The organism is Cloacibacterium rupense (genome assembly GCF_014645495.1).
In the GTDB taxonomy this organism is placed as follows: Bacteria; Bacteroidota; Bacteroidia; order Flavobacteriales; family Weeksellaceae; genus Cloacibacterium; species Cloacibacterium rupense.
In genome coordinates, this window is the sequence record NZ_BMLV01000002.1 from 288,204 (window position 1) to 345,874 (window position 57,671).

55 protein-coding genes (2 of these 55 cut by a window edge) are annotated in these 57,671 nt (G+C 34.8%); 35 read left to right on the plus strand and 20 right to left on the minus strand.

From position 1 onward, the window contains the following. The 5 genes from IEW40_RS05290 to IEW40_RS05310 all read left to right on the plus strand — a co-directional run. On the plus strand, positions 1–162 hold the 3' end of the coding sequence (locus IEW40_RS05290) for an aminoglycoside phosphotransferase family protein (RefSeq protein WP_188617492.1). The gene continues 852 nt to the left of window position 1, outside the view; only the last 162 of its 1,014 coding nucleotides appear in the window; its start codon lies off the left edge, out of view; it ends in the stop codon at positions 160–162. A gap of 35 nt (positions 163–197) precedes the next feature. Further along, a complete protein-coding gene (locus tag IEW40_RS05295) occupies positions 198–611 on the plus strand; it encodes a RapZ C-terminal domain-containing protein (RefSeq protein WP_188617034.1) in 414 nt (137 codons plus the stop codon). Positions 612–672: 61 nt separating this feature from the next. Further along, the gene (locus IEW40_RS05300; RefSeq protein WP_188617035.1) at positions 673–1,392 is read left to right on the plus strand and encodes a nucleotidyltransferase family protein; all 720 of its coding nucleotides are present in this window, start codon (positions 673–675) and stop codon (positions 1,390–1,392) included. A gap of 51 nt (positions 1,393–1,443) precedes the next feature. After that, positions 1,444–2,163 (plus strand): LOG family protein, encoded by a 720-nt coding sequence (locus tag IEW40_RS05305; RefSeq protein ID WP_188617036.1) that lies wholly within the window; start codon positions 1,444–1,446, stop codon positions 2,161–2,163. Between the two features lie 78 nt (positions 2,164–2,241). After that, positions 2,242–2,712 (plus strand): DUF6702 family protein, encoded by a 471-nt coding sequence (locus tag IEW40_RS05310; RefSeq protein ID WP_188617037.1) that lies wholly within the window; start codon positions 2,242–2,244, stop codon positions 2,710–2,712. A 200-nt stretch (positions 2,713–2,912) separates the two neighbouring features. Here the strand turns inward: IEW40_RS05310 and IEW40_RS05315 are convergent, their stop codons facing one another. Together IEW40_RS05315 and IEW40_RS05320 are read right to left on the minus strand one after the other, a co-directional pair. Beyond that, positions 2,913–4,934, minus strand: a complete 2,022-nt coding sequence (locus tag IEW40_RS05315) for a DUF5689 domain-containing protein (RefSeq protein ID WP_188617038.1) — start codon at positions 4,932–4,934, stop codon at positions 2,913–2,915. Between the two features lie 15 nt (positions 4,935–4,949). Next, entirely contained in the window at positions 4,950–7,673 is a 2,724-nt protein-coding gene (locus IEW40_RS05320) for a TonB-dependent receptor (protein WP_188617039.1), read from the minus strand. A 267-nt stretch (positions 7,674–7,940) separates the two neighbouring features. Between IEW40_RS05320 and IEW40_RS05325 the strand changes: the two genes are divergently transcribed. Together IEW40_RS05325 and IEW40_RS05330 are read left to right on the plus strand one after the other, a co-directional pair. Beyond that, on the plus strand, positions 7,941–9,146 hold the full coding sequence (locus IEW40_RS05325) for an endonuclease/exonuclease/phosphatase family protein (protein WP_188617040.1): 1,206 nt from the start codon (positions 7,941–7,943) through the stop codon (positions 9,144–9,146). A gap of 99 nt (positions 9,147–9,245) precedes the next feature. After that, complete coding sequence (locus IEW40_RS05330) at positions 9,246–9,668, plus strand: DUF6146 family protein (protein WP_188617041.1); 423 nt, start codon at positions 9,246–9,248, stop codon at positions 9,666–9,668. A 41-nt stretch (positions 9,669–9,709) separates the two neighbouring features. On the opposite strand, the gene IEW40_RS05335 is transcribed toward IEW40_RS05330, so the two are convergent. Together IEW40_RS05335 and rho are read right to left on the minus strand one after the other, a co-directional pair. After that, positions 9,710–10,306, minus strand: coding sequence for a superoxide dismutase (locus tag IEW40_RS05335; protein WP_188617042.1), 597 nt, complete (start codon positions 10,304–10,306; stop codon positions 9,710–9,712). Positions 10,307–10,476: 170 nt separating this feature from the next. Then, the gene (rho, locus tag IEW40_RS05340) at positions 10,477–12,330 is read right to left on the minus strand and encodes a transcription termination factor Rho (protein WP_188617043.1); all 1,854 of its coding nucleotides are present in this window, start codon (positions 12,328–12,330) and stop codon (positions 10,477–10,479) included. Between the two features lie 143 nt (positions 12,331–12,473). Between rho and IEW40_RS05345 the strand changes: the two genes are divergently transcribed. The 3 genes from IEW40_RS05345 (at position 12,474) to IEW40_RS05355 (ending at position 15,196) form a co-directional block, all read left to right on the plus strand. Beyond that, positions 12,474–12,863, plus strand: a complete 390-nt coding sequence (locus tag IEW40_RS05345) for a DUF4293 domain-containing protein (RefSeq protein WP_188617044.1) — start codon at positions 12,474–12,476, stop codon at positions 12,861–12,863. 138 nt (positions 12,864–13,001) lie between these two features. Beyond that, positions 13,002–14,840 (plus strand): ABC transporter ATP-binding protein, encoded by a 1,839-nt coding sequence (locus IEW40_RS05350; RefSeq protein WP_188617045.1) that lies wholly within the window; start codon positions 13,002–13,004, stop codon positions 14,838–14,840. An 11-nt stretch (positions 14,841–14,851) separates the two neighbouring features. Beyond that, positions 14,852–15,196: a DUF1801 domain-containing protein gene (locus tag IEW40_RS05355; RefSeq protein ID WP_188617046.1), complete on the plus strand. Its 345-nt coding sequence runs from the start codon at positions 14,852–14,854 to the stop codon at positions 15,194–15,196. On the opposite strand, the gene IEW40_RS05360 is transcribed toward IEW40_RS05355, so the two are convergent. From IEW40_RS05360 to rsfS, 5 genes are all read right to left on the minus strand, one after another. After that, a complete protein-coding gene (locus IEW40_RS05360; protein ID WP_188617047.1) occupies positions 15,197–15,850 on the minus strand; it encodes a phosphatidylserine decarboxylase family protein in 654 nt (217 codons plus the stop codon). A 13-nt stretch (positions 15,851–15,863) separates the two neighbouring features. Next, positions 15,864–16,730 carry a phosphatidate cytidylyltransferase gene (locus tag IEW40_RS05365; RefSeq protein ID WP_188617048.1) on the minus strand — a complete coding sequence of 289 codons (867 nt, stop codon included), beginning with the start codon at positions 16,728–16,730 and terminating at the stop codon, positions 15,864–15,866. 34 nt (positions 16,731–16,764) lie between these two features. Then, complete coding sequence (locus IEW40_RS05370; RefSeq protein ID WP_188617049.1) at positions 16,765–17,346, minus strand: LUD domain-containing protein; 582 nt, start codon at positions 17,344–17,346, stop codon at positions 16,765–16,767. Between the two features lie 154 nt (positions 17,347–17,500). Next, positions 17,501–19,492 (minus strand): ATP-dependent zinc metalloprotease FtsH, encoded by a 1,992-nt coding sequence (gene ftsH, locus IEW40_RS05375; protein ID WP_188617050.1) that lies wholly within the window; start codon positions 19,490–19,492, stop codon positions 17,501–17,503. A 66-nt stretch (positions 19,493–19,558) separates the two neighbouring features. After that, positions 19,559–19,921, minus strand: coding sequence for a ribosome silencing factor (gene rsfS, locus IEW40_RS05380; protein WP_188617051.1), 363 nt, complete (start codon positions 19,919–19,921; stop codon positions 19,559–19,561). A gap of 80 nt (positions 19,922–20,001) precedes the next feature. Between rsfS and IEW40_RS05385 the strand changes: the two genes are divergently transcribed. Next, positions 20,002–20,712 (plus strand): biotin--[acetyl-CoA-carboxylase] ligase, encoded by a 711-nt coding sequence (locus IEW40_RS05385; RefSeq protein WP_188617052.1) that lies wholly within the window; start codon positions 20,002–20,004, stop codon positions 20,710–20,712. Here the strand turns inward: IEW40_RS05385 and IEW40_RS05390 are convergent. The 4 genes from IEW40_RS05390 to IEW40_RS05405 all read right to left on the minus strand — a co-directional run bounded on the left by IEW40_RS05390 (position 20,706) and on the right by IEW40_RS05405 (position 24,213). Continuing rightward, positions 20,706–21,803: an LptF/LptG family permease gene (locus tag IEW40_RS05390; RefSeq protein ID WP_188617053.1), complete on the minus strand. Its 1,098-nt coding sequence runs from the start codon at positions 21,801–21,803 to the stop codon at positions 20,706–20,708. The genes IEW40_RS05385 and IEW40_RS05390 overlap by 7 nt on opposite strands. An 86-nt stretch (positions 21,804–21,889) precedes the next feature. Continuing rightward, positions 21,890–23,023 (minus strand): tRNA guanosine(34) transglycosylase Tgt, encoded by a 1,134-nt coding sequence (gene tgt, locus IEW40_RS05395; protein WP_188617054.1) that lies wholly within the window; start codon positions 23,021–23,023, stop codon positions 21,890–21,892. Between the two features lie 24 nt (positions 23,024–23,047). Then, complete coding sequence (locus tag IEW40_RS05400) at positions 23,048–23,419, minus strand: DUF4296 domain-containing protein (protein WP_188617055.1); 372 nt, start codon at positions 23,417–23,419, stop codon at positions 23,048–23,050. 77 nt (positions 23,420–23,496) lie between these two features. Next, positions 23,497–24,213: a polyprenol monophosphomannose synthase gene (locus IEW40_RS05405; protein WP_188617056.1), complete on the minus strand. Its 717-nt coding sequence runs from the start codon at positions 24,211–24,213 to the stop codon at positions 23,497–23,499. 101 nt (positions 24,214–24,314) lie between these two features. Here IEW40_RS05405 and IEW40_RS05410 point away from each other — a divergent pair, with 101 nt between their 5' ends. The 6 genes from IEW40_RS05410 to IEW40_RS05435 all read left to right on the plus strand — a co-directional run bounded on the left by IEW40_RS05410 (position 24,315) and on the right by IEW40_RS05435 (position 30,784). After that, positions 24,315–24,959: a DUF4271 domain-containing protein gene (locus tag IEW40_RS05410; protein ID WP_188617057.1), complete on the plus strand. Its 645-nt coding sequence runs from the start codon at positions 24,315–24,317 to the stop codon at positions 24,957–24,959. Positions 24,960–24,982: 23 nt separating this feature from the next. Beyond that, positions 24,983–25,726 carry a uroporphyrinogen-III synthase gene (locus IEW40_RS05415; protein ID WP_188617058.1) on the plus strand — a complete coding sequence of 248 codons (744 nt, stop codon included), beginning with the start codon at positions 24,983–24,985 and terminating at the stop codon, positions 25,724–25,726. A 198-nt stretch (positions 25,727–25,924) separates the two neighbouring features. Beyond that, a complete protein-coding gene (locus IEW40_RS05420) occupies positions 25,925–27,964 on the plus strand; it encodes a S9 family peptidase (protein WP_188617059.1) in 2,040 nt (679 codons plus the stop codon). A gap of 66 nt (positions 27,965–28,030) precedes the next feature. Continuing rightward, on the plus strand, positions 28,031–28,381 hold the full coding sequence (locus IEW40_RS05425; RefSeq protein ID WP_188617060.1) for a hypothetical protein: 351 nt from the start codon (positions 28,031–28,033) through the stop codon (positions 28,379–28,381). Positions 28,382–28,519: 138 nt separating this feature from the next. Next, positions 28,520–30,064 carry a sensor histidine kinase gene (locus IEW40_RS05430; protein WP_188617061.1) on the plus strand — a complete coding sequence of 515 codons (1,545 nt, stop codon included), beginning with the start codon at positions 28,520–28,522 and terminating at the stop codon, positions 30,062–30,064. A 33-nt stretch (positions 30,065–30,097) separates the two neighbouring features. Then, a complete protein-coding gene (locus IEW40_RS05435; protein ID WP_188617062.1) occupies positions 30,098–30,784 on the plus strand; it encodes a response regulator transcription factor in 687 nt (228 codons plus the stop codon). Between the two features lie 64 nt (positions 30,785–30,848). Here the strand turns inward: IEW40_RS05435 and IEW40_RS05440 are convergent, their stop codons facing one another. After that, entirely contained in the window at positions 30,849–31,358 is a 510-nt protein-coding gene (locus IEW40_RS05440) for an SPOR domain-containing protein (RefSeq protein ID WP_188617063.1), read from the minus strand. Positions 31,359–31,539: 181 nt separating this feature from the next. On the opposite strand from IEW40_RS05440, the gene IEW40_RS05445 reads away from it, so the two are divergent. From IEW40_RS05445 to IEW40_RS05490, 10 genes are all read left to right on the plus strand, one after another. Further along, positions 31,540–32,880 carry a c-type cytochrome gene (locus IEW40_RS05445; protein WP_188617064.1) on the plus strand — a complete coding sequence of 447 codons (1,341 nt, stop codon included), beginning with the start codon at positions 31,540–31,542 and terminating at the stop codon, positions 32,878–32,880. Positions 32,881–32,902: 22 nt separating this feature from the next. After that, positions 32,903–35,941, plus strand: coding sequence for a TAT-variant-translocated molybdopterin oxidoreductase (locus IEW40_RS05450; RefSeq protein WP_188617065.1), 3,039 nt, complete (start codon positions 32,903–32,905; stop codon positions 35,939–35,941). 20 nt (positions 35,942–35,961) lie between these two features. Continuing rightward, complete coding sequence (nrfD, locus tag IEW40_RS05455) at positions 35,962–37,359, plus strand: NrfD/PsrC family molybdoenzyme membrane anchor subunit (protein ID WP_188617066.1); 1,398 nt, start codon at positions 35,962–35,964, stop codon at positions 37,357–37,359. After that, a complete protein-coding gene (locus IEW40_RS05460; protein WP_188617067.1) occupies positions 37,346–37,867 on the plus strand; it encodes a DUF3341 domain-containing protein in 522 nt (173 codons plus the stop codon). The genes nrfD and IEW40_RS05460 overlap by 14 nt, the downstream gene beginning before the upstream one ends. Further along, the gene (locus IEW40_RS05465) at positions 37,860–38,546 is read left to right on the plus strand and encodes a c-type cytochrome (RefSeq protein WP_188617068.1); all 687 of its coding nucleotides are present in this window, start codon (positions 37,860–37,862) and stop codon (positions 38,544–38,546) included. The genes IEW40_RS05460 and IEW40_RS05465 overlap by 8 nt, the downstream gene beginning before the upstream one ends. A 15-nt stretch (positions 38,547–38,561) precedes the next feature. Further along, positions 38,562–39,896 (plus strand): quinol:cytochrome C oxidoreductase, encoded by a 1,335-nt coding sequence (locus IEW40_RS05470; RefSeq protein ID WP_188617069.1) that lies wholly within the window; start codon positions 38,562–38,564, stop codon positions 39,894–39,896. Positions 39,897–40,158: 262 nt separating this feature from the next. Further along, positions 40,159–41,013, plus strand: a complete 855-nt coding sequence (locus tag IEW40_RS14155; protein WP_229663389.1) for an RHS repeat-associated core domain-containing protein — start codon at positions 40,159–40,161, stop codon at positions 41,011–41,013. A 476-nt stretch (positions 41,014–41,489) separates the two neighbouring features. Further along, on the plus strand, positions 41,490–41,819 hold the full coding sequence (locus tag IEW40_RS05480) for a hypothetical protein (protein ID WP_188617070.1): 330 nt from the start codon (positions 41,490–41,492) through the stop codon (positions 41,817–41,819). 663 nt (positions 41,820–42,482) lie between these two features. Then, positions 42,483–43,640, plus strand: coding sequence for a hypothetical protein (locus IEW40_RS05485; protein WP_188617071.1), 1,158 nt, complete (start codon positions 42,483–42,485; stop codon positions 43,638–43,640). A gap of 16 nt (positions 43,641–43,656) precedes the next feature. Then, entirely contained in the window at positions 43,657–44,193 is a 537-nt protein-coding gene (locus IEW40_RS05490) for an adenine phosphoribosyltransferase (protein WP_188617072.1), read from the plus strand. Here the strand turns inward: IEW40_RS05490 and IEW40_RS05495 are convergent. Then, positions 44,183–45,223: a DUF389 domain-containing protein gene (locus tag IEW40_RS05495; protein ID WP_188617073.1), complete on the minus strand. Its 1,041-nt coding sequence runs from the start codon at positions 45,221–45,223 to the stop codon at positions 44,183–44,185. The genes IEW40_RS05490 and IEW40_RS05495 overlap by 11 nt on opposite strands. Positions 45,224–45,294: 71 nt before the next feature. Here IEW40_RS05495 and IEW40_RS05500 point away from each other — a divergent pair, with 71 nt between their 5' ends. The 5 genes from IEW40_RS05500 (at position 45,295) to ypfJ (ending at position 50,659) form a co-directional block, all read left to right on the plus strand. Beyond that, a complete protein-coding gene (locus IEW40_RS05500; RefSeq protein ID WP_188617074.1) occupies positions 45,295–46,317 on the plus strand; it encodes a potassium channel family protein in 1,023 nt (340 codons plus the stop codon). Positions 46,318–46,410: 93 nt separating this feature from the next. Then, positions 46,411–47,121, plus strand: a complete 711-nt coding sequence (locus IEW40_RS05505; RefSeq protein WP_188617075.1) for a tol-pal system YbgF family protein — start codon at positions 46,411–46,413, stop codon at positions 47,119–47,121. 9 nt (positions 47,122–47,130) lie between these two features. Then, the gene (gene ribH / locus IEW40_RS05510) at positions 47,131–47,616 is read left to right on the plus strand and encodes a 6,7-dimethyl-8-ribityllumazine synthase (RefSeq protein ID WP_188617076.1); all 486 of its coding nucleotides are present in this window, start codon (positions 47,131–47,133) and stop codon (positions 47,614–47,616) included. Positions 47,617–47,671: 55 nt separating this feature from the next. Continuing rightward, positions 47,672–49,759 (plus strand): LTA synthase family protein, encoded by a 2,088-nt coding sequence (locus IEW40_RS05515; protein WP_188617077.1) that lies wholly within the window; start codon positions 47,672–47,674, stop codon positions 49,757–49,759. Between the two features lie 39 nt (positions 49,760–49,798). Continuing rightward, a complete protein-coding gene (ypfJ, locus tag IEW40_RS05520; RefSeq protein ID WP_188617078.1) occupies positions 49,799–50,659 on the plus strand; it encodes a KPN_02809 family neutral zinc metallopeptidase in 861 nt (286 codons plus the stop codon). Between the two features lie 365 nt (positions 50,660–51,024). Here the strand turns inward: ypfJ and IEW40_RS05525 are convergent, their stop codons facing one another. The 3 genes from IEW40_RS05525 to IEW40_RS05535 all read right to left on the minus strand — a co-directional run bounded on the left by IEW40_RS05525 (position 51,025) and on the right by IEW40_RS05535 (position 53,237). Further along, on the minus strand, positions 51,025–51,528 hold the full coding sequence (locus IEW40_RS05525) for a hypothetical protein (protein ID WP_188617079.1): 504 nt from the start codon (positions 51,526–51,528) through the stop codon (positions 51,025–51,027). A gap of 141 nt (positions 51,529–51,669) precedes the next feature. Beyond that, on the minus strand, positions 51,670–52,560 hold the full coding sequence (locus IEW40_RS05530; RefSeq protein ID WP_188617080.1) for a hypothetical protein: 891 nt from the start codon (positions 52,558–52,560) through the stop codon (positions 51,670–51,672). Positions 52,561–52,700: 140 nt separating this feature from the next. Next, the gene (locus IEW40_RS05535) at positions 52,701–53,237 is read right to left on the minus strand and encodes an RNA methyltransferase (protein ID WP_188617081.1); all 537 of its coding nucleotides are present in this window, start codon (positions 53,235–53,237) and stop codon (positions 52,701–52,703) included. Positions 53,238–53,375: 138 nt separating this feature from the next. Between IEW40_RS05535 and mutS the strand changes: the two genes are divergently transcribed. Next, positions 53,376–55,955 carry a DNA mismatch repair protein MutS gene (gene mutS, locus IEW40_RS05540; protein WP_188617082.1) on the plus strand — a complete coding sequence of 860 codons (2,580 nt, stop codon included), beginning with the start codon at positions 53,376–53,378 and terminating at the stop codon, positions 55,953–55,955. 70 nt (positions 55,956–56,025) lie between these two features. Here the strand turns inward: mutS and IEW40_RS05545 are convergent, their stop codons facing one another. Beyond that, positions 56,026–56,454 carry an energy transducer TonB gene (locus IEW40_RS05545; RefSeq protein WP_188617083.1) on the minus strand — a complete coding sequence of 143 codons (429 nt, stop codon included), beginning with the start codon at positions 56,452–56,454 and terminating at the stop codon, positions 56,026–56,028. A 31-nt stretch (positions 56,455–56,485) separates the two neighbouring features. Between IEW40_RS05545 and IEW40_RS05550 the strand changes: the two genes are divergently transcribed. Beyond that, entirely contained in the window at positions 56,486–56,875 is a 390-nt protein-coding gene (locus tag IEW40_RS05550; RefSeq protein WP_188617084.1) for a ribosomal maturation YjgA family protein, read from the plus strand. Here the strand turns inward: IEW40_RS05550 and IEW40_RS05555 are convergent. Next, complete coding sequence (locus tag IEW40_RS05555) at positions 56,828–57,178, minus strand: hypothetical protein (protein ID WP_188617085.1); 351 nt, start codon at positions 57,176–57,178, stop codon at positions 56,828–56,830. The genes IEW40_RS05550 and IEW40_RS05555 overlap by 48 nt on opposite strands. A 63-nt stretch (positions 57,179–57,241) precedes the next feature. On the opposite strand from IEW40_RS05555, the gene IEW40_RS05560 reads away from it, so the two are divergent. Then, a protein-coding gene (locus tag IEW40_RS05560) for a DUF4403 family protein (RefSeq protein ID WP_188617086.1) crosses the window boundary here: on the plus strand, positions 57,242–57,671 show its start. It continues 926 nt past the right edge of the window; 430 of the gene's 1,356 nt are visible here — the first part of the coding sequence; the start codon lies at positions 57,242–57,244; its stop codon lies beyond the right edge, outside the window.

The following is a 57,671-nucleotide window of genomic DNA, read 5'->3' on the forward strand; positions in this document are numbered from 1 at the left end:
AGAAAACCTCATTTTATAGCAAGTCTAGACCAAGGCATTCAAAATCTGGTAGAATTTGCGAAACAAGAAAAAGAAATTAACCTTTATCCAGAGTTGAAAAATTTAATTCTAAAACTCAATTCTGAGGAAAGTAAAAACAAAATCCAAAAGATGTCAAATTAAACCTAATTGGTAAAAAATAAAATTAATTTAAAAAAATGGAAAATAAACTCAACATATCTATCTACAGTTTTTCTTACAAAAAAGGAGGAATACCAGAAGATAACAGCGGAAATGGTGGCGGCTTTGTCTTTGATTGCAGAGGAATTTTAAACCCCGGAAGAATAGACGAATACAAACCACAAACAGGAAATGACAAACCCGTACAAGAATTTCTAGAAACAAAAACCGAAATGCCCAATTTCATTAAATTGATTAAAGAATTGGTGAGCATTACCATCAATGATTATATTGACCGTGGTTTTGAGCACCTTCAGATTTCCTTCGGGTGTACTGGCGGACAGCATCGTAGCGTATATTGTGCCATTAAACTAGGTGAATTTTTACAAGAAAAATATCCAGAATTGGTGAATGTAACCGTTACTCATAACGAACAGCCTCAACTCAATTAATCAATGATAATTGATAAACAGGTTTTATTATCAATCATTTATCAATAATCTTTCATCAATTATGATAAAAAAAGCACTCATCTTTGCAGCAGGAAAAGGAACTCGACTAAAACCTTTTACAGACCATCACCCAAAAGCTTTAGCGGTGGTAAATCATGTTCCTCTTTTGGAAAGAAACATTAAATATCTACAAAGTTTTGGGATTAATGAGTTTGTGATTAATGTGCACCATTTCGGAGAACAAATCATCGATTTCTTATATAAAAAAGAAAATTTCGGAGCCAAAATTGACATTTCAGATGAAAAAGACCAACTCTTAGAAACTGGTGGTGGCTTAATTTTTGCTAAAAAATACTTAGAGAACGAAGAAAACTTCATCATTATGAATGCTGATATTCTCACAGATTTGGATATCAAAGCATTGATAGGTTTTCATCTTTCTCATCAAAATATAGCTACTTTGGCTGTTTCGGATAGGGCAAGTTCCAGAAAATTACTCTTTAATGATGAAATGATTCTGAGAGGTTGGGTAAACAAAACCACAGGCGAAACCAAGTTGGCAGAACACAATCATAATTTCAAAGAATTGGCATTCAGTGGAATACATTGTATAAATTCTGCTATCTTTGATAAAATAAAAAGAACTGGAAAATTCTCCATAATGGAAGAGTATCTAGATTTGATGTTTGACCAACATGTGCAAGGTTTTACGCATAACGCCAAACTAATCGACGTTGGAAGACCAGAATCTGTTGTAGAAGCAGAAAAATACTTTATTTAGCTTGGCATCTGGGAAAAATTCAAAAAAATTAAGAAGTAAAAAAATACAAGTATGATAGACGATAACGCATCAGAAGAAAAAAGATTACAAGAAAGTTTCAGACAAAAAACTTGGGACGAAACCGTAACCAAAGATTCTTGGATGGTTTTTAAAGTAATGTCTGAATTTGTAGATGGATACGAAAAACTTGCTAAAATAGGGCCTTGTGTTTCTATTTTTGGGTCTGCTCGCTTGAAGCGCGAAGACAAATATTATAAAATGGCGGTGGATATAGCCAAAAAAATCACCGAAATTGGTTTTGGTGTCATTACTGGCGGTGGTCCTGGTATAATGGAAGCTGGTAATAAAGGAGCCAAAGAAGGAGGCGGAAAATCTATCGGTCTAAATATAGAACTGCCTTTTGAGCAACACTTCAATCCTTATATTGACAAAAGCTATACGATGGATTTTGATTACTTTTTTGTGAGAAAAGTGATGTTTGTAAAGTATTCTCAAGGATTTATCGTTTTGCCAGGAGGTTTTGGTACTTTAGATGAACTATCTGAAGCTTTAACGCTTATTCAGACACACAAAATTGGCAGATTCCCAATTGTTTTGGTAGGTTCTGACTTCTGGAGCGGACTGTTAGATTGGTTCTCTAACACCTTGCTCAAGAATGGCTTAATCGCAGAAGGTGACCTCAGTTTATTTAGAATTGTGGATACCGCAGATGAAGCCGTTGCACACATCAAAGCATTCTATGATAAATACTCTGTAAGTGTTAATTTTTAAATTTTGGCATAAGATTTGACAATTTTTAATACATTTGAACGTATAATATTCCAAAAATGGAATTTAAAATTAGAAATAATGAAAAAAATAATCGGTATAATAGCAATAGGTCTACTTTTAATCAGCATGAGTTTTGTCTTATCAGATTTTTACTCTTCTATGACCAAAGTAGATTATGTAGAAGGTAGTAAAACCTTGAAATTTAGTACTAAATTAAATTCTGAGCACATTTCTCAGGTTTTAAAAATCAACCCTTCTACTACAGCTTTTGAAGCAGAAGTGAAAAAATATGTTAACAACCACATAGAAGTTTATGTGAATGGTCAGAAGAAGGCCTTAACCTTTACTGGTAGTCAAGTAAATGGTGAAACAGCTTGGGTTTACTATGAAGCGAGTGGGGTCGCTGATATTTCTAGCATCAGGATAAAAAACAATATTCTGTTTGAGGCTTTTCCTAAGCAAATGAACTTAGTAAATATTGCGTATAAAGGTGCACAAAAAAATATGACCTTTATGAAGGGTAAAGAAGTAAATGAAGTGAGTTTTTAAAATATTAGAAACATTTAAAAACGGAAATCCATTGCTGAAAGTAATGGATTTTTTTTGGAGAAACAATAATGTGATAAGCAGTTATAAGGAGCTTTTAAATAAAGTCATTTAAACAATCTCCACCCAAACTTTAGTTAGGTATAACAAAAAAGCAGCCCCAAAATTCGGAGCTGCTTATATTCAAAAAGTTTACCTGAAGTTTATTTGGAACCCTTTACTGCGAAATTATCAACCTCCCAAGTAGTGGATGATCCCGATACAGAAGTGTATTTAAAAGCTACTACAATATCTTTTCCTTTGTAAGAACTGATATCTACTTTACCAGAATTTACAAATCCTGCAAAACTAGCTAAATCAGTATCTAGCGCAGGATTAGTTTTAGTCCAGTTGGTAGAAGAAACAGCACCTGTATAATTGTCAGTAATATATACTTCAAGAGGATTTCCAGAGTATCTACCATCTGTTTCGAAAGAGAAGAACACTTCTTTGTAAGTACTAGGAACATTGATTTTTTTAGAAATTAACCAATCTTCATTTGCAGAACGTGCTCCATCCATAATGGCACTAGGAGCAGGATTACCAAAAGTGGTGGTAGACCAAATTTGAGTTCCAGAAACATTTACTGCTGTCCAATTAGATAGTGAAGCAAAAGAATCAGAGAAGATCGTTTCATAGACAGGAAGTGTACCATCACACCTTACCCCATCTAAATCTGCATTTACTTGCTTAGGTATCCATAATTGATAATTTCCATTAAAAATGCTAAGGATTGCATAAACATCACCTTTGCCATTATCAAGAGTAGAACCTGCAAAAGAAGCAAAACTACTAGTTCTAAGAATAATTTTATTACCTGAACAATCTTCTAATGTTCTATTTGTAGTACTACCCGCGGCAAATGTCTTTCCTAAATCTGCGTCTATGAACTGAAGCCCTTTAATTTTAATCCATCTACCAACATCTGCAGTAGTAAGATTAGCAATTGTTTTCTCAGTTGCTACAACTGATGTAATAGGTTCATTAGAATCATAGAAGGCCTTATAAACATCTACCTCAGCAATTTGTCCAATATTTCCATTAAATGGCTGTCCAATTTGGAATTCACCTCCATTTACACCTATATATAAGTCTTTTAGTTTGATAATAAGATTTTTACCTACTTTAAATCTAGGATCTTGATAAAGATTAGTTTTATTAATATTTACTCTAATTCCTCCTGTAGCATCTTCTACATAAATGTACTTAAATAAATTACCGGTCTCATCGTTGGCAGTAACTTTTGCTTTTACGAAAAAATTGCCAGTGATTTGATTGAAATTACCAGTAGTGTAGAGTTGCTTAACTTCTGCCACTGTTTTGGCAGTAGCAGTAGCATCTAAGGTACAAGGATCACCAGCAATACCATCTTTTCTTGGGAAATTAGTCATTCCTTTTAGGTCTGAAACGTTATTGATAAATAATTGATAGGTAGAATTAAACTTACTAAGAATACCTATAAAATCACCTTTCCCTGAAGGTAATTTTTGATTGGCAAAAGAAGCAAAACCACTATTTCTAACTACACGTGTAGTAGCTGTAGTAGTGGGGTCATTAATCTGTCTATCTACCGTGTAACCATCTGGTGCATAATTAGAACAAAGAACTTTAGCGTCAAATTCTGCATTCTGCACTTTTACCAAACAACCAATATACTGGTCATTAGCGGTTTTCATATCTGCCAAGGTCATTACTTTAGGCGTAATCTCTACTTTAGCTGCACAAGATTTTAAAATGCTTGTAGGCACCATTTTTTCAGGAATTCTACCAAAAGTTCCATTGTCCATATATCCCAATTGTTTTACTCCACCATAAGTTCCCATGGCTAGGCCTTTAAGTTTTATATAGATCTTAGACCCTTGGGGATAGCTAGAATAGGTGCTTATAGCATCTACACTTAGCACAAATCCTTGTGTAGGATTAGCAGGATCATCTTGAATATAAATCGCCTTGTAAATATTGCCAGATTGGTCAGTAGATGATACATAACCTTCAATAACATCATCTGTTGTTATGGTTGTATTTTGTGCAAGATTTTTAGCCGCTGCTAGGGTTATGGTTGCTTTAAGGTCTTGGCAATTTCCAGATAAATCAGGCGCATTATACTTATCATCATGCACACAGCCAGTCAGAACAAATGCTGAGGCAAGGATGAAAAATCTTATGATTGAAAAATATTTTTTCATAATCTATGTTTAGAATTAAAATCTTAAATATACGTTTGCAAAATAGTTTCTTCCTCTATCATACCATAGTTTTGGCCCAAAATAAGGAACTGTTCTATTAATATCTGCTATCGCTTCAGGGAAGTTTACCAATCTTCCTTGTTCAAAACCTCCTGTAACGTAATTTCTATTGTTAAGAATATTGCTTACATTAAAGCTAATTCCCATTCTGTATTTGCCAAATAAAAATGATTTTCCAACGTTGGCATTCAACATAAATTGGTTGTCAAATTTTTTCTGTTGAGTAATTTGTTGAATTAACTCTGGAGTTGCTCCTGCGTAATTATCTCCAGTAGCAGGATCGGTATACATTACTTCGGTTTTATTAAGGGCTGTAAAATCTAAATATTGGTCTGCTAGATAATTTGCAGAAGCGCCAATCCACCAATATTTAGGAGAATTATATCTAATACCGAAAGATGCCGCTTTTTGTGGAGTTCCTGCAACTTTATATCCTTTGATATTAGCAGTTCCCCAAAATTCTTTTCCTCTATAACCACGCTCATCATCATAAGATGCTACATTTGGGGTATTAGATACTCTGTAATCACCATAACTTCCTACTGCTGTAACACTAAGGGTTGGTGTAACTTTTACTTCAGCTCCTAATTCTAACCCTTTATAAGTTTTATTTAAGTTGGTAAGAATTTCTGCTGCTAAAGCGTTTCCTTCATCTGTAGTCCCACCAGATATATCGAAATAATATCTAGAAAATTCCGTTGCCTTTTGTATGGCAGTATAGTATCCTGATAATCTTAATTTAAGAACCTGACCTCTCATGATATAGCTTAATTCATTTGAATTAATGTGCATGTTCTGAATTTCAGGAGTAATAAGATTCGTTGTTCTTGGATTTACAAAAATTTCATTTAATGTAGGTGCTAAAGTAAAGTATGCCCCTGTATAAACTAAGAAATTTTTACCATCAATTTTATACGTTACTTTTGCCTTCATACCAGCATCTGTGGTGTTATAAACATCGCTCTTTCCTTTAGATAAGTTTCCTGTAGCATAGAAATGATTTCTAAATTGACCTTCTCTATATGATTCTGAATAAGAAGAGAAAACAGAGGCTACTACATTCCATCTTGGTAAATCAATTTCAGTAGATAAATTAATAGAGTAGGTATTTTTATTTAGAATATAAGAGTATTGAGTTCTATCCCCTTCAAATACTTTAGTGTCTGATGCGTCTATATCATATGGTAAATCATTTCCAAAAGCATCCAAATTATTGGCAAATCTAGCACCAAGTAAATCTTTAACCCTTCTAAAGTTATCAGACCTTAAATTTTGATAATTTAAGTTCGCATTAAATTTCCAATTATCTCTTAATCTAGTGTCAAAATGAGAAATGACATTGATGGTCTTGTCTTTGTTTACATCTTCTACAACAGAGTAAACTGCTCCATTCTCTAGATTGTTAAAATTGGCTTGGTACAGAGATGTCCAATCTATTTGTGCTCTTTCTCTAAATTCATCTTCAGTATATATACCGTAACTAGGTAACTTTCTATAGTAGGTAGGATTAGGGTCCGCTGCATGAAACCAGTCCAATCTGCTCCTCGCATCACTACCTTGTTGATAAGAAACAGTAGTATTCAAATTAGAAACTTTTCCCATTTTCCAATAATGTGCAAGTTGGAAAATTGGCTCAAAAACATTTCTAATTCTAGAATTTCTTTTTTCTCCGTCTTGCCACCCCCAATATGAGTTGTAATTTTTACCCATTATATCGTAAGCTTCTTGCGTATTAGGACTATTAGAAGCTCTGTAAGTAGGAGAGCCGAACGCTGTCAAATTAATTGAATGTCTATCTCCCAATCTTTTTTCAATAGAACCAAAGTAGGCATAAGCATCTTGATAAGTCCCATCTATTACTCCATCATCCGCCCATCTTCTAGACCCTGAAAAAGAGAATGCCCAACCGTTTTTGAGTAACCCTGAATTGTAAGTAGCCATCGCTCTGTGGAAATAGCTTCTATTGGTAAGTGAATAAGCCAATGAAACGCCTTTTCTAAATGAAGAAGCTCTGGTGTTGTAATAAACAACTCCACCTAGATTACCAAAAGTATATTCTGAAGGATTAAGGTTATCTACATTTTCCAAAGGATATCTGGTTACATCATTTAAACCACCCCAATTACTAAAATCTATTCTCCCGTCATCATTTTTAGACATAGGCACCCCATTAAAAAGTACATCTTCAAAACGGTTATCTACTCCTCTTGGCCTAAACCAATAAGCGCCTAGCTCAAAAGCCGCTGCATTAGCAAAAGCATCTCTACCAGAAGACAATAAACCTACGGTAGGCTGCATAGAACTCTGGTCATCTTCTGCGGTGGCATCATCTAAAACCACAACCCCCAAATCACTAGTTGCCCCACTGTAAACATTAAGAACAATGGTCCCTAAATCCTTTCTCTTTTCACTCGCTTTAACATCAAAAGTGATAATTTTGTCCTCAAATCCAGGTTTAGAAATGGTAATTTGATAGTTTCCAGGTGTTACGTCTACAAACTGAAAATACCCAATTTTGTCAGCCTTCACATCATTTTGTGAGTCTTTCAAATCTACTTCTGCACTTTCTATCGGCTTACCGCTATTATCTTTAAGATATGCAAAAACGGTGGTCTGTGCATGAAGAGCTGAGAAAGAAAATATCCCAAAAACTGAGATAATTGATAATTTCTTAATCATAATTGTTAGTTATTTTTTCTTCATTTCAATAGACAACTATTGAACCTACAAATTTATACTAAATTTCTTATACTTTAACTTTTTTTAAATATTTTTCAATAAAAAATAGGTGTAATTTTTATCATATTTTTTTAATAATTGCAAAGCTAATATTGAATTATGATTTTTTCGGTTAATTATTTATTAATTAACATTTCAATACATTAATAAATTTTATCACATTGTATTGTGAAAAAGAATTAAATTTGTAATCCACAATTTTAAAAAATGAGAAAAATCCTAAGTTTCTTTGCTTTAGTTTTTTTATTAAGCACGGGCTACACCCAAGACAAAAAACAAATTCAAGTAAAAAGAGCTACCGTAGCTTTTTTAAATGTAGAAAACCTTTGGGACACCATCCCTTCAGCAGATTACATCGATGGAACCCTCCCAAAAAACAATCCTAAATTTCACAGAAGCGTCCCTATAGACTCTCTAAAATTCTTAGAAGTTACCGAAGATTACAAAGGGGAATGGAGTGATGATTTATTGATAGGCAAAAAGGTAATCAGACACCAAATCTTAGCCGATGACTTCACCCCAAAAAGCGCAAAAAACTACAACACCAAAGTGTATAACCAAAAAATAGCCAATGAAGCTAAGGTTATTTCAGAATTAGGACTTCAATACACCAAAACATTACCCGCTATTGTAGGGCTTATAGAAGTGGAAAACAGACAAGTAATACAAGACCTCATCAAGCATCCTCTTCTTGCAAAAGGCGACTATGACATTGTGCACTATAATTCTTATGATGCCAGAGGGATAGATGTAGGAATCATCTATCAGAAAAAAAGATTCACCGTTACAGAATCATACAAAAAAGAATTGCCCATTTTTAATGATGATGGAAAAAGAACCTATACTAGAGACATTCTAGTTGTTAAAGGATTGTTAGATGGCGAAAAAATTGCCGTTTTTATGAACCACTGGCCTTCTAGAAGTGGTGGTGAAGCTGCTTCTCAACCAAGACGTAATTTTGCTGCTAACGCCTTAAGAGAAGAAATGGATAAAATAAGAGCAGAAGAACCTGATAGAATTCTTATCTCTATGGGAGATTATAATGATGACCCTATAAGCCCTAGCTTGAAGAAATACTTACACGCAGTAGGAGATAAAAAAGAACTTTCTGAGGAATATCCGTACTACAATTATATGTACAAGATGTTTAAACAAGGGGTAGCTTCTCTAGGATATAGAGACGCCCCAAACCTTTTTGACCAAATTATTGTTTCTAAAAATGCAATCTCTGATACCTTGACCAAAAATTATTCAGTTTTTAAAGCAGAAGTATACGCTCCATCTTATTTAATAACCCCAGACGGACAATTCAAAGGCTATCCTTTCCGCTCTTGGTCTGGTGACCTATTTACGGGCGGATACAGTGACCATTTCCCTGCTTTTATTGTATTGCAAAAAGAATTTTCTAAATAAAGAATACATAAAATACAAGCACTTTTCTAAAAAACCACTTCTTTTGGAGTGGTTTTTGCTTTAGTTTACATAACTTTACCTTAACAAAACATCAGCATCATGAAAAAAATATTTTTTCTCTTCGCTCTATCTTTGGCTTTACTGAGTTGTACTTCACAAAATTCTGTCGCTAAAGACAACACCCAAAAATCTGAAATAAAACCTGAAAAAAATGAAGATGGTGAATGGGATTTGGATGTTTTAGACACAGATTATAACTACTTCTTGAATGCAGTAGCAAGACCTATGAGCATGTATACCGAATCTTACCTTAAAAGTAGAAATCAATTTTTAGTAAATGAATGGAACGCTTATTATATGTCTGGCAGATACAGAAATATTATAGAATCCTCTATAGATTATAATCCTAATGAGAATTATGGCTTAAAATTCGAATACAAACTCTACCAAGTCTTCGTCTATGTACAATGGAAATACAAACTGAGAATGCAAGGCCTAAGCGGCGCAGACGTTTTAAGATAAAAAAAGAGGTTCAGAAAATTCTGAACCTCTTTTTTAACCAATTATTTATTATAAAATTCTTCTACTTTATCCCAATTAATCACTTCGAAAAAAGCAGATACATAATCTGGTCTTCTGTTTTGGTAATGCAAATAATAAGCATGCTCCCAAACATCTAAGCCTAAAATAGGTGTGTTGCCACAACCAGAATTAGGCATCAAAGGATTGTCTTGGTTAGGGGTAGAACATACCGCTACACTGCCATCTTCGTTTTTGCATAACCATGCCCAACCAGAACCGAATCTAGTTTTAGCAGCATTAGAAAAATCTTCCTTGAATTTCTCAAAACCGCCATAAGCTTCTAAAGCAGCTTTTACATTTCCTACAGGCTCTTTGCTCCCTCCTGGAGTAAGAACTTCCCAAAAAAGAGTGTGGTTGAAATGACCACCACCATTATTTCTAATTGCAGGAACATCTACTGCTGTTTTGCAGATTTCTTCGATGGTTTTACCTTCGTTTTCTGTACCTTTAATAGCATTGTTTAAATTATCTACGTATGCCTGATGGTGCTTTGTATGGTGTATCTCCATTGTTCTTGCGTCAATGATAGGCTCTAGAGCATCATAGGCATAACCTAATTTTGGTAATTCGAATGACATAATTTCTAATTTTTTATTGCTTCAAAGATAATAAATCTTAAAAATAAATTCTTTACATTCTATTTTAAAAATTTTATATCGATGATTGATGAAAACAAACAGTCTATTAAATTAAAAAAGAACGTGCAAAAATACACGTTCTCTTCTCTATCGTTCGATAATTGATATTTTTATCTATTCATCGACATCAAAAACTCTTCGTTGCTTCTGGTCGTTTGCATTTGTTTTTGTACAAATTCCATCGCTTCTAGAGGATTCATATCGGCTAAATATTTGCGTAAAATCCACATTCTCTGTTGGGTAGTATCATCTAGAAGCAAATCATCTCTTCTGGTAGAAGAGGCTACCAAATCTACCGCTGGGAAAATACGCTTGTTCGATATTTTTCTATCCAATTGAAGTTCCATATTTCCCGTTCCTTTAAATTCTTCGAAAATTACTTCGTCCATTTTAGAGCCGGTATCAATCAAAGCCGTAGCAATAATGGTCAAAGAACCACCGTTTTCAATTTTTCTAGCTGCCCCGAAAAATCTTTTAGGTTTGTGCATCGCATTAGCATCTACACCACCCGAAAGCACTTTCCCAGAAGCTGGAGTTACCGTATTGTAAGCTCTGGCTAATCTGGTAATAGAGTCTAAAAGAATCACCACATCATGGCCGCATTCTACCATTCTTTGGGCTTTTGCCAAAACCAAATTCGCTACTTTTACGTGTTTATCTGCACTTTCATCAAAGGTAGAAGCTATCACCTCTGCATTTACACTTCTAGACATATCGGTTACCTCTTCTGGTCTTTCATCAATCAAAAGAATCATCATATACGCTTCTGGGTGATTGGCAGAAATAGAATTGGCAATATCCTTTAGCAACATCGTTTTACCCGTTTTAGGTTGGGCAACAATCATCGCACGTTGACCTTTACCAATTGGGGTAAACAAATCTACAATTCTAGTAGAAATAGTCGCATTTTTGCCTGCTAGATTAAATTTTTCTTGAGGGAAAAGTGGCGTAAGATACTCAAAAGCTACTCTATCTTTTATAAAATCAAGGTCTCTACCGTTTACTTCGATGGCTTTTTGAAGAGAGAAATATTTTTCACCTTCTTTCGGCAATCTCACCATTCCTTTTACGGTATCACCCGTTTTTAAACCGTAATTTCTAATTTGTTGAGTAGAAACAAATACATCATCTGGTGAAGAAATGTAAGAAAAATCTGATGAACGAAGGAATCCGTAATTATCCGGAAGAATTTCTAAAACGCCTTCTACTACCACTACATTATCAAAATTGAATTCCTTTTTGGCAGGAATTTCTTCTACAGCTTCATTTTGTTGTTGGTGGTTATTTTGTCCGTTTTGTTGCTGATTATTTTGATGGTTTTGGTTATTCTGATTTCCGTTTTGATGACGGTTTTTGTTTTTATTATTGTTGTTCTGTTGCTGCTTTCTTTGCTGATTTTGTTGATTCTGCTGGTTTTGTTGGGGCTGTTGTGGAGCAACAGGTGCCACATTTTCCACAGGTTTTTCTTCAGTTTTAACTTCTGCTATGGTTTCAGCAACAGGAGTTTCTTCTTTCTGAACTTCTACAGCAGGGGCAGAAACTCTTTTTCTTGGCCTTTTTCCAGCATTAGACTCTGCTTGAGGCTTTTCCTCAGATTTTGAAGCGATTTCAGTTTCTGCTTTAGCTTCTACAACTTCCGTTTTCACTTCAGATGGAGCTTTAGACGGAGTTTCAGATGGAACTTCAAATAGTTCTGCTGGTTTTTCTGTTTTCTTTTTAGGAGCAGCTTTAGGCTTAGCTTTTGAGGTCTTGGCCGCAGCAGGTTTTGGAGCGTTTTCTTCCATAGTAGTTTCGGTAGCGTTATAATATTCCTTGGCTTGTTTAGGATTAGAAGCCTGAAAATCTAGAATCGCAAATACAACTTCGTCTTTTGTACTGCTTTTAGGAATTTTAACGCCTAAATCTTTAGAGATTTTGGTCAATTCCGGTAAGGACTTTGACCTTAACGTTTCGATGTTAAACATAAAATATGTGAAATGTTGTAATAAATATAAGTAATTGTAAGTAAGAAAGTTGAATCGGGCGATTCTTCTTTATTTGAATTGTTACTATGCAAATCTACATTATTTTTGATAAAGTGCAAAAAAAATTTTATTTTTGCAGAGAAATGATACAGAGAATACAAACCATTTTCTTACTAATCGTAGTGATAGCGCAGGTTGTGCTACATTTTCAAAGTTTAGACGTAGAGCTTTTCGGAAGTTCTTATGTGGTGATTGCACTAGGTTTGGTGTCATTTTTACTAGCAATAGTATCTATTTTCAGTTACAAAAAGAGAGTAAGACAGATTTTGTTGAATAATATCAACATTTTCATAAACGCTTTGTTGACTGGTTTATTGATATATTGGCTACTAAATTTATCTGGAGGAATAGATTTTCCTGAGAAAGGTATTGAGTTGGCATTCCCTCTCATTTCTTTGTTTTGTTTGTTTATGGCAAACATCTTCATTAGAAAAGACGAGAAACTCGTAAAATCTGTAGACAGAATTCGATAAATCTTACCAACGATTTATTTTGAGTGAAAACAGTTTCGGAAACGAAGCTGTTTTTTTATGCATTAAAATCCTCCCAATAATGCAATTTTAATAATTACAAATTAAAAAAGTGTAATTTTGCACCTTATTCATAATAAAATGAGCCCACTAAAAAGAGTTTTAAACCTAGCAAAACCTCATCAGAAATATCTTTTCGGAAGTATATTTTTCAATCTATTATATTCTTTGCTTAATATCTTTTCCGTTCTTACCATGCTGCCTATCTTGCGCATTATGTTCGGATTAGATAAAAAAGTGGACACCAGTAAAATACCTACTTATAGTGGTAAATTCGGAGATTACTTCTCTTATTTAAAAGACTTAGCCTATTACCAAATTCAGGTTTCTATAGATAATAATGGCGCTATAAGAGTTCTTGCCATTCTTTGTATAATTACAGCAATTGCTTTCTTTTTTAGAAATATTTTCAGATATCTAGGTTCATTTTTATTGGTGAATTACAGAGTAGGAATTACCAAAGATTTACGTGCTTTGGTGTATCATAAATTTCTGAAATTACCCGTTTCTTTCTTTACAGAACAAAGAAAAGGAGATATGATGAGTAGAATTTCTAACGATGTAGGCAATGTAGAGAGCTCTATTATGGGAAGTTTGGTAGACATCATCAATGCACCTTTTATGATTGTTTCTTCGCTTATTACCTTGTTTGCGCTTTCTCCTAAATTGACGCTGTTCTCACTATTGGTTTTCCCTATCATGGGTGGAGTGATTTCTTGGGTTGGAAAAAGCTTGAAAAAGCATTCTATGAAAGCTCAAGAAGAATTAGGAAACTTGTTTTCTTTGGTAGATGAAACCTTGAAATCTTCTAAAATTATCAAAATTTTTAATGCGGATAAAATCCTAAATTCTAGATTTGATAAAACCACCAACAATTGGCAAAATTACGCCATTGCTATGAGCCGAAGAAGAGAATTGGCATCACCAAGTTCAGAATTCCTTGGTTCAGTTACAATTTTAATGATTACTTGGTTTGCGGGAAGTCAAATCATCAATGGCACCATGAAAGAGCCAGAAACTTTTTTGGTTTTTATCGGTTTATTTTTTCAGATTCTAGAGCCTGCTAAAAAATTGTCTTCCTCTATTTCTAACATCCAAGGTGGTATTCCTGCTTTGCAAAGGGTGCAAGAAGTTTTAGACTACGATTTAAAAGTTGAAGAAATAGAAAATCCTATTGCTATTTCTACCTTAAATGACAAAATAGAATTCCGAAATGTGAATTTTACGTATGATGGTGAACATCAAATCCTGAAAAAATTCAACCTCAGCATTCCGAAAGGTAAAACAGTAGCTTTGGTAGGACAATCTGGAAGCGGAAAATCTACCATCGCCAATCTTTTGACCAGATTCTATGATGTAACCGATGGCGAAATTCTAGTGGATGGCAACAATATAAAACACCTAAAACTAACCGATTATCGCCAACTTTTAGGAATGGTGACCCAAGAGTCTGTTTTGTTTAATGATACCGTGTATAACAATATTTTGATGGGTAAAAATGACGCTTCACAAGAAGAAGTCATCAACGCAGCGAAAATTGCCAATGCCCACCAATTTATAGAAAATCTGCCAGAACAATACCAAACCAATATTGGCGATGATGGAAGTAAACTTTCGGGTGGACAAAAACAACGACTTTCTATCGCGAGAGCGGTTCTTAAAAATCCACCGATTATGATTCTAGACGAAGCTACTTCTGCCTTAGACACAGAATCTGAAAGATTTGTACAAGATGCGCTAGATAAAATGATGGAAAACCGAACTTCTCTGGTCATTGCACACCGTTTATCTACCATCCAAAAGGCTGACCATATCGTAGTAATGGAACGAGGAGAAATCGTAGAACAAGGTTCTCACGATGAATTGATGGCGCACAACGGCACCTATAAAAAACTGGTAGAATTGCAGAACTTTGGGTAAGCTTTTCAAAAATGAATCCTATTCAAGAATATTTTTTAAATCAACCAGAACCCGCAAGAAGTTTATTGCTTTTCCTAAGAGAGCAAATTTTATCCTCTGACCAAGATATCACCGAAACATTCAGCTTCGGTCTTCCTTTTTACAAATACAAAGGAAAAATGCTATGCTATTTTAGCTTTCACAAAAAATTTAAAAAATATTACATCAGTTTCAATCACGGTAACAAAATAGAATCTCCATTTCTAATCCAAGAAGATAGAAAATTGTTCAAAATTTTACTAATCGATGAAAATGAGGATTTTCCCTTAGAATTACTTTTAGAAATATTAGATAAGGTAAAAAAGTGGATTAAGTAATTATTCCTTCATTCTAGCAATTACATCTACTCCACCTTTGGTCTTATCACCAATTTTACAGATAATTTCTGAGTCTAAAGGCAAGAAAACATCCATTCTAGAGCCGAATTTAATAAAGCCAAACTCATGACCTGCTTTTGCCTCGTCTCCTAATGTACAATAGAAAACAATTCTACGCGCTACATAACCAGCTATCTGGCGGAAAACCACTTTGTGATTGGTCATGCTTTCTACGGCTACGGTAGTCCTTTCGTTTTCAGTTGAAGATTTTTCGTGCCAAGCAACCAAATATTTACCCGGATGATATTTTTTGTAAATTACATTCCCCGAAACAGGATATCTACAAATATGCACATTCAACGGAGACATAAAAATTGAAACCTGAATGGCTTTATCTTTTAAAAACTCATCTTCATAGACTTCTTTAATCATCACCACTTTTCCGTCTACTGGGGCAATTACATTTTCCTTGTGGTCTAGAATTTCTCTCTTTGGTACCCTGAAAAACCAGAAAACCAAACCGTATAAAATAAGCAGCGGAACAATCACTAAAAGGGAGAGCATGCCTAAATAATGCACCGATAAAAAGGTAAATAAAGCAACTACAATGCTTGCTACCAATAGAGTTCCCTTGCTTTCTTTATGTAATTTCATAACTATATTGTTCCTAAAATAATTTTTCTAAAATAAAGTACAAATATACAACAGGCGCGGCAATTATAAAACTATCGAGTCTATCTAACACACCACCATGCCCAGGAAGGATATTTCCGCTATCTTTTACCCCAAAAGTTCTCTTCAATTGGCTCTCTACCAAATCGCCAATGGGCGCAAAAACAGACACCAAAAACCCTACAACCATCCAATTTCCTCTCAATTCTGGAAATTTTTGCTCTATGAAATAACCTAAAATCAAAGTGAAAAATACACCACCTGCAAAACCTTCCCAAGTTTTTTTAGGAGAAATCTTTGGCGCCATCTTATGTTTCCCAAACATTCTTCCTGTAAAATATGCGAATGAATCACTGCTCCAAATCAATACAAACAGCATGAAAACCTCCCAAGTAAAAGTGTCCTCATAAAATTTTGGTAAGCCCAATGCAAAACCAAAAGGAAGTGATACATAAATGACGGTAAATATCAATTTTCCTTCGTCATAATACAACTCTGAAGCAAATCTAAACAAAGTAATACAAGCAATGACAATTAATGCTAATGCTAAAATTTCTGAAAGATTGTAATTGAAATAAAAGCCGTGTCCGAAAAACCGCGTGGTGAATTTATAGTAGACCAATGCAATCAATGGCAGTACCAACCAGCGATACAATACGCTATCAAACTTCATGATTTTCACACTTTCATAGGCTCCTACAGCTACAAAAAATGTAATGAGTCCGTAGTACAACTGCTCTTGCTTCACCAAACCTGGTGATAGGCTGTTGATGAATTTCGCACCATAATCTGTAGTGCATAAAAAAATAAGCAATCCATAAATTGCTCCCGAAAATAGTCTTTGAATTAAGTTTTTATCCAATTTGAAAATAATTTGATAGAGAAATTTGAAGAAATTAATCTTCCAGCAAAAGTAAGAAAAGTTTGCTATTATCTTTATTAGGAGTATCTAATTTTGATTGACTGCCACTTATCGAGGTGAGATTTCTTACATTTCCTCTTCTTTTAATCTTCATCATGGCCTCACTTAGATTGCTTACAATCTGCGAAACATTGGCCATAATTATGATTTTTTCTGGCAATCTAGAAGAGTGATAGTGCAAAATATTATTGGCAGAAAGCATAATCCTACCATCAAACGCTATTAAAAACTCACAGGTGATAAAAGCAGCATCATTATTAATGTCTAAAGAACCCGTGAAATTGGTTTTGGTAACGTTTAAAAAGTTTTGTAAATCCTCATCACAACAAAAAACATTCTTGATATCCTCTATTTTTACAATTTGATTGAGGGTCTGTAGCGCTTCTGCCTCGTCTGCACAATAATTAAAAAAACCGCCTGATGTAGTAAAAAGCTGGGCAAACTTATAGTCTAGATCAGCATGTTTTAGCTGATCCGCCAATTTGGTTACGTTGGATTCTTCCTCAGGCTCTTCCTGGTGGAGAATTTTGCTCACTAACTTTTTAAATATACTCAATGGTTTAACGATTTTTAAACTTTGCTATCTACAAAAATATAAAATAATTTAGAAACTTACTATATATCAAAGATATAAATTATAAAAAAGAAAAATTCCCAATAGAGGTTTTTAAAAATCTATTGGGAATCCTATAATTTAATATTTTAATACTCTAATTCTGAGCTTCTTGTGCATTCTCTTGAGGTGTCTGATCTTCTGGCTTTGATACCTCTGTCTCTACCGATTGCCCCACTGGCCTCTCTGTAAGTTCTGGGTCCCAAGCTCTTTTACCGAAAATTTCCTCTAAATCTTCACGGAAAATCACTTCTTTCTCTAATAATTTATTAGACAAAGCATCTAGCTTATCTCTATTCTCTGATAAAATCTGAACCGCTCTCTGGTACTGATTTTCAATGATGCTCTTAATCTCTACATCTATTTTCTGAGCCGTTTGTTCAGAATATGGCTTACCAAAACTGTATTCAGACTGACCAGAACTGTCATAATAAGAAATATTACCAATATTTTCACTTAGACCATAAATGGTTACCATAGCCTGCGCTTGCTTAGTCACTCTTTCTAAATCCGAAAGTGCTCCTGTAGAAATATTACCGAAAGCAACTTGCTCTGCTGCTCTACCTCCTAGCGTAGCACACATTTCGTCTAGCATCTGCTCGGTAGTGGTAAGTGAACGCTCTTCTGGCAGATACCAAGCCGCTCCTAGACTTCTCCCTCTAGGCACAATGGTCACCTTTAAAAGTGGCGCCGCATGTTCTACCAACCAAGAAATAGTAGCATGTCCCGCTTCGTGGAAGGCCACTCTTTTCTTTTCTGATGGTTTAATCGCTTTATTTTTCTTTTCTAAACCGCCAATAATTCTATCTACCGCGTCTAAGAAATCTTGCTTCGTAACATTGTCGTGGTTGTTTCTTGCAGCAATAAGAGCTGCTTCATTACAAACATTGGCAATATCTGCTCCCGAAAAACCTGGGGTCTGTTTGGCTAAGAAATCCCTATCAATTCCTGGGTCTAGTTTAATTTTTGCCAAATGCACATCAAAAATCTCTCTTCTTTCGTGCAATTCTGGTAAATCTACATAGATAGAACGGTCAAAACGACCAGCTCTCATTAAAGCTTTATCTAGAATGTCAGCTCTGTTGGTAGCAGCCATTACGATAACATTGGTATCAGTACCAAAACCATCCATTTCAGTTAGAAGTTGGTTCAGTGTATTTTCTCTTTCATCATTACCGCCTTGCAGCCCCCCTCTTCCTCTAGCTCTACCTATCGCATCTATCTCGTCAATGAAGATAATTGCTGGAGATTTAGCTTTGGCTTGTGCAAACAAATCACGAACTCTAGAAGCACCTACCCCTACAAACATTTCAACAAAATCAGAACCTGAAAGAGAGAAAAATGGCACTTTAGCTTCACCAGCTACTGCTTTTGCCAATAAGGTTTTACCCGTTCCCGGAGGGCCTACCAATAAAACACCTTTTGGTATTTTACCCCCTAACTTGGTATACTTTTCAGAATTTTTTAAGAAGTCTACTACCTCTTGTACCTCTTCTTTCGCTCCTTCTAATCCTGCCACATCTTTAAAAGTCACTTGTACTTTTTCGTTTTCATCAAAAAGTTTGGCTCTAGACTTCCCAATGCTGAAAATTTGACCGCCAGGACCGCCTGCTCCTCCCATTTTTCTGAAAAGAAAGTAATAGATTAAGCCCATAATGCCTACCCAAATCAAAATATTAATTAATAAATTTTGAGTTGGAGAACCTGCTTGGTCATATTTAATTCCAACATTTTTAGTTTCAGGATTGGCCTTTTGGAAAGCATCTAATTTCTGTTGAAAATATTGCAAATTCCCATAATTAAAATCATAATCTGGACCTTGCTGCATATTAGGAAGCAGTGGATTGTCAGTCTTCTTATCCTTTTTAGCTACCAATTTATCCTTTGCCTCTTTGGTCAAGTAGATATCTGCATTAGGCGTATCGGTATAGACCACTATCCTTTGCACTTTTTTATCTTTCAACAAAGAGAATACTTCGTTTTCAGTAATCGTTTTACTCGACTCTATATTTAATAATGGATATACCGTAATTCCTATAATCAATAGAACTACTAAGTAAAACCAATTAAAACCGCTTTTTTCTTTCATCTGTTAATATTTCATTATGGATTGATAAAGAGCGTAACCCTTCATCAAAATTGTTTAATTGTCTGATTAAGATTCTATACTGATAACTTTGGCGTCTCCCCAAAGTTCTTCAATCTCGTAATAGTCTCTGATTTGTTTTTGGAAAATGTGCACCACTACAGAAATGTAATCCACCAATACCCATAGTGCATTTTCACTGCCTTCTACGTGCCATGGTCTATCTTTAAGGTCATTTCTTACCTTTTTTTCTACATTTCCTGCGATAGACGAAACTTGGGTATTAGAATTACCACTGCATATTACAAAGTATTCTGCCACAGAGTTTTCTATCTTGGTAAGGTCTAGAATTTTAATATCTTCACCCTTGGTGTCTTGTATTGCTTCTACAATTTTGGCTATTAATTGTTCTTTTTCTGTATTTTTACTCATTCAAAAAAATTAAGTTTAACTGCAAATTTATTGTTTTTTCTTTAGTTTTCGGTGATTATAATGACATAAAATTTTGTTAAATGACTAGCCAAATTTACTTATCCAAGTGTTCTTCTACCCAAGATGAAGTTATAGATTTTATAAATTCTAATCATCTGCAAGAAGATTATTTAGCCATCTATACTTTTAACCAAACTCGTGGGAGAGGACAATATGGAAACATTTGGGAAAACAACCCTCATGAAAACCTAGCCTATTCTTTTGCCATCAAAACCCAAAACATCCTTTGTTCTAATATTCTCTTCAATTATTATACCGCAATTGTAGTGCGTGATTTTATTGCCAATTTGACCCAAGAACCTGTAAGCATCAAATGGCCCAATGATTTAATTCTTAAAAATAAGAAAATATCTGGAATGATTTTCGAAAAAAAAGGAGATTTTTTAATAGCTGGAATTGGCATCAATGTTTTACAAAAAAACTTCGAAAATCTACCAAAAGCAGGCTCCATACTCACACAAACGCACCTGGCATTCGACCTAGAAAAATTCGCAAACAGCTTCCACCAATATCTTTTTCAGCATTTGGTTCAAAATACTTTCCCGAAAAACATCGCAGAATTGTACAATCAAAATCTATACAAAAAAGATGAAATCGCAGTCTTTGAAAAAAACCATATCAGACAAAATGGCATAATTAAACATGCTGACGAAGAGGGCTATCTTTGGATAGAACTAGAAAACGAAGGTTTACAGAAATTCTTTCATAAAGAAATAGAAATGCTCTACTGATTGGCTCGCTTCCAATAGAGGTAAAATGCCAAAGACCCAAAAACAATATTAGGCAACCACATGGCAAAAAGCGGAGAAAAGAATCCGTCTTCAGAGGAAAGCATCTTAAGCACTTCGAAAGAAAAAACAAAAACAAAGGCAATGCTAATCCCTAAAGCTAAATTAAGCCCCAATCCACCTCTTTTTTTCTGAGATGATAGTGAAAGCGCTAAAAACGTAAGAATAACCACCGAAATAGGCATAGCAGTTCTTTGATGTAACTCATTAAGGTAAGTGTTGATATTGCTATTACCCTTATCTCTTTCTCTTTTTATAAATTTAATTAACTCTGGGGTTGTCTTATTTTGACCTAACAATTCATTAGGAAAGAGTTCTTCTGGTGAATGTTTGAAATTTTGTTCCTTAGTATCTCCATTTTTCAATTGCTCGGTATCATTCTTACCTGAAGTTTTTTCCAAATAATTGCTGATGATAAAAACTTTTTTCTTTTCATCCCAATAGATTTCTGTAGCATTTATCTGCTGAAGCAACTTCTTATTCTGATCAAACTTTTGGTACAAATAACCAGAACCTCTATTGGTTTGTCTGTTGTAACTGTTGATAAAGATATATTCTTGAGGATTGAGCTGAGTAGAAATTTGTTTATTGGCCGTAAACTTTTCTCGGTTCACGGTACTCATGGTGTAAATTTCTAATTCGTTTTTTTTGATATTTGACCAAGGCAAAACAAAATGATTAATCATTAAAATAATTGCTGCAATAACCAATGATGTAACCAAATAAGGTTTTGCAAACCTATGAAAACTTGCCCCACTACTTATAAAAGCTACAATCTCGGTATTATTGGCTATTCTAGAAGTGAAATAAATTACGGTGATGAACACCAAAATAGAAAAGAATGTGATAATGTAATACAACATCAAATACGGATAAAAATGCACCAGAAAATAATTGACAGTATAGCCATTAGTTTCTATCCTTGGGGCTTTACTCTGCACATCAATAACAACAATGATGATCGACAATAACGCCAGCATAAATACCAACGTCCCTATATATTTTTTGATGATGTAACGGTCTAATATTTTCATTAATCTATAAAATCGCTGATTGGCAATATTGCTAAATCGTTTTCAAAAATAGTAATTTTAAGTTAATTGCTATTCGCATAAACCAATTAAAGTCTTTGTCTCAATTGCGGAATAATCTGCTCTTTCCACTCATAGAAATCACCAGCTATAATGTGTTCTCTGGCTACTTTTACCAAATCTAAGTAAAAAGCCAAATTATGAATAGATGCAATTTGCTTTGCTAAATATTCTTTGGCTACAAATAAATGACGTACATAGGCCTTGCTGTAATCTCTATCTACATAGCTGGTCCCAAATTCATCAAGAGGAGAAAAATCTTTTTCCCATTTTTTATTCTTCATATTCATCACCCCTTGCCACGTGAAAAGCATAGCATTTCTGGCATTTCTAGTCGGCATCACACAATCCATCATATCTATCCCAAGACCTATGCTTTCTATAATATTCCAAGGTGTGCCTACTCCCATTAAATATCTAGGTTTTTCTTTAGGTAAAATATCGGTCACCTCATCGGTAATTCTATACATCTCTTCTTCGGGCTCCCCTACAGAAAGTCCGCCAATGGCATTACCATCCGCTCCTGCTTCGGCGATAACTTCTGCCGAAATTTTTCTTAAATCAGAATAGGTAGAACCTTGAACTATGGGGAAAAGATGCTGTTGGTGACCATAGATTTCTTTGTTTTCATTCGTCCAATCTATACAACGTTTTAGCCAACGGTGCGTAAGCTCCATAGACAATTTTGCCTGGTTGTACTCGCAAGGATAAGGTGTGCACTCATCAAAAGCCATAAAAATATCTGCCCCAATCTGTCTCTGGATTTCCATAGATTTTTCTGGTGAAATAAAATGATAACTCCCATCGATATGAGATTTAAACTTCACACCCTCTTCACTCATTTTCCTGCTAGAAGAAAGCGAAAAAACTTGATAGCCTCCAGAATCGGTAAGAATAGGCCTATCCCAATTCATAAATTGGTGCAATCCACCTGCTTCTTGCATAATCTCCATTCCTGGTCTCAGATATAAGTGATAGGTATTTCCTAAGATAATCTGCGCTTTGATGTCTTCTTTCAGTTCGTGCTGATGTACCGTTTTTACAGAAGCTACAGTGCCTACAGGCATGAAAATAGGCGTTTCTATTACGCCATGATCGGTGGTTATTTTGCCAGCTCTGGCTTTCCCAGAACTTGTTTTTTCAATTTCAAAAAATGAATGCATGATAATAAATTTCTTTACAAGGAATTATTTTACGAATGTGGGAAGATTAGGATTCTTCTTTTTCATCTTCTCGATGTAGCCTTCTAGCTCCGGATCTTTTTCTAATATGATTTTCTTTGCTTTTTTTAGAATTTTATCCAATTGAGTGGGATGAGACATATAATATTTATAACTCTCTCTATAAACAGGTGCCGTAATTTTATGTTTCTTAAGCACAAACCTACTCGTCAACTCCATATTTGTATTAGGATTTACCACATAAGATTGGTCATAAATAGCAAAATCTGCAATCACCTCTGCCATTTTTTCTTTGCTGAGGAGATTTTTCGGTTCATCTACGATATCAGAACAAGAAAAAAGAAACAATAGTGAAAAAAGTGAAATGAGTTTTTTCATATGCAGGTATTATTGTACAAAATATATATAGAGTTGCTTTTTGCTTATCGGTGTAAGTGTTTTCTAATTATATCGATTTATAACTTACCAAAAATAGATTTGAGTTTTAAATCAATCACTCCGAAAACGGCTTCTTTAATGATTCCTCCGTTCATCTTGCTCTCACCCTGAGTTCTATCGGTAAATATAATAGGAACTTCCGAAATTTGGAATTTCTTTCTAAAAGCTCGATACTTCATCTCCACTTGAAAACCATACCCCGTCATTTTGATTTCGTCTAATCCTATTTCTTCTAAAACTTTTCTAGAAAAACACACAAAACCTGCCGTTGTATCAAAAACTGGAATACTCAAAACAAATCTTACATACTTAGAAGCAAAATAAGACAACAGTACTCTAGACATCGGCCAATTCACCACATTTACCCCATTGCAATATCTAGAACCTATGCTCATATCTGCATTTACAGCAGCATCATACAACTTAGGTAAGTCATTAGGATTATGAGAAAAATCGGCATCCATCTCAAAGATATAATCATATTGATACTGCAAAGCCCATTTAAACCCTGCAATATAGGCCTTACCAAGACCGTCTTTTACTTTTCTAACGAGCAAATGAAGATGCGTAGGAAACTCCTTCCTCATTTCTTCTACGATTTGTGCAGTGCCATCTGGCGAAGAATCGTCTACAATAAGCACATGGAAATCCTGCTCTAATGCAAAAACAGCATGAATAATGTTTCGGATGTTCTCCTTCTCATTGTAAGTGGGGATAATGACTAATTTTTTCATAATATTTGAAGAGGCAAAGATATGACTTTTATGGAGATTCTTTTAAAAACCAAAATCAAATATTGTTCCTAAAAATTCTTACTTTTGCAAAAACTATAAAATTGATAAGAGTTGCATCGCATCCAGATTGGGTAATTTACAGTGTCATTGGCATTGCTTTTTCTTATATCATGATGTTTAAAACACTACACAGAGACATCTCTCTCTATGATTTCCTAATGCAACCCTTAGAAAATGTAAACAACACCCATCTCAGCTGGGCCATCACCACCATTTTGCATTGCGCCAGCTTCTCTGTACTTTTCTCTCAATACATCCCAGTAGTTCCTAAGTTTATTACCGAAAATTTCTCGGCTTTTGGCATAGAATTCAATAAATTTGGGTTTATGTTCACCACCTTATTGTTGTTCTACTTTGTCAAAAATATTGTCACCTATTTTTTCTTCGCCAGTGTAGACAACATCAAGAATTACAACTACTTCGCTCACGCCGCTCAGAAATATTATTTAATCTATTCTTTAGTTATTTTAATCACCTGTGTCATTCACTATTATTTACCATTAAACACCCGTTTGTTTTTAAAGGTGTATTTAATTATCCTTTTTCTCGCTTTTATATTAAAAATAGGTTATTATCTGTTTAATAATCAGCAAATTTTACCTAAGCATTTTTATTATAAATTTTTGTATATTTGCAGTCTCCAAATTTTACCAATTTTGGTCGTTTGGAAGTTTTGCTTTATTTAAATATTTATTAGGAATTTTTGAGGATGAAAATTAAATCTATTCTGGTTTCACAGCCCACTCCAAGTGCAGAATCTTCACCGTATTTGGAAATCGCCAAAAAAGAAAAGATAAAAATTGACTTTAGACCGTTTATTCACGTTCAAGGTGTAGACGCTAAAGAACTGAGAACTCAGAAAATTGATCTTTCTCACTACACAGGCATTATTTTTACCAGTAAAAATGCCATAGACCACTACTTCAGACTAGCTGAAGAAATGCGTTTCGCGGTGCCTGACTCTATGAGATACATCTGCCAGTCTGAAGCCATCGCCAATTATCTTCAAAAACACATCGTCTACAGAAAAAGAAAAATCTCTTACGGAGAAAAATCTATGGCTGACCTTGCTCCTCTCTTCAAAAAACATCATGATGAGAAATACCTTCTCCCTTGCTCTGATGTTCTAACCGAAGAAACTGCAAAAGTTCTGAACAACTCTGGAATCGATTGGACCAAAGCCGTAATGTACAGAACCGTAGCTAGTGATTTATCTGACATCAGTATCGAAGAATATGATATGCTGGCGTTCTTCTCTCATCAAGGAATAAAATCACTCTTCCAAAATTTCCCTAAATTTGAACAAGGTGACAAAAAAATAGCGGTATTCGGCGTTTCTACAAAACAAGCTGCCGAAGAAGCTGGACTGAGAGTAGATGTGATGGCTCCTACCAAAGAAACCCCTTCGATGACCATGGCCATCGAAAAATATGTAAGAGCCAACCAAAAATAAGTCAACTGTAAAACAAGGGTTTTAACGCTCTTAACCAACAGCGTTTTTTATAACCTTCCAAAATATCAAAAAATCATCAAAGAGATTTGGTGATTTTTTCATTTATAGAAACCTTATCTTTGCAAACAAAAATTTTCTCCCACATATCAGTTTTGAACTATTTTCAAACGATTTCAAACCTTTTGAACTATAAAACAAATGAACGCCCCTAAAGCAAAAAAACGCGATAAAATTTTAGAAATTCATGGTCACCAAAGAATTGACCCTTACTTTTGGCTCAACGAAAGAGAAAACCCTGAAGTGCTACAATATTTAGAAGAAGAAAATGCCTACTGCGACTTCGTAATGAAAGATACCGAAGATTTGCAAGAGCTGCTCTTCCAAGAAATGAAAGCCCGCTACAAAGAAGATGACGAAAGTTTACCCTATTTCTTCAATGAATATTGGTATGTAGTAAAATACCAAAAAGGAAAAGAATATCCTCTTTTTTACAGACATTTCAAAAGCTTAGAAAACGAAGCAGAACTCATGCTCGATGTCAATGAAATGGCGACTGGTAAAGATTTCTATGATGTGGGTAGTTTCTCGGTTTCTGTCAATAACCAATTGGCGGCTTTTTCTGAAGATATGCTAGGAAGAAGAATTTATACCATCCTCCTCAAAAATTTAGAAACGGGCGAATTCCTTCCAGACAAAATAGAAAATACTACTGGTAAAACAGTTTGGGCTGCCGATAATCAACATTTTTTCTATATCAGAAAAGATGAAACTCTCCGCGCTTTCCAAATCTACAGACATCAATTAGGAACTTCTCAGGAAGAAGACGTTCTCGTGTTTCACGAAGAAGACGAAACTTTTGATGTAGGCGTTTATAAATCTAAATCTTTAAAATATATCTTCATCGCAAGCTCTTCTACCATTTCAGACGAACATTGGTTTATTCCCGCAGATGATGTTTTTGCAGAATGGACAGTCATCCAAAAAAGAGAAGACGATTTAGAATACGCCGTAGAACATTACGAAAACGACTTCTACATCATCACCAATGAAGGAGGCGCTACCAATTTTAAAATCATGAAGACTTCGGTAGACCAACCTTCTAAAGAATTCTGGAAAGAAGTAATCCCGCACAAAAAGGAAACTTTGCTAGAAGGTTTTGAAATTTTTAAAGATTATTTCGTTGTCGAAGAAAGAACCGAAGGTTTGCTCCAACTGAAAATCATCGACAATATTTCAGGAAAATCTCATTATTTACCTTTTGATGAGCCTACTTACACCGCTTACGTTGGTATTAATCTAGATTTTGATACAGAAGTCTTACGTTACGGTTATACTTCACTTACCAAGCCGAGCTCTACTTTTGAATACAATATGAAAACCCACGAAACTAAACTTCTAAAACAACAAGAAGTTTTGGGTGGAACTTTCGATTCTAAAAATTATATTTCTGAAAGAATTTGGGCAAATTCCAGAGACGGAAAAACCAAAATCCCGATTTCTTTGGTTTATCACAAAGACACCAAAAAATCTGCCGAAACGCCGCTTTTAATTTATGGTTATGGCAGTTACGGACATACTGTGGATGCCAGTTTTTCTAATGTTCGCCTTTCAATTTTAGACCGAGGTTTTATTTATGCCATTGCTCACATTCGTGGTGGTGAATATCTAGGAAGAGATTGGTACGATAACGGAAAAATGCTTCACAAAAAGAACACTTTTTTCGATTTCATCGATGCTGCTCAATTTTTAGTTTCTGAAAATTACACCTCTCCCAAACATCTTTATGCCATGGGCGGTTCTGCGGGTGGACTTTTAATGGGCGCTATTATGAATTACGAACCCCAATTGTTCAACGGAATTGTAGCGCAAGTTCCATTTGTAGATGTAATAACCACCATGCTAGACGAAAGCATTCCGCTTACAACTGGCGAGTTTGACGAATGGGGAAATCCGAAAAAGAAAAAATATTACGATTATATGCTTTCTTATTCTCCTTACGATAATATTGAAGCAAAAAATTACCCGAATACCTTAATTACCACCGGCTTTCACGACAGTCAAGTGCAATATTGGGAACCTGCAAAATGGACCGCAAAATTGCGTGATATGAAAACAGACAACAATATCCTCATCTTCAAAACCGATATGAAATCTGGTCACGGTGGCGCTTCTGGAAGATTTGAAAGCCTAAAAGAAGATGCCTTGGAATATGCATTTTTATTAAAATTAGAAAAATAATTTAGTCCTAAATACACGAAAAATAAAATTATTCGTGCATTCGTGGCAAATAATCATTCATCAATTATGAACGAATCAGAACTTTGGATAAAAATAGAAGAATTTTTTGTAGAAAATTTCCAAACGGAAAAAAATGCGCCTATTGAAACCTATTTATTTTTAATTGGGATTCAAGAGTTAGGAAGTGGTCAACAAAAATACTCTAAAGATGATAAAATAAACCTGATACACATTGCCGTTTGCAGACTGCTAGAACCTTTTGGGTTTTATCAATTTGAAGATTATGACAATGACGGCTGGCCCATCTACAAGCAATTAGAAGAATTACCAGAACTGAAAGCCAATGAGCAACAACTGCTCATGAAAAAAGCCATCATTCAGTATTTTATAGATGAGAATTTGTTAGAAATTTCTTAAAATCTCGCTTTATCTTTTTGTTATTTTCACAATAATTTGTTAAAAAAGTCGTTTTTAAGAAATATCATGCAATTTATACACTATTATTTTGTTTAATTTGTGTTAAATTCCTATTTTTAACAAAATTTTCTAAGGAAAATGAACAATAAATTTATCCCAATCCTCTCTGTATTTATGACGATTTCTCTAGTAGTCTTCGTCTCCTTACAGTTTTATTGGCTTAAAGAGTATTACGCCTCTCTAGAACAAGAATTTTCTAATAAAGTACATGTTGCTCTTGAAAACTCCGCCCAAAAAATAAGCGAAATTGAAGTGAGCAAATACAACGAAAAATTTAAAAACTTCGACAAAACACTTGCTGCAAACGCCAAAAAACCTACCCTTTTTACCGTTCAACAAACCCAAGACTCTCTAACCAAAACCACCCTCGCTTTCGGGAAAACCATCATAGAAAAACAAGACATTCAGATTTCTCCCAAAGGGGATAGCCTTACCAAGTTTAGACTTCTAAAAGACGAAGGAATTTATAGTTTTAAAAAAACACCTACTGCGCCGCAGATTATTACTTCTGCACAAAGCCAAGACATCAGCAGCGGTATATTTTCATTAACTGAATTTGCAAAATTCAACGCCACCAACCTCCCAATCAACCAGAGAGTTAATAAAAAAGTTTTAGATTCTATCTTATCCCGAGAACTAAAAACTCAAGGCATTGACTCTAAATTCGGATACGGCATTTTAGACAAAAACAATAAATTGACCGCCATCAATAACAACACCTTCCTAGACCAAAAAGACAAAAAAAATTATACCTATCCGCTATTCACGGATAATGATGACAAAACCCTTTTTTCACTCTCTTTGGTATTTCCTAGAAAAGATGCTTCCCTAGTCAAAAACAACCTTCCCATGCTTTTAGGGACCTTCATGTCTTTGCTTACCATCTTAGGGATTTACATCATCTCTATCAATTATATGATGAGACAAAAGAAAATCTCTGAAGTCAAAACAGACTTTATCAACAATATGTCTCATGAATTCAAAACTCCTTTAGCCACCATTTCTGTAGCTACAGATTCTTTGAATAATGATAAAATTGCCACCAATCCAGAAAAAGTAAAATACTACTCTAAGCTCATTAAACAAGAAAATTTGAGAATGAAAAAACAAGTAGAAAACGTTCTCAATATGTCTAAACTAGAGCGAAACGAAATGAAACTTTTCTTGAAAGAAACCAACGTAAGAGAACTCATCAAAGAAATTTCTAAATCTTTCAGACTCATTGTTGAAGAAAGAAACGGAACCCTCTCCGAAGAATTCAGAGCAGAACACTACCTCGTAAAAGTAGATGAATTTCACCTCTCTAATGCGCTCATCAACCTATTAGACAATGCCAATAAATATTCTCCTGACACCCCAGAAATAAAAATCTCTACCAAAAATGAAGGCAACTGGTACGTTATCCAAATTTCTGATAAAGGAATGGGAATGGAACAACAAAACAAAGTGAAAATCTTTGAGAAATTCTTCAGAGAAGAAACAGGAAATATCCATAACGTGAAAGGTCAAGGACTAGGCCTTTCGTATGTGAAAAAGATTATTGAAATGCACAAAGGTCAAGTGATTGTAGAATCCGAAAAAGGAAAAGGCAGTACTTTCACCCTTAAATTACCAATGATATAAATTAAATAAAGTAAAATTATAACACCAAATACTATGAGTAACAGAATCTTATTAGTAGAAGACGACCAAAGTTTCGGAGCAGTCCTTAAAGACTACCTAATGATTAACAACTTTGAAGTAACCCTAGCCATAGACGGAGAAATGGGACTGAAAGAATTCACTGAAAGAGAATTTGACATCTGCATCTTTGATGTAATGATGCCCAAAAAAGACGGGTTTTCTCTAGCTGAAGATGTGAGAAAAATTGATAAAAATACTCCCATCATCTTTTTAACCGCTAGAAATCAACGCGAAGACGTTCTTAAAGGGTATCAAATCGGTGCTGATGACTACATCACCAAACCTTTTGATACAGAATTATTGCTCTATAAAATCAAAGCCATCCTTCAAAGAAGTGCCGTGGTTGAAGACGAAGAACAAGAACAATTTAAAATATCAAACATCTTCTTCGACTCTGTCCTTAGACAACTTAGAGTGGGCGACAATGAATACAAACTATCTCCTAAAGAAAACGAACTCCTCAAATTGCTCTGCCTTCACAGAAACGATTTTATGCCGAGAGACCTTGCCCTGAGAAAAATTTGGAAAAAAGAAAACTACTTCACCGCGAGAAGTATGGATGTCTACATTGCCAAACTCAGAAAACTACTTAAAGATGACGAAGGATTAGAAATCATCAATGTTCACGGCGAAGGATTCAGACTTTTAGTGAAAAATTAAGGACTAAACATCAAAAAACCTCAGAAATTTCTGAGGTTTTATTTGATATAAGGTTAAAATTATTTTATTTCCCTTCTTGACAAAAGATGTAATATTCTACCGCTCTAGCCTCTTTGAAATATTGTTTTATCCTTGCTAAATCCGCAGACGCAGACTGCTTGGTAAAGTAACTTCCCGCTAGAATTTTGTAATTTGGCCTTAACGAAGCATCTGTTATTGCTTTTATATTAGGAAACTTTGACCTAAAATACGCCTTCACTTCATTAGATTCCTCATTCGACTTCACTACCGCTACTTGTATCCTAAAACCCATAATCCTTGGGTTATCTCTACATATTTCCTCCGTAGTTTTTGGCTTATTATTTACCACGACCTTAGTCGTTGGCTTACTCTCAAGCTCATTCATCCTGTCGCACTTCTCCTCCAAATCACTCAACAAACCCTCCACCTTAGAATCCATAGTCATAGTCAGAACCGTCCCCTTCAAGGTGTCTTTCTTAACAACTTCCTGAGCATCAACAGTATAAAAACCCATCAATACGAAAAAACTTATTCCTTTTAATATCTTATTCATCAAAAAATATTTTTAGCAAAAATAAGACAAATAAAAATGATACCAATCATTGTTATTTAGAATTATTATAAATTGAAAGAAAATGACAAAATACATAAAAAGCTACTATTAAATTTGTGTTAAAGTATTATTTTTGCGGAATTGAATGTAAACTCAATAGTATTAACCCAAGATTATTTAAATGATTAGTTGGAGAAAGCATTACAAGAAAGTGTTGTTAGCAATTAGTTTGCTCTTAACAACCAGTGCTTCTATTTACGCCCAAGATCTTAAAGGAGACGCCAAAAAAGGGGAAACTCTTTTTAAAACCAATTGTTCTGCGTGTCACGCACTAGACAAACAAGTGGTAGGCCCTGCTCTAGGTGGCGTAGTAGACAGATTAAAAAAGGAACAAAATTTAGGTGTAGATTGGTTCCAAAAATGGATTAAAGACAATAAAGCATTAAGAGCGTCTGGAGACAAATATGCAAATGAAGTCTTTGAAAAATTCAAAAAAGTAGAGATGACTCAATTCCCGAGTCTTTCAGACCAGGATGTAGCAGACATTCTAGAATACACCACCAACCCTCCTAAAGTAGAACCAGCTGCTGAAGACGCAGCAAATTCACCTGAAGCACAAAAAGCCGCTCAAGAAGAAAAAAACCAATCTAGAATCATCTTGATTGCTCTTTTCTCTATCGCAGGACTTCTCCTTTGGGTACTCTTCAAACTTAGCCAACTTGTAAAACTTCAGAGAAAATCAGGAGAAATTTCTGAGCTTGATGCGACCAGAATCCACTCTCTAGGAGAATTCTATAACAAGTACCAAACTCTTGGCAAAACAGTAATGGCTGCATTAGCAATCATGGCGCTCTATGGCATTTGGAACTGGCTGATGTGGGTAGGCGTTTATAAAGGATATCAACCTGAACAACCTATCTATTTCTCTCACAAAATTCACGCCGGAGAAAACAAAATTGACTGTCAATTGTGCCACTCTAGTGCTAAATACGGAAAAGTTTCTGAAATCCCTTCTGTTAACGTTTGTATGAATTGCCACAAAGGTATCGCTGAATACAAAGGAAAATACATCGAAGAAGGTAAAACCAGAGATTTCTATACCGCAGAAATCAAGAAAATCTACGAAGCTGCTGGTTGGGACGAGGCTTCTCAGTCTTACACTGGTAAAACTAAACCTATTGAGTGGGTGAGAATTCACAATATGCCAGATTTCGTATACTTTAACCACGCTCAACACGTAGTAGCTGGTGAGCAAACCATCATCAAAGCTAAAAAAGTGGATGTAGTATGTAAAGCTTGTCACGGGGAAGTAAATGAAATGGACAAATTACAAATGGCCAATAACTTTACCATGGGATGGTGTATAGAATGTCACAGAACTACAGAAGTAGATATGACCAACGAGTATAACAAAGAATACTACCAAAAACTTCACGATAAATTGAAAAAACAATACGGTGGAGATACTAAAATGACCGTAGACGCTATCGGTGGTTTAGAGTGTGGTAAATGTCACTATTAATAACAGAAAATTAGAAGTATAAATGGCTTCAAATAAAATACAATTCAGAAGTATTCACGAACTTAAAGACCAATCGCTTAATGCGAATTTGGCAAAAAAAGAGTTTCAAAACGAAATTCCTGTGGATGAGTTCTTAGGTGATGCCGATAAAATGAACAATTCTGGAACTTCTAGAAGAGATTTTCTTAAACTTTTAGGATTCTCTACTGCAGCTGTTACTTTAGCAGCTTGTGAAGCTCCAGTAATTAAAACCATTCCTTATGTGGTAAAACCTCACAGCATTATCCCTGGTATTCCTAATTATTATGCATCAACCTATTTTGATGGATTCGACTTTGCTAGTGTTTTAGTTAAAACCAGAGAAGGTAGACCTATCAAAATAGAACCAAATCCTGCTGCGAAAGACCTTGGTAAAACCAATGCCAGAGCTCAGGCTAGTGTGCTTTCTCTTTATGATAATGATAAACTGAAACAACCAAAACTAGAAGGTAGTGATGCTACTTTTGACCAAGTTGATGATGTAGTAATCAAAGCTTTAGCAGATGCACAAGCTGCTAACAAAAAGATTGTAGTTTTATCTCATTCTTACCCTTCTCCTACTTTCAAAAAATTGTTTGGTGATTTCAAAACCAAATATCCTAACGCTGAGTTAGTAACTTACGATGCCTATACTTACGCTGCTGCTCTAGATGCAGCACAAGAGGTTTTCGGAAGCAGAGCTCTACCTGTATATGACCTTTCAAACTCAGAATTGGTGGTTTCTTTCCAAGCAGATTTCTTAGGAGATTACAACGCTTCTAGCCTTGAAACTTCTTACGCTGCCGCTAGAAAACCTAGCGAAAAAATGCTAAGACACGTACAAGTGGAGTCTAATATGTCTCTTACTGGGGCCAACGCAGATACTAGAATTATCCAAAAACCTTCAGCGGTTAATAAAACTTTAGTAGAAGTGTACAACGCCATCGTTGGGGGTGGCTCTTCTGATAAAGTAGCCAATGAAATCGCTAAAGAATTACAAGCCAAAGGCAGTAAAGCTGTTGTCTTTGCTGATGGCTCTAAAGCGGCTTATGTCTTAGCTCACTTAATCAATCAAAAATTAGGCTCTGTAGCTTTCACAGGTAAAGCGAATTTACTTAAAGAATATGACCACGCTAGATTTACAGAATTTTTAGCTTGGTTAAATGCAGGGCAAGTGGGGGTATTAGTTACCAACAACGTAAACCCTATCTATTCTCACGCCAAAGGTGCAGACTTCGAAAAAGCTCTTGCTAAAGTATCTACTTTAGTTGCTGTTACTGATAAGAAAAATGGTTTAGCTGACAAAGCTAAAGTGATAATCCCTTCTACTCATTGGTTAGAAAATTGGGCAGATATCGCTCCTCAAACGGGTGCATATTCATTAATTCAACCAACCATCCAAAAGATTTATAAATCTAGACAATTAGAAGATTCTCTATTGGTTTGGATGAATGGTAAAGGAAATGCAGCCAACAACTATTACGAATATTTGAAAGCTAATGCGCCTTCTATCTTAGGGGGTACTTCTTTCAATCAAGCTTTATATAATGGTTTCAATGCAGGAAACATTACCGCTAGCCTTTCTTACTCAGGTGGTGATGCTGCTAAAGCTACTTCAGATTTAAAAGCTTTCAAAGCGTCTGAACTAGAATTGGTTCTTTATACCAAAACAGCTATGGGAGACGGTACTCAAGCCAACAACCCTTGGTTACAAGAATTACCAGACCCTATCTCTAGAATGTCTTGGGATAACTACTTGACCATCTCTCCTAAAGATGCTAAAAAATTCGGCATTGAAAATGAATTAAATGCCAGAATGCAACTAGATGGTACTGTAGTTAACCTTAAAGTAAATGGGGTAACTGTAGAAAACGTACCTGTTTTCATCCAACCTGGGCAAGCAGAAGGTTCTGTAGGTTTAGCTCTAGGATATGGCAAAAAAGATTCTGGTAAAGTAGCTGAAGTAGGGGTAAATGCATATCCTTTATTTGATGGGTATAACACCATCGTTTCTGGGGTAACCATAGAAAAAGCAGATGCTGATGACCACGAATTTGCGGGTATGCAGCTTCAAAATACTTTGATGGGGCGTTACGAAATCGCTAAAGAAGTTTCTCTAGATACCTACCTTAAAGGGGATGTGAATGAATGGAATGCTCCTTTAAAAATGGAAACTCTTCAAGGTACATTGCCAATGGGCAAAGTAGACCTTTGGGATGCTTTTGATGATACAGACGGGCCGCACTTTAATCTTTCTGTAGATTTGAATTCTTGTACTGGCTGTGGAGCTTGTATTATTGCTTGTCAAGCAGAAAACAACGTTCCTGTTGTAGGTAAAGAAGAAATCAGAATGTCTAGAGATATGTATTGGTTAAGAATTGACCGTTACTATTCTGCTAAAGAAAAAATTGAAGTAAAAGAAGGTCTAGACAGAGGTCTAGATGTACCTAACCTATATGACATCTTAATCGAACCAAGCGAAAGCCCAGATGTAATCTTCCAACCAGTAATGTGTCAGCACTGTAATCACGCTCCTTGTGAAACAGTTTGTCCTGTGGCGGCTACCTCACACGGTAAGCAAGGTCAAAACCAAATGGCTTACAACAGATGTATCGGTACCAGATATTGTGCAAACAACTGCCCTTACAAAGTAAGAAGATTCAATTGGTTTACTTACAACTTGAATGATAAGTTTGATTTCCACATGAACAACGATTTAGGAAGAATGGTTCTAAATCCTGATGTAGTGGTAAGAACTAGAGGGGTAATGGAAAAATGTTCTATGTGTATCCAAATGACTCAAGCAACTATTCTAGAAGCTAAAAAAGAAGGCAGAAGAATTGAAGACGGCGAACTACAAACCGCTTGTTCTAAAGCTTGTTCTACGGGTGCCCTAAAATTCGGTGATATGAATGACAAATCATCTGAAGTAAGAGCATTGTTCAATGACAAGAGAAAATATGTATTGTTAGAAGAAATAGGCACTAAGCCAAACGTATTCTATCATACCAAAGTAAGAAACAGAAAAGAAAACAACGTTTAAATAATATAAATAGGTAAAACATGTCAGGACATTACGAAGCCCCTATTAGGGAACCGCTAATTATTGGTCACAAGACTTATCACGATATCACCGAAGATATTGCAAGACCTATCGAAGAGAGAGCCGGAAAACTCTGGTGGGTATCTTTCTGGGCTGCTCTAGTTCTTTTTATCTACGGATTTGGTTGTATTGCTTACACCATCGGTACAGGTATTGGAGCTTGGGGTCTTAACAGAACTATCAACTGGGGTTGGGATATTACCAACTTCGTATGGTGGGTAGGTATCGGTCACGCAGGAACCTTAATCTCTGCAGTATTATTATTATTTAGACAAAGATGGAGAATGTCTGTTAACCGTTCTGCGGAAGCGATGACCATCTTCGCTGTTGTACAGGCTGCTATCTTCCCTGTTATTCACATGGGTAGAGTTTGGGTAGGTTATTGGGTTTTCCCTTTACCCAACCAATTTGGTTCTCTTTGGACTAACTTTAACTCTCCTCTACTTTGGGACGTATTTGCAATCTCTACCTATTTCTCAGTTTCTACCGTTTTCTGGTTCATGGGACTTATCCCTGACTTTGCAATGATTAGAGATAGAGCTAAAACGCCTTGGACTAAAAAAATATATACTTTCTTAGCATTCGGTTGGGGTGGTAAAGCAAAACACTGGCAAAGATTCGAAGAACTTTCTTTGGTTCTTGCTGGTTTAGCAACACCACTTGTATTCTCAGTACACACTACCGTATCATTTGACTTTGCTACTTCAGTAATCAAAGGTTGGCACTCTACAATCTACCCTCCTTACTTCGTAGCTGGTGCAATCTTCTCAGGTTTTGCAATGGTACAAACCCTTCTATTGGTTGCTAGAAAAGTTGCACACCTAGAAGAATACATCACCATCTACCACATTGAGATTATGAACATCGTAATCATTGTAACTGGTGGTATGGTAACCGTAGCATACGCTGTAGAATATTTTATCGGTTGGTATTCTGGTTCTAGATACGAGGATTTCACATACTTATCTCCTGGTGCCGCTACCGGTCCTTACTGGTGGGCATTTTGGGCGCTAATTATCTGTAACCTTGTTGTTCCAGCTTCTTTCTGGTTCAAAAAATTAAGAACCAATATCATTTGGACTTATATCGTAGCATTAATCATCAATATCGGGATGTGGTTTGAGCGTTTTGATATCATCGTTATCAACCTCTCTAGAGACTACTTACCAGGTGCTTGGACCATGTTTAAGCCAACCATTATTGATGTTGGGGTATATTTAGGAACTATCGGGTTCTTCGGTGTATTATTCCTACTATACGCAAGAACATTCCCTGTAATTGCACAGGCTGAATTGAAATCTATTTTGAAAATCTCAGGTGAAACTTATAAAGCAAAAGAAGGAGATGAGCACCACTAAAAGAATATACGGACTTTACGGCGATGACGATGATTTGATGCACGGCGTAAAAGCATTTAGAGATAAAGGCATTGAAATTGCCGAAGTTTATACTCCATTTCCAGTTCACGGTCTTGACAAAGCTCTTGGACTAAAGAAAACTAGAATTTCTGACGCTGCATTTATCTATGCTTGCTACGGAGTTTCTATCGGAGCGTTAGCTACTTGGTATATGATGAACCATGATTGGCCACAAAACATCGGGGGTAAACCTGCTTTTTGGTGGGCTAAAAACATGCCCGCATTTGTGGTTCCTATGTTTGAATTGATGGTATTCTGTGCCGCTCACATGATGTCTCTTACTTTCGTTATTAGAAATAAGATGTATCCTGGTGCTCCTGCACAAAACCCAGACCCTAGAACTACTGATGATAAATTCTTAATTGAATTTGTTTCTAATGATGTAGAAACCATCAAACAAATGTTAATTGATACTGGAGTTGAAGAAATAACAGTAAAAGATGCGTAACATGAAGAATATTGTAAAAATAACAACCATCTTAGGAGTGACTGCATTAGCACTCAACTCTTGTGGACCAAAAGATAATCCACCTTTGGTTTATTTTCCTGATATGTATTTTCCTGTAGCTTATGATCCACTTTTAAAAGTGCAATCTAAAGATGACGGACACTACACAGACCACGAAAACGAAATTCCTTTGTTCAAGGAAAACGCTGGCGCTACAGCACTTTCTCCAGTTGAAGGTACAGTTCCTCAAAACAAAGAAGGTCTATTACCAGAAGATAAATTGCCTAAAACTACCGAAGAATATACTGCATTGTATGATGCTTCTAAAGCAATTACTTCTTCTCCTCTTGACCCTAAAAATGTCACTAAAGATATAGAAAGAGGTAAAAAAATGTACGAACATACTTGTGCCGCTTGCCACGGTGTTAATGGAGATGGGCAAGGTCCTATCGTACAAAGTGGTGCTTACTCTGGTGTTCCTGCTTATAAAGACAGAGAAATCACAGTAGGATCTGTACATTATGTAATTACCAATGGTAGAAACCTAATGGGCTCTTATGCAGGTCAATTAACCCCTGCTGACAGATGGAGAGTGGCAATGTATATTATGAGCGCCTTTAAAGCGCCAGCAGCAGCACCCGCTCCTGCAGCTTCTACTACACAAACCAATACTAAATAATTAAAACAGAAAAAAATGTATAGTTTTTCACCAAAATTAAGATTATATTCTATCATACTAATCGTTACTGGATTGGTGTTGTTCGGTATTGGTTATGCTATGAACCACAGTCTAGACGATGTAAAAATTACGGAAATGATGGAAGCCGTTCATCATGGCTCAGACCACCATATTCCAACCAACTCTGCGGAAACCATTGGTCCTCAAGATCAAGCAGCTCATCTAGAACATGCTACTCACCAAGTACACAATACCCCGTATGCCGCTTTATTAACGGCTGCTATGCTATTCTTCGGAATTAGTGCTTGTGCTTTGTTCTTCTTGTCTATACAGCACGCTGCTCATGCAGGCTGGTCTGTTATTGTAACGAGAGTAATGGAGGCTGTAGCTTCTTACATCCCTGTGGGTGGTGCCATCCTATTAATCCTTACTTTCTTAAACGTAGGAGGTATAGCGCACCTTTACCACTGGATGGACCCAGAATTAACCAACCCAGATTCTCCTCACTTTGATGTTATTCTTTACGAAAAATCTAAATTCTTAAATATTCCTTTCTACATTGTTAGAATCCTTATCTATGTAATTGGAGCATCTTTCTTCGTTTGGAAAATCAAAAAATTATCTAAGAAATTAGACGAAACAAAAGCTAGAAGCGACTACAAAGCTCTTTATAACTGGAGCATTGGCTACATCGCTTTCTTCGGATTTGCATCTGCTGCTTGGGCTTGGGATTTCTTAATGTCTATTGACCCTCACTGGTACTCTACCCTTTACATTTGGTATTCTATGGTAAGTACTTTATCTAGCGCAGTAGCTGTAATTATTTTAGTAGCTGTTTACTTAAAGAAAAAAGGTGTTTTACGTAAATTCAATGATAACCACTTGCACGACCTTGCAAAATTCTTATTTGCAACCAGCCTATTGTGGACTTATCTTTGGTTCGACCAATTCATGTTATATTGGTACGCAAACATACCTGAAGAAGTAAGATATTTCTTCGACAGATTCGCATATTATAAATATACCTTCTTACCAATGCTTATCATCAACTTCTTATTGCCTCTATTGGTATTAGTAAGTTCTAGCATCAAAAGAAATTACAAAGTAGTAACTACTATGGCTGTTTTGGTTATTTTAGGACACTGGCTAGATTTCTTTAATATGGTAATGCCAGGTACAGTAGGACCTTTCTGGGACAATGCTTACACTGCACTATTAGTAATAGGAGCTTTCCTTTTCATGGTCGGTTTATTTGTTTTTGTAGTCATGACGGCTTTAACAAAACTAAAACTTATCCCTACCGGAAATCCTCTTGTTCACGAATCAGAAATATTCGAATACCCTTTTTAATTATTTGTAAATAATTGATATAAAATCCCGGCTTTTAGTCGGGATTTTTTTGTTTAGTTATCACTAAAAATTTTTACCTTTGAATAAGCGAGCAAAAGCAGGCGTTCACAGTGTATAGCCTCGCACGAAAAAACCTTGAGTAGGCAAATCCGAAAAAGTTGAGCGGGATTGTACAGCTACAAGTACAACGACAAACGAGGAAAAAGCTTAATAAACTTTTGACGAAGGATGCGGGCGAAGCCCAGAACTTCAGGAAACCGGAATGTCTGACTACGGCGCTAGATTTTATATGCCTGATATCGGAAGGTGGGGAGTTGTAGATCCGCTGGCAGAACAATACAGAAGGTGGTCACCTTATAATTATGCAGTAAATAATCCTATAAAGTTTATTGATAAGGATGGTTTAGAACCAGAAGAAGGTGGAGATCCTATTAATGGCGTAAAAATTAATTTTACTAACTCTAGCAGCCCTGTTTCTACATATCATGCTCAATTTAATTTTTATGATTATGATAGCTTAACTCCGATTGACGATTTGTATTCTTCAGAACTTATGATTGAGACTCGAAATGTTAACCTTGTTAGTAATAAAAATGATACATGGAAAGTTCTTACAATGATTACCACAGCAAATGAAGCATATGAAAATGGTGCAATCTCTACAAATTATGAGTTTCAAATATCTAAAGATAGTAAAGGTAATGTAAGTGTAGAGGGCATTGTTACAATAATTATTGCATCTGGAACTGGTTCTGTAAGTAAAGGAATTGCTATAAACGCAAATGGAGAGGGTAAAATAAAAGGAATTGGCATTGGGGCAAGCCTTTCCTTTAATTATAGTGAGAATGTAAATATAAATGGTGCTAATAAGACATTGATATACAAAATCAAAGCAATGTATAAAAATAAAAAAATTGTTGGCTATGTACTTGTTCCATATAATTCAACTTCAAAAAAATCACGTTTTAATAAACATAAAGGAGGTTATTATTTAGTTGAATTTAATAATATGGAGACCGATTCAGGAAATTCTTGGGGAGACGAAGATGATTCTGAAGTTTACTATAATATTAATCATTTTATTGAGAGTAAAGTAAAACCTAAAGATGAAAGATGAAAAAATATAATTTAAAATTTTTAATAGGCTTAATTGTATCATTCATAGGAAGTGTAATTGCTATTACATTATCCATGGAAAAAGATACTACCTTTGCGTTATCAAGAGCTATTTTTTCTTGTTTTTTTATGTCAATATTATTCTACCTTGTTTTTATTTATAAGGATAAATATAAATAAATTACTGGCACTACCCCAGATTATTATGACATAAGCAAATAAAATTTGCAAAACTTTATGGGGTTTTCTTAGGCATATAAACCCCCACGATATCGCATATTTGCAATCCGTGCCTTTACATTTGCTAATAATTACTTTAAAAAAATGAAAAACAACAAAATCGTTGTTGCTTTTTTATACCTTTAATAAAAATTTATTAGGTCAACAAAATCCTGAGACATATGGTGTAATCATAGATTCTAATAAGTGTTTGTCACGGATTGCAAATCCGCGACTTCGGGTTAATACCAAAAACAAATGATAAAGGTAAAAATTAATGATATAGTAGTAGGTTCAATTTTGCTGTTTTTTTTAGGGGGAATTTATTATTTGGCTAATGATTCTACGAAAAGTACGAATGCGATTATTAATTCTAGAGTTAAGGGGTTGTATAGAGATCGCAGCAATCACGGACAAGGCACTATTTTGATGAGTGATGGAAAAAAAATCCCTATTAGAGATGATTTTTACTACAAAATAAAAATTGGAGATAGTTTAGTCAAAGAAAAAGGAAAACTTACATTAAAAGTAATTAGAAAAGATTCAATATTTAATTTTAATCTAGATAACGACAACGCCACTCAATGAGTGGCGTTGTTTATTCTATATTTATTAGTCACGATTTAATCTGATAGTTAATATTTTTGACCCAGCTCTCCGAAGTTTATAACTTCGGAGAAAATAAAAAAACGGCTAATAAAGTTGGCAACTTAGAGCAACAAAAAAAAATGAATTTTGGAATTATCGTAATTATGATGAGTAAGTTTGACTCAAAGTCATAGAATGCGACATCGGGTATCATTTTATCTCTCAATGCCTAACTAAATCACTCTGCCACTCTCCCACTCTCCAATTCTCCCACTAACCCACTCTCCCATTATACCACTCAACCACTCGCATCACCCATCAATCATCAATCATCACTAATAGACCAGCCATATCAAAGGCTATCCCCAGTCAAATCAAAGGAAGGGTTGTAGTATAGTTGTAGTATAGTTCTAGTATAGAAAAGTCTAGTCAAAGGAATGTCTTAGTCTAATCTCCTCCTAGCCCAAGGAAAGGATAAGCAAACACCAAACCCCAGAAAATCATATCACCCCAAAAAACACCTGTATATCTTCCCAATGCAAAACCCAAACGATAAGAAAGAATAAACAAAGCCTGCTATTAATCCCCTTGTGGAAAACCCTCTTAAATAATTATTACCTATGTCTTCAGATTTTTATATTTTTGTATTAAAATTATCAATAAATGAAACGTTTCTTTATACTTACAATTTTATCGGCTCTATTTCTTATAAGTTGTAAAAAAGACGCTGTAGATGGTGAAAGCACCAAAGCTTTCCAAGAAAGCATCAATGACATGACATCATCTCTCCCTACTCTTCAGCAGATTAAATTCAATGAAGCTCTATATATCCTAAAAACTTTCGGTGTAGAAGCCGATGGTGACTTAGCAGAACTGAAAGCCCTTGCCCAATTACTAGATGGCAAAAAAGTTCCAGAAATCTTCGCTATGGCAGACCAAGTAGCCCAAAAAAATGGCATTGCTTGGGCCAGTAACGCTCCTCCTTCTCTAGGTGAAATGAACATCTTCCAAAACATTACCCCTTCAGAAAGAGACCCTAATGATATTGTTGCCACATCTATTCAAATTAATATACAAGCTGCCTCTATAGACAGTATTGTAGGTGCTAAAGCCATGATGGTAATCCCTAGATTATTAGACGCCAGCGGAAACAGAGTAGAATTTGATAAAGCAGCTCTAGAAACCATCATGACCATATCTAGTCAAGGAGAAAAACTACTGACTTCTAAAAACTTAATGCAAAGCAATTCATTCAAAGGTTTTTATGTAAAGTTTGAGTCTCTGCCTAAAGATAAAATCATAGATGATAAAATAGACATCAAAATCACGGTAAAAACTTCTAAAAAAGTGCTAGAAATGACCAAAATGGGTGTACCCATCAACGGAAAAGCATTGCTAAACCCAGTAGTTACTGAAGAATCTACAGAAATTACCGACCCTAATGCCATCAATCCTGATGACTCAGAAAATCCAGATGCACCAAAAGTCTTAGGAGACCCTAAGAATACCGTAGTGAACTTCTTGAGCAGCCTTAATTCACAAAACTTAAAAGGCGCATACAGTCAAGCTGAAAACCCAAATTGGGGAAGTTATGACAGTTTCTCTAATCCTAACTCTGGTTTTGGTGCGGTAAAAAAAGTAGAAGTAAAAAGCGTAGATACCAAAGCCAATGCTAACAATACAGCAAGTGTAAATGCGACCTACACCGTAACTGACAAAAATGGAAACACTACAGATTTAGACGTTTCCTACGGCCTAAAAGCTACTGACAACGGCTGGAAGATTACCAGCTACAAAATCAATTCTTCTCAGAAAAAATAAATCAAAAAAAGTAATTATGGCTTCTCATACATTAATTGAAAAATTAGAAAAAACTATAGAAAATATCCCAGATTTCCCCATCGAAGGAATTCAGTTTAAGGACATTACTCCTATTTTTCTAGACCCGAAATTGTATGAAGAAGTCATAGAAGACTTAGCCAATTTTAGCCGCGGAAAAGTAGATGTAGTCTGTGGCATAGAAAGTCGTGGCTATCTTTTCGGGATTGCTATTGCCGTGGCGCTAGAAGTTCCATTTGTCTTGATTAGAAAAAAGGGGAAACTACCCCCACCTTTTGTTTCAGAAAAATACGCTCTAGAATACGGTACTGCCGAAATAGAAATGAAAACAGGCCAACTAAAACCTGGCCAAAGAGTCCTCATTCACGATGATTTGTTAGCCACTGGCGGCACTACAGAGGCAGCAGCCAAATTGGTAGAAAAACAAGGCGCTATTGCCTCTCAGTTTAGTTTCTTAATCGGTTTAAAGGATTTACACGGAGAAAAAAAACTAGAACAGTTTAATGCCGAAGTGTATAGTATTCTTAATTATTAGTTTTCTTAAGTTCTGCTCTTAATTCATTGATTTGTTCCTGAAGTTTAATCAGTTCTGATTTACCAGAATCTGGCGCATAGTGCCATCTTATCTCTATATTTTGATTGAGAGAGTCTGCCTCTTTTAGGATTTTGTTATCTACAAAACTTTGGTCATTCAAGATGGTAATGTCTAGATAGTTTTTACCATTCTCCTCTTTAGATTTGTATTTTACGATTTCTATTTCAGGATGTTTTTTCTGAATAAGAGCTACATATTGGTCTGCGCTTTCTTTAAGTTTTTCATTATTAAATTTTTTTATGGTAATTAAAACACTCGGAAACAAAACCAAAATAGACGCTACAGTCACTATCCATATATATTTTTTGTTTCGTCTTTCCACTTTTTCTAAATAATATTTTTGGAACCCTAGAACAATACTCAGAATCCAAGTGCCAATTCCTATAAAAACACAATTAATCAAATAGAAATACATACCCCCGAAGAAAAAATCAAAATTAAGATGTGCTATCCCAAAACCTGCTGTGCAAAGCGGAGGAATACATGCTGTAGAAACCGCCACACCAGCAATTACTTTGATGGCTTCTTTTCTGATAATCCCGAGAAACCAAGCAAAACCACCAAAAAGTGCTAGCATACAATCGAAAATAGTGGCTTCTTTGAAGGCTTCTAACTGAGAGGTTTCCGAATCAAAAGGAGAAACCACAAAATAAATGGTAGAAGCTATTAAACTGGTTACAATCATAATTCCCCAGTTTTGCAAACTCTTTTTTACCAAGTCTTTGTTATGAATAGACAACCCGAATGACAAACCCACCACAGGCCCCATCAGCGGTGAAATGAGCATTGCCCCTATTACTGCTGCCTGAGAATTAATATTAAGACCAATACAGGCAATCACCATAGAAATCACCAAAAGCCAAAGATTATGTCCCCGAAAGTGTGTACCTTCTTCTATTTCCGCATAGGTAAACTCTTCGCTTTCTTCTTTAGGAAGGATAATAGTTCTTAGCAATCGGGTTTTTAGCATTTTTCTAAATTTTCTCAAAAATAATAAAATATGATGACTAATTTTTGTAATTTTATAAAGGATTTGTTTTTATGAGAAGATTATCAGCACTTTACAAAAGAATTGCCGTACTTACCTTGGCGATTGTTATTTTCATCATTTTCGGTACTGTAGGCTTTATGCATTCCGAAGGATTAAACCTACTAGATGCTATTTGGTATAGTGTGATGACTCTTACTACGGTAGGATTTCAAGTGCCTAATAATTTTTCTGACGAAGGTAAAATCATTACCATTTTCTTAATGCTCTTTGGGGTAGGCGCTGTTTTATATGGTCTTACTGCTTTGGCATTAGAAATATTTAGTGGAAACATTGGCAAAGAATATAAAATTAACATCATAAAAAAAAGGATGAAAAATCTAGAAAATCATATCATTATCTGTGGCTTTGGCAGAAATGGAAGACAAGCCGCTAGGAAATTAATTCTTCATAAAAAACCATTTGTCATCATTGATAAAAAGCCTTTAGAAAATAGAGATGATGAATTTGCAGATACTATTTTCATTCACGGAAATGCCATAGAAGATGAAGTATTAAAAAAAGCGGGCATAGAAAAAGCGGTGGGCATTATTGCTTCTCTTCCATCAGATGCAGATAATTTATTCATAGTAATTTCTTCTAAAGAACTAAACCCTAATATTAAAGTCATTAGCCGCGCTTCTAATAGCAATACCATTAAAAAACTAAAAACCGCTGGTGCAGAAAACGTAATTATGCCAGATAAAATTGGGGGCGAGCATATGGCTTCTCTTCTCATAACGCCCGATATTGTAGAATTTGTAGACCACATTACACTAGAAGGAACCAAACAGATAAACGTGCTAGAGATTTATACCAATCGACTTCCGGGACATTTTATAAACAAGAAAATAGAAGATTTACAAATTTTCCCTAAAACGGGTTGCAAAATTGTAGGCTACAAAGATGCTCATGGTAAATACATCATCAATCCTGACGAAAGTAAAAGCATAGAAGCCAACTGCTGTATTTTTGCATTGGGACAACCTCAGCAGATTGAAAAATTACAAAAAATCTATCCCCAAGATTTACCTTAAATACAACAAAAAAAATTAATCTAAAAACCACTGAAAATAAATATTGTATATCACAGCAGAAACTATTATTTTTGCAGTTCAATTTCAAAAATTATGACAGATAAGCATAAAAGCAAAAAAGAGCTAGAAAACGAAGGAAAAGAAACAGTAGAGATTTTTCAGGATCTAGACCAAGGGGCTCTTAAAACAGAAATGTTCATTGAAAAATACGCAAAACAAATCGGTATTGTTTTCGGTCTTTTAGTAGCTGGTGTATTGGGATATTTTGCCTACCAACAATTTATCACCAATCCTAAAAACGAAGAAGCAACCCTTAGCTACCTAGCTGCACAAAAAAATCTTTCTGAAGGAAAAGACGAAGCTGCTTTAGGAGGTAAATCTGCTGCAAACCCAGGTTTCAAAGGAACTTTTGAAGAATTTGGAAGCACTCCAGCTGGTAAATTATCTGCTTATAATGCAGGTTTACTAAAATTCAAAGAAGGTAAATATCAAGAAGCCTATGATTTATTAGACAAATTCAGCTCAGATAATAAGATTTTAATGGCTCTTAAATACGGCGCAATGGGAGACGCTTTGGCTAATCTTAATAAACCAGAAGATGCTCTTTCTATGATGGATAAAGCTGCTAATGCATCTGATGACGCGTACACTGCCTATTATTTTAATAAAAAAGCAGGATTGTTAGCTCTTGCTCTTAAAAAAAATGCTGAGGCTAAAAAATATTTTTCAACCATAGAAGAAAAATACCAAGATTATGACGGAGGAGCTTCTGAAGCATACATAGAAATGGTAAAAAACTTTTAAAAATAAACAATGGCAACTGTAAATCTTTCGGATTACAAACCATTACAAATTACAAATGCTGATTCTTTTAGAATCGGCATTGTTGTTTCTGATTGGAATGATTTTGTAACCTACAACCTAAGAGACGCTGCTCTAGAAATACTAGAAAAAGAAGGCGTAAAAAAAGAAAATATAGACGTTTTCTCTGTTCCTGGTGCATTCGAACTCAGTTTTGCTTGTATGCAACTTTGTGTAGCAGAAAATCACGATGCTGTAATCGCTATAGGAAACGTGATAAGAGGAGAAACTCCTCATTTTGATTACGTTTGCAGTGCTGTAGCGCAAGGCATTAAAGATTGCAATGTGATGACGGATGTGCCTGCTATTTTCTGTGTACTTACAGATGACACCAAAGAACAATCCATCGCCAGAAGTGGTGGCAATCTAGGCAATAAAGGTGTAGAAGCTGCCGTTACAGCACTTAGAATGATTGAATTTAAGAGAAATTTGAAATAATTTTTATTTATTTTAAAAGTCTTAAATTTAGAATCTTAAACTCAAACATATTGAAATGTACCTACAAAAAATAAAACCTTTCCTTGGCCTAGGAATTCTTTACCTCATCGTTTCATTTCTTTTGAGGTTAGTTTTTGTGCTACACCCAATCACTACAGACCATTTTAGCATAGGAGATATTTTAAAAGTGGCTTCTATTGGCTTGGTCAGTGATATCTTCGTTTTTACGATTGCTAGTGGTTTTTTGGCACTCTATTTTCTATTTTTATCCAATGGAAAATACGAAAATCCATACGGGAAAATCATTTTAGGAGGTTTCATTGCTGCATTTTTGTATGTTTTACTTACTCCAAATAATATTTTCAAACAATACGGAGGAAGTGTAAGCGAAATTGTACTCATTTTTTTAGGGCTAAAAACTTTCCTTTTCGCTTTGATGTATTTTTTGCCAAAACAAAAGCTTAAAATCAGAAACTCTTTGTATTTTATCACCTTATTTTTGTATGTTCTACTTATTATCTTCAATGCAGTAAGTGAATATTTTTTCTACAATGAATTTGGGGTACGTTACAATTTTATTGCTGTAGATTACCTCATCTACACCAATGAAGTAATAGGAAATATTATGGAAAGCTACCCAATAGTTCCTTTATTTTCCATCATCTTTTTAATTACGGCCACCATCACTTGGCTTATTTATAGAAAAACAAAAAAAAGTTTATTAGAGCTTCCTAATTTCAAACAGAAGCTTGTTTTACTAGGAAGTTTTATTGTTTTAGTATTGATAAGTATTTTCTTTATCCCAAAACTTTCTTATGACAAAGGAAATACTTTCAAAAAAGAAATTGCATCCAATGGTCTGTTTAAATTTTATGAAGCTTTCACCAATAACACTTTAGATTTCTTTAAATTTTATCCGAATATTGATGGGAAATTAGCAGAAAACAAAGTGCTTTCAGCTTTGGGAACAACTAGTTTAGATAGAAAAATTGTCGCTGAATTACAACCAGAGCAGCATAAAAACGTTGTACTCATTTCTATCGAAAGCCTTTCGGCAGATTTTATGAAATTCTACGGAAATCGTGATAAAATAACCCCTTTCTTAGATTCTTTGGCACAGCAAAGCTTATTTTTTACCAATCTTTATGCCACTGGCAATCGTACTGTTCGTGGCTTAGAAGCACTTACACTTTGCATTCCGCCAACTGCGGGAGAAAGTATTATTAAAAGAGAATCAGAAAATAAAAATAAATTCACTACTGGAAACATCTTTAAATCAAAAGGTTACACCACCAAATTTTTATACGGAGGTTATAGCTATTTTGACAATATGAAAGATTTTTTCGGTGGCAATGGTTATCAAATTGTAGATAGAGATAATTTTAAACCAGAAGAAATTACTTTTGCCAACGTTTGGGGAGTCTGTGATGAAGATATGGCCAAAAAAGCAATCTCTGAAATGAACAAAGATGCCAAATCTGGAAAACCATTTTTTCATCATTGGATGACGGTTTCTAACCATAGACCATACACTTATCCGGAAGGTAAAATTGACATTCCGCCAACTTCTAAATCTAGAAATGGTGGTGTAAAATACACCGATTATGCTCTTAAAAAATTCTTTGAAATGGCAGCTAAACAAGATTGGTACAAAAACACCGTTTTTGTAATTGTAGCAGACCATTGCGCCTCTAGTGCTGGCAAAACAGAGCTTCCAATGGACAAGTATAGAATTCCTGGGATGATTTTTTCTCCAGGTTTTGTAGAGCCTCAAAAATTTAGAACGATCGCATCACAAATTGATATAATGCCTACTCTTTTTGGGTTGCTCCATTTTAATTATCAATCAAAATTCTTAGGACAAGATGTTTTTTCTAAAAATTATGTCCCTAGAGCTTATATTGCTACTTATCAAGACTTAGGGTTTGTAAAAGACAATTTTTTAACCGTAATTTCTCCTACCAAAAAAGTAAAACAATACCAGCTCATTCAAAAAGAAAGTTCGTCTTTAATACATGAGTACAATATTTATTTCACCGAAAATCTACTGCCTAAAAACCCTAGAAAAGATCTAGAAACAGAAACTATAGCTGCATACCAAGCCACAAGTTTTTGGTTAAAAGAAAATAAACTTGATAAATAAATTTTTATTAATTTTATAAAATTCAAAAACACAAAAATTATGAAATGGACAAACGATAGAGCAGATAATGTAGATGACAGACGCGGTACCGGCGGTGGCGGTGGCGGTATGCTGGTTGGCGGTGGGCTTGGCACCTTAATTATTGCTGCAATAGTCTTTTTTTTAGGAGGTGACCCTTCTTCAATTTTAAGTGGAGGTGTAGAAAATTCTGCCCCTACTGAACAAAGACAACTTTCAGAAAATGAACTTCAGATAAGAGAATTTGTAAGAATGCTTTCTGAAGAAAATAACCAAACTTGGGAAAAAGTCTTCGCAGAAAATGGAATGCAGTATAAAGAACCTCAGATAGTGCTCTTCGAAAATGTAACACAATCTGGATGTGGCACTGCACAAGCTGCAATGGGACCATTCTATTGCCCCGCAGACCAAAAAGTGTATATGGACATGAGTTTTTTTAGTGAATTGCAGCAAAAATTTGGCGCAAAGGTTACAGAATTTACCATCGCCTATGTAATGGCACACGAAATTGGTCATCACATCCAAACTTTATTAGGGACTACACAACAAGTTGATAAATTGCGCAGAAGCGGACAATACTCTGAAGCGGAAATGAATAGAGTTTCTGTAGCTACAGAATTGCAAGCAGATTTCTACGCTGGGCTTTGGGCTAAACAAACCAATAATAGAGAAAACTTCTTAGAACCTGGCGATATCGAAAGTGCCATGGAAGCTGCAGCTGCTGTAGGTGATGACAATATCCAAAAAAGAAGCGCAGGCTACGTGAACCAAGAAGCCTTCACGCACGGTAGTTCACAACAACGTGTAGAATGGTTTATGAAAGGGTATAACTCTGGTGATATAAGACAAGGCAATACTTTTGATCAGCTTTTGAGAAGATAACCCATTGAAAACACACCCTTTGTTGATTCCCAAAAATGTAATATTATCAATTTCAATTATTGGTTTAGTTTTCACGTTGGTAGGTTCTTTATTAAAATTATCACATTGGCACATTGGAGTTATTACACCTAATATTCTTTTGTCAATTTCAATTGTTTTTAAACTCTTATCAATATTTGTAGTTTTATTAGATATTGTAAAAAATCCGATAAAAAATAAATTAATGTGGATTATTCCCTTATTTTTTGTGGGAAATTTAGTCGCGATAATTTATCTCATTAATAGAGGAACTCATCTAAGAAAAGCCATAAGATAAAAACAAAATCCCGAAAATTTCGGGATTTTTTATGTTTACATGGTAATTGCTATTTCTTTTTCTTGTTTAGATACTCATAATATAGAATACCCTTTACAATTTCGGGATAATCTGTATCTTTATTGGTATAGAATTGTTCTAATAATGCTAAGCTATTTTCAGCAACATCAGTATCCAAAATCTCAAGTTTTTTCCTTACTTGTGAGCTATCATATGTGGTTCCAGAAATAATACTTCCTTCTTCTGAGATTCTAAAAATAAAAGTATCTGGATTATAACTACCTTTACCCTTTAAAAAAATTGGAGATCCTTTTCCTTCAATTTTTAAAATAATATCATCTAAATGCTGAACATCATAATCAGCCTGAAACTCTACCATTATGTCATCAAATTTAACTCTTACGGTAGTTTTTTTATCTTTTTTGACGATAATTGAAGCCGTGTAAGCCTTATTAGATGTCCATTTTACAAAACCATAGCTATCAATACCACAATTCTGAGAAAAAACAAATAAAGAAAAAAATAGAAATAAAAGAATAGATTTTTTTTTCATGACTTAACAATTTAATTATTTAAATATACAATTTTTTATTAAATCACATTATTTATAAAAATAATAATAAATTTACTAACAATTATTACAACATTTCTATTAAATTTCTCTATGTGCTAATTAAATTCACAATAAATTATATCATTTACAAACAGCTTTCATGGCATCTTCTATATTTCCAGGTGCACTTACAATTTTCATAAAAGTTCCCATGGTTAAATTTGGCCAATGCAAAGCAATTCTATATCTGCCATTCAACATGGTAGCTTTATTATCTTGTAGGATAATTTCATAAGGCATCGCTGCGATATTGCTTTCACCAATTGTAGGTAAAAATTTGGCTTCACCTAAGTTTGGGCTAATTAATGCTATGCCATAAACAGCCACTTTGTTTCCTTTAAAAACCTGTTTATATACCAATTTTGTTCCACCACTTCCTACTTTTAAATTTTTTTCTATTGTTTGAACGCCTTCATCAAAAGAAGAAAAAGTATTTAATGTAATCGGGTCGGTGAAGTAAGGCATCATAGCTTTGTAATGATATTTTTGTAATTCAGCAGCGCTTAAAGAACCACCGAATCCTCTATTTTCATTACCTAATGCAGATAAAGCAGACGTAAAATCATTATCTACTTTATTAAGAACTCCAGAATATTTGGCATATTCTCCTCTTAAATAAGCATTAAAAATGTATTCAGGATTTAAGTAAGTAATTGTAGTTCCTTCTGTATTGCTAATTAAACCCACTTTTAGAACAGAAGCAAGAGCTCCTCTATCTTTTATTTTAAGTGTGGTTTGCTGTAAATCATTTCTTGTAAAAACAAGAACTTTTAGTGTAGCTTTTCCTTCAGGACTGTAGCTTCCTATCAAATCAAAATCCTTAGCTTTTAAAGTAGACTGTACTACCGAAGCTGTTTTGGAAATATTGTCTTTATAGACTCCTACCTTAATGTAAGGTGATAAACCTTGAGCCGAAATTTGTGAAAAAATAAAACTCAAGAGAACAGAAAAAATGGATAAGAATTTTTTCATTTGGATAAAATATTTAAAGGTTACTTTTCATCTAGTGAAGTAACTTTTCATATTTTTAACAAATGTATTAACAAAAAGGATTAGCTAAGAGATGATTTTAATCATAAGTATTGTATTGATAAATATGATTTTATGAAAATTTATTTTAAATATTTAAAAAACTCCCACATCACAATTCCGCCACAAACCGAAACATTAAGAGAATGCTTAGTTCCCAACTGTGGAATTTCGAGACACTCATCTAAATCCGTCAAAATTTCGTCGGAAATTCCATCCACTTCATTTCCTAACACCAAAGCATATTTTTTAGTTTTATCAATTTCAAAATCTGTAATCATCACAGAATTGGTAGTTTGTTCTATTCCTAAAACTTCGTATCCCAAAGTTTTCAAATCTATTACGGCTTCTTTCACATTTTCATAATATTGCCAATCTACACTTTCTGTAGCGCCTAGCGCAGCTTTATGAATTTCTCTATGAGGTGGCCTCGGAGTAATACCACATAAAATAATTTTTTCTACCAAAAAAGCATCGGCTGTTCTGAAAGCTGCACCTACATTATGCATACTTCTCACATTATCTAAAACCACCACCAACGGAACTTTCTCCGTTTTCTTGAAAGTTTCTACATCTATTCTTCCTAATTCTTCTAATTTCAGTTTTTTGGTAGGCTGCATTTTCGTATTTTTGGCAAAATTAATTTTTAAACACAAAGCACACAAAGATTTTGTACAAAGAAGACTAAATTTTTAAAATTTTCTGTAGATATCTCTAAAACATAAGTTCGAAATGTTCAAATCTATGTAAAAAATATTATGGCAAAGAAAGAAACTCCGTTAATGACTCAGTACAACACCATCAAGGCGAAATATCCAGATGCGCTATTGTTGTTTCGGGTAGGAGATTTCTACGAAACTTTCGGACAAGACGCCATTGCCACTTCCCAAATTCTAGGAATTGTTCTCACCAAACGTGCCAATGGAGAAGGTCACATAGAATTAGCTGGTTTCCCGCACCATTCTGTAGATTCTTATTTGCCAAAATTGGTAAGAGCTGGAAAACGCGTTGCCATTTGCGACCAATTAGAAGATCCCAAAATGGTGAAAGGAATCGTAAAACGCGGTGTTACAGAATTGGTAACTCCAGGTGTTACGTTTAATGAACAAGTTCTTAATTCCAAGAAAAATAACTTTTTGCTTTCTCTTCACAAAGAAAAAGAGAAATACGGAATAGCTTTGGTAGATGTTTCTACCGGCGAATTCTTAGTGGCGGAAGGAAATCTAGAGAAATTATTGCATATTGTTCACACTTTTGACCCTTCGGAAATTATTTATCAAAGAACTGCCGAAATTCCTTCACAACTCAAAAATAAAAACTGTTTCAAACTAGAAGATTGGGCTTATCAATATAATTTTGCTTACGAAAAACTCAATACACACTTCAAAACCAAATCGCTAAAAGGTTTCGGGATTGAAGAACAAAAATTGGGAATTACTGCTGCAGGAGCTATTTTCGCTTATTTAGTAGAAGATACACATCACGCTCTTCTACAGCACATCACCAAAATACAGAGCATTCCGCAAGATGATTATTTAATGATGGATAATTTCACGCTAAGAAATTTAGAAATTGTACATTCTAGTAATTTTCAAGGAAAATCTTTGCTCGATATTATTGATAAAACTTCCACCGCAATGGGAGGAAGATTGCTTCGTAGAAGATTGATTTTGCCACTGAAATCCGTTAATGAAATCAACCGCAGACTTTCTTTGATTGAGTTTTTTAATAAAGAAGATTCTTTAAAATTTGAAATCCTCGATTTATTAAAAGGAATTTCAGATTTAGATAGATTAATTGGAAAGCTCGCAGCCGAAAAAATTTCTCCGAAAGAACTCGGATATCTTCGTCAGAGTTTAATTAATATTCAGAAAATCAGAGAATTACTGAGTTCTCATCACGATGTTTTGGCTTGGCTAGAACCCCTCAATAATTTAGAAGAACTCATTTCATATCTTCAAAATCATTTGAACGAAGAATTGCCTGTAAACCTCAACAAAGGAAATGTCATCAAAGCCGAAGTTTCGGAAGAGCTCGATAGATTGAGAAATTTACAGAGTAAAGGCAAGGGTTTCCTAGATGAAATGTGCCAAAGAGAAATCGAAAGAACTGGAATTTCATCTCTGAAAATTGATTTTAACAACGTTTTTGGCTATTACATTGAAGTTAGAAATACGCATAAAGACAAAGTTCCTGAAGATTGGATCAGAAAACAAACTTTGGTTAATGCCGAGCGTTACATCACAGAAGAATTAAAGGAATACGAAACCCAAATTCTAGGTGCTGAAGAAAAAATTTCACAAATTGAGCATCAATTGTACCGAAAAGTTTGCGAAAATGTATTGATGTATATTGACCAAATTCAAGAGAATTCTAATTTAATTGCACAGTTAGATTGTGCGGTTTCTCTTTCAGAATTGGCAATTTCTGAAAATTACACCAAGCCTATTCTCAACGAGACTTTTGCAATTGACATCAAAGAAGGAAGACATCCCATTATAGAAAAATCGCTTCCTTTAGGCGAAAAATACATTCCGAATGATGTTTTTCTGGATAAAGATGCTCAACAAATTATTATGGTTACCGGACCAAACATGGCGGGTAAATCTGCGATTTTGAGACAAACCGCTATTATCTGTTTGTTGGCGCAAATCGGAAGTTTTGTTCCTGCTAAATACGCCGAAATCGGGATTTTAGATAAAATTTTCACACGGGTTGGCGCTACAGATAATATTTCTGCGGGCGAATCTACTTTTATGGTAGAAATGAACGAAGCGGCGAATATTTTGAATAATATTTCGGAAAGAAGTTTGATTTTGCTCGATGAAATCGGGCGCGGAACTTCTACTTATGACGGTGTTTCCATCGCTTGGGCAATAGCAGAATATCTTCACCAACATTCTACTCAACCAAAAACACTTTTCGCCACACATTACCACGAACTCAACGAAATGAGTGTGAATTTTGAAAGAATTAAAAATTTCCACGTGACGATTCAAGAGAACAAAGGCAATATTATTTTCCTGAGAAAATTGGTTTCTGGTGGAAGTGAACACAGTTTTGGGATTCACGTGGCGAAATTGGCAGGAATGCCTTCTAAAGTGGTAAACCGTGCTTCTGAAATACTGAAAACTTTGGAAGATTCTCGTTCTAACAGTGGTTCTACCGAAAAAATAAAAAGAGTAACCGAAGAAAATTTACAATTATCTTTCTTCCAACTCGATGACCCTGTTTTAGAAAACATCAGAGAAGAACTCACAAAAATTGACATTAATACTTTAACGCCGATTGAAGCTTTGATGAAATTGAATGCGATTAAGAAGATGATTGGGAAATAATTTTTTTCAAAAGATATTATCACAAAAAAGGCACACAGAAAAGTGTACCTTTTATTTTTAATTTAGAAAATTACTTAAAATTCATACTTAACGGAAACCTCATCAAATAGCGAACAGCCAAATTATTTACCTTTGCTGGTTCGTATTTAGTATTCATAGATTTTATGGTTCTTTCCGCCTCTTTATTGAAATCTTCATTGTCTCCTACCGCTTTTATTCTATTGACATTGCCATCTGGTTCTACTACAAAATAAATGGTTGTTTTAAGAGTGGTATTAGAAACCTTAAGGGGAGTAGTGTCAAAATTTTCTGAAAATTTCTTTCTGAATTCATTCATCCCACCCGGAAATTCGGGTTGTTTCATCACTACAAAAGTAAGAGAACTGCAATCTACAATTTTCTTTACTTCTTCAGGTACATCTTCTGGAGTTAACGGCTTTACCTGACCAAAGCCTAAAAAGCCAAAAAATAAGGCTAGAAATAAAATAAATCTCATCATCTTGTGTTTGAATTATCAAAGTTAACAAATTATGAGATTCAATTTCAAATTTTTTATTGCTACTCTATTTTTGCTTATGGCAGAAGTTTCTATTGCTACTATTCTCAAAGATATTGCTTGGTTGCGTTCTTATTTCGGAGATGTTTTGGTGGTGATACTTATCTACACTTTTGTTCTTTCTTTTTTTGAAATTAATAACAAAAATTTTCTCAATCTTGGGATTTTTATTTTTGCTTGTGCAATAGAATTTGCTCAATATTTTCATTTTGCAGAATTATTGGGCTTTCAAGACAATAAAATAGCCATGATTGTTCTTGGAAATTCTTTTTCTTGGATTGATATTTTGTGTTATGCTTTTGGGTGTTTATTCGTTTTATCTTCCACCAATAGGTTCATTTTTGACATAAGCAGGAATCGTTAATGCTGCTGCAATAGCTAAGACTACAAGACCAACTGTTGCCAAAGTATTAGATTTATTAATTTTTGAAATTTCAGATTTTTGTATTGTAATATCTTTTCCAATAATATCTTTTCCATAAATTGTAGTTTCGTCTATACGCTCAACATTCAAGGTTATTTTAGTTCCATTATTTGAAAAAAAAGTATAAGTCTTTCCATAAGAGAGCTTAGTATCAGAATAAGGTTTATTAGCGGAAACTACTCTTGTCGTACAAGAGTTAAGAAAAATTACAGAAAGTGAGAGGCAGATTAAAAGGTTTTTCATTGTTGTTAATTATAATTGATTTTGATTAATACAAAAATAATACATTTGCTAAAATATTATACTATGAAATTTTTCATCATAATTATTTCTTTTTTTTCATATGGCTTCGCATTTTCACAAACCGAAACTTACCAGTTTCCAAAAATCCCGAGTTCGGTTTCTATACCCGTCAATTTACCGATTTCTGAAATTCAAAGATTAGTCAATCAACAAATTACAGGCGTTCTGTACGATGACCAAGATTTTGAAAATAACAAAAACGACCAACTGAAAACCAAAGTAGAAAAAGACGGAAATATCGCTATTAAAGCATTAACCAACAACAGATTAATGTTTTCTGTTCCGCTGAAAATTTGGGCAGAAAAAGGTTTAGGAACTTTAGGCGTTTATACCTACCAAGAAACCAATTTTAAAGTGGTGATGAATTTTATTTCTACCCTAGATTTTCAACAAAATTGGAGTTTGAAAACCAATACCACAACCGCAGGTTTTG

Bases quoted from the DNA above. Each gene is read 5' to 3' on its own strand.
- IEW40_RS05465 (WP_188617068.1), top strand. From the start codon at position 37,860: ATGCGTAACATGAAGAATATTGTAAAAATAACAACCATCTTAGGAGTG.
- IEW40_RS05470 (WP_188617069.1), top strand. From the start codon at position 38,562: ATGTATAGTTTTTCACCAAAATTAAGATTATATTCTATCATACTAATC.
- rho (WP_188617043.1), bottom strand. From the start codon at position 12,330: ATGTTTAACATCGAAACGTTAAGGTCAAAGTCCTTACCGGAATTGACC.
- IEW40_RS05315 (WP_188617038.1), bottom strand. From the start codon at position 4,934: ATGAAAAAATATTTTTCAATCATAAGATTTTTCATCCTTGCCTCAGCA.
- IEW40_RS05430 (WP_188617061.1), top strand. From the start codon at position 28,520: ATGAACAATAAATTTATCCCAATCCTCTCTGTATTTATGACGATTTCT.
- IEW40_RS05360 (WP_188617047.1), bottom strand. From the start codon at position 15,850: ATGAAATTACATAAAGAAAGCAAGGGAACTCTATTGGTAGCAAGCATT.
- IEW40_RS05355 (WP_188617046.1), top strand. From the start codon at position 14,852: ATGAATCCTATTCAAGAATATTTTTTAAATCAACCAGAACCCGCAAGA.
- IEW40_RS05555 (WP_188617085.1), bottom strand. From the start codon at position 57,178: ATGAAAAACCTTTTAATCTGCCTCTCACTTTCTGTAATTTTTCTTAAC.
- IEW40_RS05490 (WP_188617072.1), top strand. From the start codon at position 43,657: ATGGCTTCTCATACATTAATTGAAAAATTAGAAAAAACTATAGAAAAT.
- ribH (WP_188617076.1), top strand. From the start codon at position 47,131: ATGGCAACTGTAAATCTTTCGGATTACAAACCATTACAAATTACAAAT.
- IEW40_RS05460 (WP_188617067.1), top strand. From the start codon at position 37,346: ATGAGCACCACTAAAAGAATATACGGACTTTACGGCGATGACGATGAT.
- IEW40_RS05385 (WP_188617052.1), top strand. From the start codon at position 20,002: ATGACTAGCCAAATTTACTTATCCAAGTGTTCTTCTACCCAAGATGAA.
- IEW40_RS05505 (WP_188617075.1), top strand. From the start codon at position 46,411: ATGACAGATAAGCATAAAAGCAAAAAAGAGCTAGAAAACGAAGGAAAA.
- mutS (WP_188617082.1), top strand. From the start codon at position 53,376: ATGGCAAAGAAAGAAACTCCGTTAATGACTCAGTACAACACCATCAAG.
- IEW40_RS05500 (WP_188617074.1), top strand. From the start codon at position 45,295: ATGAGAAGATTATCAGCACTTTACAAAAGAATTGCCGTACTTACCTTG.
- IEW40_RS05480 (WP_188617070.1), top strand. From the start codon at position 41,490: ATGATAAAGGTAAAAATTAATGATATAGTAGTAGGTTCAATTTTGCTG.
- IEW40_RS14155 (WP_229663389.1), top strand. From the start codon at position 40,159: ATGTCTGACTACGGCGCTAGATTTTATATGCCTGATATCGGAAGGTGG.
- IEW40_RS05335 (WP_188617042.1), bottom strand. From the start codon at position 10,306: ATGTCATTCGAATTACCAAAATTAGGTTATGCCTATGATGCTCTAGAG.
- IEW40_RS05400 (WP_188617055.1), bottom strand. From the start codon at position 23,419: ATGAAAAAACTCATTTCACTTTTTTCACTATTGTTTCTTTTTTCTTGT.
- IEW40_RS05445 (WP_188617064.1), top strand. From the start codon at position 31,540: ATGATTAGTTGGAGAAAGCATTACAAGAAAGTGTTGTTAGCAATTAGT.
- IEW40_RS05345 (WP_188617044.1), top strand. From the start codon at position 12,474: ATGATACAGAGAATACAAACCATTTTCTTACTAATCGTAGTGATAGCG.
- ftsH (WP_188617050.1), bottom strand. From the start codon at position 19,492: ATGAAAGAAAAAAGCGGTTTTAATTGGTTTTACTTAGTAGTTCTATTG.
- IEW40_RS05420 (WP_188617059.1), top strand. From the start codon at position 25,925: ATGAACGCCCCTAAAGCAAAAAAACGCGATAAAATTTTAGAAATTCAT.
- tgt (WP_188617054.1), bottom strand. From the start codon at position 23,023: ATGCATTCATTTTTTGAAATTGAAAAAACAAGTTCTGGGAAAGCCAGA.
- IEW40_RS05535 (WP_188617081.1), bottom strand. From the start codon at position 53,237: ATGCAGCCTACCAAAAAACTGAAATTAGAAGAATTAGGAAGAATAGAT.
- IEW40_RS05415 (WP_188617058.1), top strand. From the start codon at position 24,983: ATGAAAATTAAATCTATTCTGGTTTCACAGCCCACTCCAAGTGCAGAA.
- IEW40_RS05495 (WP_188617073.1), bottom strand. From the start codon at position 45,223: ATGCTAAAAACCCGATTGCTAAGAACTATTATCCTTCCTAAAGAAGAA.
- rsfS (WP_188617051.1), bottom strand. From the start codon at position 19,921: ATGAGTAAAAATACAGAAAAAGAACAATTAATAGCCAAAATTGTAGAA.
- IEW40_RS05525 (WP_188617079.1), bottom strand. From the start codon at position 51,528: ATGAAAAAAAAATCTATTCTTTTATTTCTATTTTTTTCTTTATTTGTT.
- IEW40_RS05390 (WP_188617053.1), bottom strand. From the start codon at position 21,803: ATGAAAATATTAGACCGTTACATCATCAAAAAATATATAGGGACGTTG.
- IEW40_RS05325 (WP_188617040.1), top strand. From the start codon at position 7,941: ATGAGAAAAATCCTAAGTTTCTTTGCTTTAGTTTTTTTATTAAGCACG.
- IEW40_RS05530 (WP_188617080.1), bottom strand. From the start codon at position 52,560: ATGAAAAAATTCTTATCCATTTTTTCTGTTCTCTTGAGTTTTATTTTT.
- IEW40_RS05550 (WP_188617084.1), top strand. From the start codon at position 56,486: ATGAGATTCAATTTCAAATTTTTTATTGCTACTCTATTTTTGCTTATG.
- IEW40_RS05425 (WP_188617060.1), top strand. From the start codon at position 28,031: ATGAACGAATCAGAACTTTGGATAAAAATAGAAGAATTTTTTGTAGAA.
- ypfJ (WP_188617078.1), top strand. From the start codon at position 49,799: ATGAAATGGACAAACGATAGAGCAGATAATGTAGATGACAGACGCGGT.
- IEW40_RS05305 (WP_188617036.1), top strand. From the start codon at position 1,444: ATGATAGACGATAACGCATCAGAAGAAAAAAGATTACAAGAAAGTTTC.
- IEW40_RS05320 (WP_188617039.1), bottom strand. From the start codon at position 7,673: ATGATTAAGAAATTATCAATTATCTCAGTTTTTGGGATATTTTCTTTC.
- IEW40_RS05350 (WP_188617045.1), top strand. From the start codon at position 13,002: ATGAGCCCACTAAAAAGAGTTTTAAACCTAGCAAAACCTCATCAGAAA.
- IEW40_RS05440 (WP_188617063.1), bottom strand. From the start codon at position 31,358: ATGAATAAGATATTAAAAGGAATAAGTTTTTTCGTATTGATGGGTTTT.
- IEW40_RS05405 (WP_188617056.1), bottom strand. From the start codon at position 24,213: ATGAAAAAATTAGTCATTATCCCCACTTACAATGAGAAGGAGAACATC.
- IEW40_RS05295 (WP_188617034.1), top strand. From the start codon at position 198: ATGGAAAATAAACTCAACATATCTATCTACAGTTTTTCTTACAAAAAA.
- IEW40_RS05515 (WP_188617077.1), top strand. From the start codon at position 47,672: ATGTACCTACAAAAAATAAAACCTTTCCTTGGCCTAGGAATTCTTTAC.
- nrfD (WP_188617066.1), top strand. From the start codon at position 35,962: ATGTCAGGACATTACGAAGCCCCTATTAGGGAACCGCTAATTATTGGT.
- IEW40_RS05300 (WP_188617035.1), top strand. From the start codon at position 673: ATGATAAAAAAAGCACTCATCTTTGCAGCAGGAAAAGGAACTCGACTA.
- IEW40_RS05310 (WP_188617037.1), top strand. From the start codon at position 2,242: ATGAAAAAAATAATCGGTATAATAGCAATAGGTCTACTTTTAATCAGC.
- IEW40_RS05330 (WP_188617041.1), top strand. From the start codon at position 9,246: ATGAAAAAAATATTTTTTCTCTTCGCTCTATCTTTGGCTTTACTGAGT.
- IEW40_RS05485 (WP_188617071.1), top strand. From the start codon at position 42,483: ATGAAACGTTTCTTTATACTTACAATTTTATCGGCTCTATTTCTTATA.
- IEW40_RS05450 (WP_188617065.1), top strand. From the start codon at position 32,903: ATGGCTTCAAATAAAATACAATTCAGAAGTATTCACGAACTTAAAGAC.
- IEW40_RS05545 (WP_188617083.1), bottom strand. From the start codon at position 56,454: ATGATGAGATTTATTTTATTTCTAGCCTTATTTTTTGGCTTTTTAGGC.
- IEW40_RS05435 (WP_188617062.1), top strand. From the start codon at position 30,098: ATGAGTAACAGAATCTTATTAGTAGAAGACGACCAAAGTTTCGGAGCA.